Here is a 57,157-nt window from a genome sequence, read left to right on the forward strand (position 1 = left end):
TCGGCAACGACGGTCTCGTGCGGGCGCGTGACCTGATCCTTTTCGCCGCCGGCGCGCAGCCGCCAGGTGATGACCTCCAGCGGAGCGGCAACGGTACGGCCGAACAGTTCGCGGTAGAGCTTGAAGAAGTTGCCGCGAAGCTCGCTAAGGAATTCCTCCTTCGGCAGGGTCCGGTCGGGCAGAGCCACGGTGATTTCATGGCCCTGGCCGACATGGCGCATGTCGACGGTGTAGCGGTTGCTGATCGTATCCTTCGGGACGCCCGCTGCCGACACGACTTCGGCGCCCTGGGCCGATAGCTCGTCCAGCAGGCGGTTCATGGCGCCGACATCCCAGGCGTCGAGCACCATCGGATGGCTTGCGGAAAGATCGACGGCCACGGGCGCGATCAACAGGCCGATCGCCGAACTGACGCCAGCACCGGTCGGGCAGATGATGCGGGAAATGCCAAGCTTGCGGGCGATGCCATAGGCGTGCACCGGGCCGGCGCCACCGAAGGCGACCATCGGCAGCGAACGGGGATCGACGCCGAGATCGGTCGCATGCATGGCGGCCGCCTTGCTCATGGATTCGTTGACGAGGTCATGGATGCCCCATGCGCAGCGCTCGACCGAGACCTCGAGCGAGGCGGCAAGTTTGGCCATCGCCTCGTGAGCTGCTTCTCTGGAAACCTTGAACGACCCGCCGACGAAGGATTCGGTGCCCATATATCCAAGCAGGATGTCGGCATCCGTGACGGTCGGCTGGGTGCCGCCGCGCTGGTAGGCGGCCGGTCCAGGCATGGCGCCTGCGGAGTGAGGGCCGACATCGAGCAGGCCGAGAGGGTTCTTGGCCGCGATCGAGCCGCCACCCGCGCCGATCTCGATCATCTGGATTGACTGGATCTTCAGCGGGAAACCGGATCCCTTGCGGAAACGCTGATAATGGGCGACCTCGAGATCGGTCCCGACATTTGGCTCACCGTCCGGGATCAGGCAGAGCTTTGCGGTCGTGCCGCCCATGTCGAAGGACAGGACGCTCGCCTCGCCTGCCGTGCGGCCGAACTCTGCGGCAGCCACCGCACCCGCCGCCGGGCCTGACTCGATCAGGCGCACCGGCAGTTCCGCGGCACGCCGGCTCGGCACCAGTCCGCCCGAGGATGTCATCCACAGGACCTGGCGGTCGATGCCCTTCGCTGCGAATTCACGCTGCAGATGGGCGACGTGGCCGGCCATTTGCGGCCTCGTATAGGCATTGACGACAGTCGTCGACGCGCGGTCGAACTCGCGCATTTCAGGGCAGACTTCGGAGGAGAGCGAGACGAAGATATCGGGGTCTTCTTCGCGCAGCAGCGCTGCGACGCGCTGCTCGTGCTGCGGATATTTATAGGCATGGAGAAGGCAGACGGCGACGGAGCGAATGCCCTTCTCCTTCAGGCGACCGGCAATCTCGCGCACCGTCTCTTCCTTGAGTTCGGTCATGACGGAACCGTCGGCGGCGATCCGCTCCTTGGCGCCGAAGCTGTTTGCGCGCGTGACCAGCGGGTCGGGATATTTGATGTTCAGGTCGTAGAGGTCGTAGCGCCCTTCGTTACGGATTCGCAGCATGTCCTGGAAACCGTCGGTGGTGACGAAGCCGGTCTCGACGCCCTTGCGCTCGAGCACGGCGTTGGTGACGACGGTGGTGGCGCCCAGCACCTGCAGTTGGTCGATGGCGATGGTGCCGGCGAATTTTTCCAGCAATTCGGACACACCCTGCACGACGGCTTCAGCCGGGTTCTTCGGCGTGCTCAGGACCTTGTGAAGGTGGAGGTCGCCCCTGTCATCCAGGAGCGCGAAGTCGGTAAAGGTACCACCCGTGTCGAAAGCCAGTTTTGCCATGTTGTCCTCGAAGCGACTGTTCGGCGCGGCAGGCGCCGCTATGCGGATCCGATGCCCGGACCCGATGTCTGCTTGAAGGTTAGGGGAATGCCCGGCGCGTTGGCTAACACAACTACAGTCTGCCGCTATAGGGTTTGCTTATGGCGGGCGGCGGTCAGCCGTCGGACTGCCGCTGCGAGGAGCAGCTCGGGCTAGGCGGGCTTGATTCCCTGGTGATGACTGCTCATCAGTTTGCCGACGACATCAAGCAGAACCGACCGTGCGGCGATGGCGGGCTCCGACAAGGGAAGATGATCTGCGACGCAGAGCGACACGGTCGCGTCGATCACCGGCTTGGTCAGTGCCCGCACCTGCGCGCCTGAGAAGATCGCCGTCTCCGTCACCACCGAAGCCGGGAGAATGGTCGATCCAAGCCCTTCGAGCACAGCCGCGCTGAGGGCCGGAACGGACTCGATTTCCGAGACGACCTCAGGTGTCGCTCTGGCTCTCGCCAGCGCGTCGTCGATCAGCCGGCGCAGCAGATGGGCCTTGCTGGGAAGAAGCAGCGGGATCTCCTGGAGGGCGGCAAGCGGAAGCGGCGCGCTGCTATCCCCGGGGAGTTCGATGCCCGGCGGCGAGACGAGGAACATTTCCTCGCGGAACAATGGCTGCAGGGTAACGCCTTTGATCGGCGCAGCAGCATAGATCAGCGCCATATCCATCTTGCCCGTCATGATCAGTTCGCTGAGGATCTGGCCGAAACTGTCATTGATGTGGACGACGATATGGGGATGCCTCGCCTTCATCTCCTTGAGGATCGGCAGCGACAAGGCGCTTGACGAGGAATAGGTCGCAAGGCCGATCGAGACGCGGCCCGCCACCGATTTGGCGGACTGATCGATGTCGACCTGAGCCTGCTCGATCTGCTTCAACATCAGTTGCGCATGCCGATAGAGGATGAGCCCTGCCTCCGTCGGCGCAATGCCGACATTGCTGCGGATGAGAAGCTTGTGCTTGAAGTGCGCCTCCAGAGCGGCGATCTGCTGCGACAACGCCGGCTGGGCCGTCCTCAGAAGGCTTGCCGCGCGCGATACGCTGCCCGTATCGACGATCTTTACGAAGCTCTTCAGTTTGCGGAAATCGACGCTCATGGTCACCGGCTTGTTGTTTCATGCAAAACGTAAAGCCTGCAGCCGGAGGGACGCAAGTCCCAGTCACAAGTCCCACTGGCCTTTCGCGGTTAACGCAGCTCGGCAACAGCCCGTTCGATGCGGTCGCATGCTTGGGTGATCGTCTCCATCGACGTCGCAATCGACAGGCGGAAATGCGGCGATACGCCGTAGGCAGCCCCCTGCAGCGCCGCGACCCCGACGCCGTCGAGCAGATAGAGCACAAAATCGAGATCCGTCTCGATCGTCTTGCCTTCAGGAGTCTTCTTGCCGATGACGCCGGCGCAGTTCGGAAACAGATAGAAGGCCCCGTCCGGCACGAGGCAGGAGAGGCCGGGCACGGCATTCAGCCGTGCGCACGCATAATCCCGGCGTTCCTTATAGACCTTGACGCTTTCGGCGACGAATGCCTGGTCCGAAGACAGCGCATAGGCGGCGGCCGCCTGACTGACCGACGACGGGCAGGACGACATCTGCGACTGCAGCTTGTTGATGGCGGCGATCAATGCGGCCGGACCCGCCCCGTAGCCAATACGCCATCCGGTCATGGCGTAGGACTTGGAGACGCCGTTGGTGAGCAGAACACGCTCCTTCAGTTCCGGGACGGCGGCAACCAGCGTCGTCATCGGCTCGTCCTTGAACCAGACCTGGTCGTAGATATCGTCTGACAGCACGAAGACATGGGGATGGCGCAGCAGCACCTCGCCGAGGGCTTCGAGTTCGCGCCGGTCATAGGCGGCACCCGTCGGATTGGACGGCGCGTTGAGGACCAGCCATAGGGTCTTCGGCGTGATCGCCTTTTCCAAAGCTTCGGGCGTCAGCTTGAAGCCGGTTTCCTGCGGGCATTCGACGATGACCGGTTTGCCTTCGTTGGCGATGACCATATCGGGATAGGAAACCCAGTAGGGTGCGGGAATGATCACCTCGGCGTCGTTTTCGACGCTCGCCATCAGCGCGAGAAACAGAATCTGCTTGGCGCCGCCGCCGACGCAAATTTCGTCGTCGGCATAGCTGAGGCCGAGCCGGCGCTTGAAATCGCCAATGATTGCCTTGCGCAGCGCCGGCGTGCCGTTGACGGCGGTGTATTTCGTTTCGCCCCTGTCGATGGCGGCGTGCGCTGCGGCCTTGATGTTGTCAGGCGTGTCGAAGTCCGGCTCGCCGACCGTCAGGTCGACGATGTCGCGACCCGCCGCCTTCAGCTCGCGCGCCCGGGCGGCCGCAGCCGTGCTTGGCGAAACCTTGATTCTGGACACACGTGATGCAGGCACAAAGGTGCTCATGGGAATTTCCTCGCTTATTTTATAAGAGGCAAGAGATCGCCTTCAGTGAACGGCCTCGGTTTCGCCGCGCATTTTCCCGGTCAGGAAAAGTTCGCCGAGTTCGTCATGGGTGATGTCTTTCGGCAGGCCGTCCCAGATGACTTTGCCAAGTCTCAGGATGACTGCGCGCTGGGCGACTTCCATGGCCTTCTTGGTGTTCTGCTCGACGAGCAGGATCGTCATGCCGTCGGCGTGAAGGCGAAGAAGCTCGTCGAAGACGATGCCGATCGCCGCCGGCGACAGCCCGACGGACGGCTCGTCGACCAGCAGCACCTTCGGCCGCTGCAGCACCGCCATCGCCACTTCGAGCAATTGCTGCTCGCCGCCGGACATGTTGCCTGCCAGCGTCGCGCGACGTTTCTTGAGGATCGGAAAGAGGTCGTAGACGTAGTCGCGGTCGGCCTTCACCTTGGCGTCGCGGATAGTATAGGCCGCCATCTGAAGATTTTCGTCGACGGTCATGACGGGGAAGTTGCAGCGCCCCTGCGGCACGAAGGAAATCCCCTCGCCCAGAATGGCCCGCGACTTGCTGCCGGCAATATTCTTGCCGCGCCAGTCGACATTCCCCTGCTTGATGGTCGTCATGCCGTAGAGCGTCTTGAGGAGCGTTGATTTGCCCGCCCCGTTCGGCCCCATCAGCGCCACGAACTGTCCCGCCGGCACGTCGAGATCGACGCCGTTGAGGATGTCCAGATTGCCGTAACCTGCGCGCAGGTCGCGGATCGAAAGGTTCGAATTACCCGCCAAGATAGGCCTCCCTGACGCGCTGATCCTGAATGATGTCGCCCGGCAAGCCTTCCACGAGCTTGGCTCCCTGGTCGAGCACGATGACGCGCTGGCAGATGCTGGTGACGACATCGATATTGTGTTCGATCACCAGGAAGCTCACGCCGAGCGACTTGTTGGCATACAGGATGGTATCGACGACGCGTTCGATGATCTTCGGATTGATCCCGGCCATCGGCTCGTCCAGCAGGATGAGCTTCGGTTCGGGCATCAGCATGGATGCGAACTGGATGAGCTTCTGCTGTCCGCCCGACAGATTGCCCGCCGGCTGGTGGCGCACATCCCAAAGACCCGCCATCTTGATCAGCTCGCGGGCTCTCTCCCTGAGACCATCGATGCGCCGACGGGACATCTTTCCCAAGCCGAAGGTCGATGCAATGGACGGGAAGGTGAACATCTGACCGGCGATGACCAGGTTCTCCTCGACATCGAGCGACTTGAAAGTGACGGTCTTCTGGAAAGAGCGCAGCATGCGGCCTTCCCTGGCGATGCGGTTCAGGGACCAGCCGGTGATGTCCTGTCCGTCGAGGACAACCGTGCCGGTGTCCGGCTTCGCAAGGCCTGTGCTGCAATCGAAGAAGGTCGATTTGCCCGAGCCGTTCGGTCCGATCAGGCCCGCGATCTCACCCCGATCGATGTGAATGCTGACATCGTTGACGGCCTTCACCGCGCCGTAGGACTTGCTGAGGTTCTTGATCGCGAGAAGCGGAAGATGACCGGTCATTTCGCACCTCCGATCGCATTCCAGAAGCGATTGATCAGCGGCGCAAACCCGTTCTTGAACCAGAAGACCAGGACGAGAAGGCAGAAGCCGTAGGCGATCATGCGCAATTCGGGGGTGATGCGCAGCGCCTCGGTCAGCCCGACGAAAAGCAGGCTTCCGAAGACGGTGCCGGAAATCATGCCCGCCCCGCCGCCCAGCACGATGATCAGCATCGTCGTCGAATAATACATCTGGAAGGTCAGCGGGCTGACGACCGTCAGGTAATAGGCGTAAAGGCAACCGCCGATACCGGCAAACACCGCGCTGATCATGAAGACGATCAGCTTGTAGCGCCAGGTCGGGACGCCGAGAGATTCGGCGAGCGTCTCGTTCTCACGGATCGCCACCATGTTGCGCCCGGCGGGCGAGCGGACGATCGCCCAGACGGCGAAGGTGGCGAGGACCCCGATGATCAGGGCGAGATAGTAGAAGTTCGTCGTGCCGGACACCGTGAACGACAGCGGGCCCAGCTCGAAGTATGGTTTGGGAATGCCCGAAAGCCCCATGTCACCGCGGGTCAGCGAGATCCAGTTCTTGGCAATGGCCTGGCCGATGATCACGAAACCGAGCGTACACATCACGAAGGACGTCGAGCGCAGACGCAGGGCGGGAATGCCGAGCGGAAGAGCAAGGGCTCCGGAGACGGCGCCTGCCGCGATGAGATTGACGTAAAACGGCGTGCCGTAGGTGACGGCGAGAAGACCTGCCGTATAGGCGCCGATGCCGAAAAACGCGGCCTGGGCCAATGACAGCAGACCGGTGTAGCCGACAAGCAGATTGAGCCCATGTGCCGGCAGCATGAAAATCAGGGCGATGATCAGGGAATGGGTGATGTAACGGCTGCCGATGAACGGCGCGGCGAGCGCTAGGACGATCAGGACCGCGGCGAGCGGTATGCGAAGATCGCGCCTGCGTACCTGTTGAGCGGTTTCCGTCAGAGACATGTCGAGTCCTCGGTCGTTCGAGAAAGGTCGGCGGGCGCGGCTGCTAGAAGCGCGCCTGCGTCGAAAAGAGACCATGCGGCCGCCACATCAGCATCAGGATCAGCGTGGCGAAGCCGACGGTGTCGCGGAATTGCAGGCCGACATAGGTGGCGACCAGGCTCTCGGCCACGCCAAGGATCATCGCCGCGACGAAAGTACCGCGCACATTGCCCAAACCGCCCATGATGATGATCGGCAGCGTCTTGAAGGTGATCAGCTCGCCCATGCCGCCATAGACGCTGACATTGACCGGCGCCGTCAGAACCCCGGAGAGTGCGGCCAGCGCCGCCCCCAGCATGAAGGTTCGAAGCACCACCTGCGGCACATCGATGCCGACGACGCTGCAGCACTCGACGTTCTGGGAAACGGCGCGCATTGCCATTCCCAAGCGGGTGTAGCTGACCATCAGTTCGAGGCCGATGAACACCAGCAAGCAGACGACGAGAATGAGAATGCGCTGTTGGGCCAGGCTGAAGCCGAAGATGGAAACCGGCTCGATATAACCTCCGGCGAAGAACTTGTAGCCTCCGCCGAAGACGAGAATGATGGTGTTCTGCAGGATCAGCGCGATGCCGAGGGTGGCAAGCACGCCCGATTCCGCGGGCGCGCCGACCATCCGGCGCATGACGAGTTGCCCGACCACATAGGCAACGGCAATCGTTGCAAGAACCCCCACGACAATCGACGCTTCGTAGGACAGTCCGAGATAGTCGATCGCAAACCAGGCCCCGAACGTGCCGAGCATGTAGTATTCGCCGTGAGCAAAGTTGATGGCTCTCAGCACGCCGAAAATCATGGTCATGCCGACGGCGACGATTGCGTAAACAGAACCCGTGACGATTCCATTCACAGTTTGCTCAACTATGGTCGAGAGCATGGGCGTATTCCTCCCGGCAGATTACTTGGCAGGATATTGAATGTCCGCCGTATAGGCACCCTTGATGCTCGGCTTGCCGTTCTCGATCTGCAGCAGGATCATCGGCAGGCGGGCCTGGTTGTGGTCGTCGAACGTGACCTCGCCAACCGGGCTCTTGTACTTGATTTTGGAGAGTGCGTCGCGAACCTTCACCTTGTCGGCGCTGCCGGCCTGCTTGATCGCCGCTGCGAGGAGATTGACGGTGTCCCAGTGAACATAGGCGTGGTTGTTCGGGGCTTCGTCATAGGTGGCCGTGAACTTGTCGACGAAAGCCTTGCTTTCGGGCGAGTCGAACTGCGGCAGCCATGCGGCGGCTTCAACGGCGCCTTCGAGCGCCGACGGGGCTGATTTGACGGTCTTTTCCGTGTTGAACTCGCCATTGCCGATCAGCGTCACCTTGCCGGCTATTCCGAGTTCGACCATCTGGCGGGCGATGATGGGTGTCGTATCGGCGAGGCCGTACATGATGATGGCCTGGGCGCCATTGTCGCGTATCTTGGCGAGAACGCTGCGGAAGTCGACTTCGCCTTCCTTGTAATAGTCCTCGCTGAGAATCTCGCCCTTGAAGTCAGGCAGGTATTTCTTCGTGAATGTAATCGCCGAGCGGCCATAATCGCTGTCGACGGAGAGCACGGCAAACTTGGTAAAGCCGCGCTGCTCTGCTGCATATTTGGCGACGATCAGCGCCCGGTTCTCATCTGTCGGATAGTTGCGATAGGTCCATTTGAACCCGCCGACACCGGCCTGGTAGGTGATTTTCGGATTGGACGACGCCGCATTCAGCAGAAGCACTTCAGCGTCTTCAGCGACGGGCTGGATGGCGAGCGTCACCGAACTGGAAACGTCGCCGATGATGAAGTCGACGCCATCCTGGTCGATCAGGCGGCGGGCGGCCGAAACACCTTCGACGGGCGTACCCTGGCTGTCGGCATTGAGGAGTTCGATTTTCATCCCATTGACGCCGCCGGCATCATTGATGTCTTTGACGGCGAGTTCGGCGCCGTGCATCGAAAATGCGCCGTAGCGCGCATTCGGGCCGCTCATCGGCGCAACGAGTCCGAGTTTGATCGTCCCGTCCGCGGCCAGCGCCCCGGCCGGCCGGCCGGAAACGGCAACCGCCAGCGAAAGGACTGCGGTAGAAAGGAAAAATGCTCTGCGGCTTACGGTAAGTTTCATGTTCCCACTCCATGTTCTCGGGTGCAAACGCTTGGGCTTATGGCCCAGCGTACTCCTGACCGCTTTCCGCGGTTCTTATGGCGTCAGCCCAGCGCCGACACCGTCACAGTAGGTTCAGGAAAGCGTCGCTGGCCAACACAACTCCATTCTGCCGCTATAGCGTTTATTTATAGCGAACCGATCTATTCGGCATTGCGGGTGTTGTTCGCCTTCCTCGCCGGACAGGCCATCGGCCATATCGATGCCGTCGCCCCTCGCCGCGGCGCGGGCTCTCTTTGCCGAGGCGAAATTTCGAGATCGATGGCGGCATTCGCTGACGGATGTAGCGGCGCGTCATAAAACGGAGCGAGGCCGCCAGATGGTCGGCCTCGCCGTGTCGTCAACTGTGCCGCTGGCGCAGATTGGAGATCGCTTGCATCACTCGGGTCCGGCACTCCACTCGCGATAGGCGAGATGCATTTTGGCTCCGATCGTCGTGAAGGGCTGCGGCGGCAATGCCGTCGGAGCAGCCAGGCGCGCATAGATACGGCCGAGTTCGGAACTGTGACCGAGCGCCAGTTCGGCAGCTGCGATCCCTGAGGCCGTCGAGTTCGACGCTCCAAGGCCGTTGCAGCCGCATGCAGCGAACACGCCGGGCTCGATCTCACCGAATGCCGGAACATGATTGCGGGTGAGCGCCATCGCGCCGGCCCAGCGATACTGCATCCCGACGCCGCTGAGCATGGGAAAACGTTTGGAGAATTTGCCGTCGTGCAGGCGGCCGGCCCGCCGGATCGCGGCGTCGCTGATTTCGATGCCCGGATTGTAGCTGTAACGGGAGCGCACCAGGATTCGATCGCCGCCGGCCGTGCCGATGCGACGGACGGTTGTTCCCATCGGCAGGGCCGGAGTGGCGGCCCACTTCCGCTCTCCATCGAGGCGCGAGGGGTCGAACTCCTCGGTGAGGGAGGCGTAGGTGAAGACGTGGAGCAGGCGCCCGCGGAAGAAGCCGAAGCTTTCGGCATGTCCATTGTTCGCCATGATGATCTTTGCCGCCTGCACCGACCCCTGCGGCGTCTTGACGAGCCATCCCGTGCCGAGGCGCTCGAACGAGAGTGCCGGCGTCCGCTCGTAAAGGGCGACCGGCTCCTTCAGGCAGTCGGCGACAGCGCGTATGTAGGCGGCGGGCTGCACGATGATCGTACCCGGCATGAACAGACCTGAGGTATAGACCGGCGACCCCGTCACCGCCGCGATCTCCCTGCCGTTCAGGAGCCGGTGGGCTTCGCCCATTTTCGTGAGCTGTTGCGCATAGTCCTCGAGATGTCTGTCGCCTTCCGCGCTGATGGCGACGCTGTATCGGCCACAGGGATCGAACACTTCTTTGCCCCAGCCGTTTTCCGCGGCCATCTCGCTCGCCAGAGCGATGGCCGAGCGCTGTATGAGGACAGACTGCCTGAACCTCGCCTCCGACTCTCCGCTGAAATCGTCTGACGCGACTTCGTGCGGCAGGTCGATGATGAAACCAGAATTCGCGCCCGCCGGCCCCTCGCCGACGACACCCGCTTCCAGGATGGCGACCCGCACGCTCGGATCCAGCCGGGAGATGCGCCGGGCCGCGGAAAGACCGGCGAAACCACCGCCGATAATCGCAACGTCGGCAACGACCGGTCCGTTCAACACAGGCCGCGGCGTGCGCGGCGCAAGCGTGGCCACCCAGCCCGAAACGCCTGCGCGTTTCGGAAGCCTGGATGCGACGAAGACGTTCTTTCCGGCCTGGGTCACGTCAGATCGCTTCCCGCTCCATGAGCGTCTCGAGGGAGCGCCGGATGGCCGGAAGCTTTTCCGGGGCAAGCGCGCGCAGCGGCTTGCGCGGCGCGCCGGCGCCATAGCCCACCAGATCCGCCGCCGCATAGACGGATTGCACGTAATCGCCTTCCCAGATCAGCCCCATCGACGGCTCCAGGATTTTCCAGAGCGCGCGAACCTCCTCCCACTTGTGCCCGGCGGCAGCCTCGACGAGGGCGACGCAGGTTTTCGGAGCGAAGTTCGCCCCACCCCAGATCAGGCCATCGCATCCGGCATAGAGTGCATAGGGAACGAGCGGGTCGGCGCCGTTCATGACGAAGCGGCCGGTGCGGATAAGCGCGGCCTGCTTGGCAAGATCTCCGCCGCTGTCCTTGACGGCACAGAAGCCGGGGATTTCGCTCAGCTTGTCCAGAAGTTCGGGCGTGACGGCGACGCCGACCGCCTGGGGAACGTTATAGCCGATCACCGGAAGACCGGCCTTCGCGACCTCGCTGTAAAAATCGAGGATGCCCTGGTCGTCGGTCGGCCCTTCGAAGAAGGGCGGAAGCACCATGACGCCCTCGGCGCCGGCGTCTCGCGCCCGGACAGTGCGCTCGACGACGTCTTCCACCAGAAGTGCGGAGGTCTGTGCGATCACCTTCGCCCGTCCGTTGACGATCCGGGCTCCGCGCCGGATCAGTTCCTCGGATTCCTCCTTGGAAAGGTAGACATGCATGCCGGTGCCGGAACTGAACAGAAAACTTCTGACGCCTGCGGCTAGGTAACGCTCGACATTGTCTTCGAGCCTTGCGTAGTCGATGCGTCCGGCATCGTCGAACGGCGTGGCGATAGCAAGATTCAGGCCTGGAAACTGGAAGTCAGACATTCGTTTGGTGTCCCGCGTTAGGCTGCCGAAAGGTTGAGCCAGATGGTCTTGATCTGGGTGTATTCCTGCTTGCTCAGACGTTCGCCCGTTGTCCCGCCAGCAGTGGTTCGATGTGTTCTTCGAAACGCCAGGCCTTAAAGGGTCGGCGTTTCCAGACCCTCCGGGGCCGCGTACATGGCCATGTTTCGTCGTGAAAGTTCGAGGTGAAGCCGCGCCAGTTCTCCGCATGCATCGACATCCCGTTTCTCGATAGCTTCGATCATCTCGTCATGCTGTTGCGCGGCGAGCTCGAGCTCTTCCTGCATGCGCGGCGTGTTCGGGTGCTTGTAGAAGACCTTGCCGATGCGCGCATGATCGATCTGCAGACGCCGAAGGCTTGGAACCAGATAGACGTTGTGCGCCATCTCGCCGATCTGGCGGTGGAACTGGTCGTTGTGGAAGACGCGTCCCTCGACATCGCAGTGGTCGACGGCCTTGCGAAATGACCGCTGAACCTGCTTCAGCACGTCGAGCTGCCCGCGAGTTCCGTTCTCGGCCGCCAGCCTGTTGGCGGTGATATAGATCATCGGCGCAAGAAGGAAGAAGTCGCGCAGCGACTGGTAGCTCATGGAGCTGACCCGCGCTGCGCGGTTGGCTTCCAGCTCGATGTAACCTTCGCCGGCCATCTGGCGCATCAGCTCGCGAACTGGCGGACGGGACAGCCCGAACTCTTCACTCAGCGCCACTTCGTCCAGCACCGCCCCCGGCTGCAGTTCCATCGTCAGGATGCGTCTGCGGAGCATAAGGCCAAGCTTGGCTTTGCGGTCGGGATTGACTTCAGTATCCAAAATCGCTACCTCATATTTTTAGAAGACATTATGTAGACATTTGATAGACGTCAAGGATGGAGCGTGAGACTTCCACATCGAATCCACCTGCCCGGGTGGGCGATAGAGCAGTTTCAGGTCAGGAAGGATTGCTGACGCCGTGGTGGAGGCTAAGCCGACGATTGTCTTCAGATTCGGCAGCTCACGGCGATGCGCAAGAGTGGGTCAGACAGCCGCGCCGATAGCTTGGCGTCCGCGGCACAAATTTTGCCTCTCGAACTCCCGGAAGACGGCCGGGACAAATCCATGCCGTTTCTTTCTGCATTTGCTCATTATTTGATCGGCCACTGATTTCGAATGCCAGAGAATACGCCAGTAGATTTTTCACCGAGCTTTGAGGGTTCGACGTTCGAATATATGGTCGAAGCCTTCACCGGGAGCTTCGGTCCCTTTGATGCATGGCGTACCGGTCGGGAGCAGGCTATCAGCTGGAAGACGGGCTTCTGGACCGATGGCACGCTATCCCTTGTCAGTGGCCAATATTCGTACGAATGGAGCGTAAAAGCGGCCCCCGAAACGGCGGAATGGCTGTCGGTCATCCTTGTGCGCTCCGGAGCTATCGATTTGGCGCTTGGCCGGACCGTCATCGAAGGAACAGCTGGGCGCTTGCTGTTGGTGAATAATCGCGAGGCCGACCGCTTTTCCGTCCGGGGAACGCCGCATCAGTCCGACGTGCTTCGCCTGGATTGGAAAGTGATTGCGCAGACCGCCGCCGCAATATTGGAGACGCCGCTGATCGGGACATTGCGGTTGGCGCCGACCATCGATCTTTCGACGCCGGCCGGCCAACTCGTCAGAGGACTGGCTCAAACGATCATCAACGGGGTGCGGAACAACGGGCCGCTCATTCATTCTCCGATTGCCGTGTCGCACCTGACCCAAGCCTTTGCCAATCTGGTCTTGCGCTCTATCCCGCATCGGTTCTCACATCTGCTCGAGAGGAAAGTGCATTTGCCCGCGCCGCGGCATATACGCTGCGCCGTTGAATTCATGCATGCGAACGTCGGCGAGCCCATTACCATGCAGAATGTAGCCGAGGCTTCAGGCGTCTCCATTCGTGCGCTTGAGGGAGGGTTTCGTACGTTCAAGGGAACGACCCCGTCAGCCTACTTGCGCGCGATGCGCTTGCGAGCGGCCCGAGAAGATCTTCTCGACCCTTCCAACCGACAATTGCTGCGGGACATATGCCTGAAATGGGGTTTCTTTCATTTCGGCCGATTTGCTGCCAGCTACAGGACCGCTTTCGGGGAAACACCATCGGAAACGAGAAGGCGATCCAATGGTGAGCGCATGTCAGGCCTCTGAGACCTTAGAGCCGCAAGACGGCACGAGACTTCAAGGACGAATGAGCAGGATCGCGAAGTGCGCTCTCGGGCTGAATTCAGATCCGATAAAAGCGCGCAGCATTGTCGTGAAAGACAGCGCGGCGCTCCCCTTCCGTATAAGTCCTTGTGATTTCCTTGAACGCATTCCAGATCCTGTCATAGCTTGAAAACAGCTTGTCGACCGGAAAGTTCGACGCGAACATGCATCGATCTGTTCCGAACAAAGTGATCGCCTCCTCCACATAGGGTCGGATCGAGCTGGTCGTCCAGGTCCAGTCCCCCATCCCAAGTCCAGAGATCTTGCATGCGATGTTCGGCGCCTGAGACAAGGCCTTCATCCCCTTCCGCCAGCCCTCGAAGTGATCAGGTCCGTCTACCTGCATGCCTGTGTGATTGAGGATGATCTGAACATCAGGAAAGTCGCGGGCAAGTTCGAGGAACTCCTCCATCTGCCAATAGTAAAGCTGCAGATCGAAGCTGAGTTCCCGTCGTGCCAGTTCCTTGAATCCTCGCCGCCATTCCGGGGTGCGGCTTACTTCCGGCACGGTCAAATAGGTCTTGGCGGGATCGTCGTGGAAGTTCATCGACTGTCGAATGCCTCGGAAATTGGCAAACTGCATGTGCTCGTCGAGCAGCCTGCCAACGTCGGGTTTGCGCAGGTCCGCATATCCGACAATGCCATGGGGAAAGCCGTGTTGGTCCGCAACGCCCTGAAGCCAGCGCGTTTCACCAGCCGGATCCCTGGGGTCGTAGCCGACGTCGAGATGCACCGCTTTCACGAGGTTCTGGTTCTTGGCGTCGGCGAGATAGTCGCCGATCAGATAAGTCTGGTTGATTGCCGTATAGTCGCCGAAGGCCGAGGGCTTCACACCGTCGGACAGCCATGGATAGTAGTTGTTTTTCAGGTCCCACAGATGGAAGTGGGGATCGATGATGGGAAGGTCGTCCATTCGTTCGTTTCCATGGTCGCTGGAGATTGGCGCAGGAGTGCCGCCGGGGCGGCACTCCGTCTGGTCAGTTGCTCGGCGGGAAGACGCGCGCGATGACGGCCTTGGCTTCCGGAGAGTCCACCTTGTCGGCCGTCACAAGCGGCATGACCAGCGCAAGGTCCTTGGATACCGGTGCACCGGTCAGCGCGTTGTAGACCTGCTGGGTCCCGTCGATGCCCTGCCCCACCGCTTCCTGGAAGAAGATGCCCTGGATGGCGTTGGACTTCAGCAGCGCGATCGTGGTCGGACTCCCGTCGGCGACGGCGATGCCGACCTTGCCGGTCTGTCCGCGGGTTTGAAGAACCTTCGCAGCACCCGTCCCGGCCTCGTCATACATGCCGTAGATCGCCTTGATGTCGGGATGGGCCGTCAGCATATCGTTCGCCTGCGTGACGGCCTCATTGACCGTCAGGCCGCGGGTTTCCAGCATCTGCGCAAGTTCGCAACCGTCGGCCTTGAAGGACTCCTCGGCACCTTTCAGGTACTTCTGAGCATTCTCTCGGTCCTGCGGCAGCGACAGCACTCCCACCTGGTTTCCCCCTCGCTCCTTTGCAAGCTTGCACACGAAGCTGCCCTGCGCCTTGCCGGTCTCATAGTTGTTCGCCGTGACTGCAGAGGTGTAGTCGGTCTGGCCGGGCTGAGGCCCGATACCGGCAAACGAAACGGGAATGTTCTGGGACTTCAGATAGGCGAGCAGCGGCGGCGTGCTGGTCGAGCTCACCGGGCCGATGACGACCGCGCTGACGCCCTTGGTGACGGCGGTGCGCGCATTGTCCATCTGCTTGGCCGGGGAGTTCTCGGACGTGTACTCGACGTAGTCCATCCCGAGCTCCTTGGCCTTCTCCTTCACGCCATAACCGACCCACTGCCAATAGGAGATATCAAGCGACGGCGCGAGATAGGCGACGGTCTTCTTATCCTGCGCGTGGACAGAACCCGCCAGTCCGATGCCGACGGCGACCAGACCGAACACCAGGGTGCGGCTCATTTCAGATATTGATTTCATGTCTTTCCCTCCTCCTCATTGAGCCGGTATACAACCGGCTGCTGGTTGTCAGCCCGCACTGCGCCGGGCCTTGCCGAAGCGGTCGATGAGGACCGCGATCAGGATGGCAAGGCCGGTGACGGAGCCCTGCCAGAAACTGTTGATGCCGATGAGATTGACGCCGTTCTGGATCACCGTGATCATCAGTGCGCCGAGGACGGCGCCGACCGCGGTTCCCGTGCCGCCGAGAAGGCTCGCCCCGCCGATCACCACGGCCGCGATCGCCTGAAGCATCAGACTGGCGCCGGCCGTCGATTCCGCGTTCAGGATATAGGAAATCGTCAGCAGTCCCGAAAAGGACGACAGAAGGGACGAAGCGACATAGGCGAAGAACTTTGTGCGTTTGACCGGGATGCCCAGCAGATAGGCGGCCGCAGCGCTGCTGCCCACGGCGTAGAACCAGCGCCCGGCGACGACCTTCTTCAGGAAGATCTCGATGGCGACCAGCAGGACGACACAGAACAGGATGTAGTTCGGCATGCCAGGCACGATGCTGCCGGCATTGAGCAGCCAGTAATCGGGATCCGGGATCGGCATGGAGCGGCCATTGGTGACGATGAAGGCGAGCGACCCCGCGACGGCGAAGGTGATCAGGGTGACCACGAACGGCGCAAGGCCCGCGACCGTGACCAGGAAGCCGTTGATGGAGCCGAAGAGGAGTCCGACGGCGAGACCGGCGAGGCTGGAGGTGATCCCGCCGAAGCCGCTTGCCATGACCTGCGCCGTCACCATGCCGGTCAGCGAAAAGACCGAGCCGACGGACAGATCGATGCCACCGGTTATGACCACCAGGAGGACACCGAGCGACATGATGATCAGCGGCGCACCCGCCTGGGTGATGTTCGAAAAATTCCCCCAGCTCAGCGCCTGGGGAACCTGCGACCCGACGGCAAGACCTAGGATGACCATTGCCACTGCGATCGCGATTTCCGTCCGGTATGCACTGAGGAGACTGTCGCGATTTCTGGTGGCCTGTGGAGACGGCTCCACTGCGCGTGCCTCTTCTGTCGATGTTGGAATCATGTCGCCATTCCTGTCAGTTCTGCGAGCCTGTCCTCGCTCATGTCCTGTCGTTCGATGATGCCGGAAGCGCAACCCTCGGTGTCGAATGCAACGATCCGGTCGCATACTTCGAGGAGCTCGGCATTCTCGGTCGACCACCACACGATGATCGTTCCCGTCGACGCCATCTGCCGGATAAGCTGGTAGATTTCCTTCTTGGTGCGGATATCGACACCTCGCGTCGGCTCTTCGAGCACAAGCAGGCTCGACGGCAAGCCGAGCCACCGTGCCAGAAGCAACTTCTGCTGGGTACCGCCGCTCAGCGTTGCGGGTAGATCCCAGATCGAGGCGGCTTTCACACTGAGAGCCTGCAGCAAGTCCACGCATTCCAGGCGTTCGCGACCTGAGATGAACGTGGCACCCCGGACAACCCGGCGCGACGCCAGCACGTTGTCGATGATCGGAAGGCTGTGAAGAATACCCTTGTGGGTCCGGTCGCCAGTGACAAAACCGGCGCCGGCCGCAGCCGCCCTCCTAGGAGAGGCGAAGCGCTCTGGCCAACCCGCGCGCGACACCGTCCAACGCTTCGCCTGAGCGGCTCCGACCAGGGCCGAGATCAGCGTCGCGGGACCGGCGGGCGCGCCCGCCACTCCAAGGATCGTCCCGGGAGAAAGCGTGATCTCGAGATCGGCCTCCCGGATCGACAGCGGCTCTCCCTTCATTCCGTTCCGGTCCACGGCCGCGCTCGACGCAGAATGCGACGCAGCGACCTGCCCCATCTTCTCGATGATCGCGACATCGGAAAGTTCGGAAAGCGCCAAGCGGTCGACGATGGTGCGGCCATCGCGGATGATCGTGCAGACGTCCGCGATCTGACGGATTTCCTTCATCCGGTGCGACACGAAGACGACGGACAGCCCTGTCTCGCGGGTCAAACGGCGGAGCACGGAAAACAAGCGGCTCGTCTCCGCGGCCGTCAAGTTCGCCGTCGGCTCGTCGAGAAGAATGAGTTCGGCGCCTGACGAAAGCGCTCGGGCAATCTCGACCATCTGGCCTTCGTGAAGGCTGAGGTCTTCCACGAGCCGGTGCAGGGATCTGGCTGCGAACTCCGGATCGATCATCGCCAAAGCTTCGAACGCCTTCTCGATCGACAGCCTTTTTTTCACCGCCGCGAAACCCCTGCGGTAGTGCGGTAAGGTGATGTTTTCAGCGACGCTAAGGTGGGGAAGAAGGGCAAGCTCCTGATGGACGACCGCTACCCTGGCGCGGCCCTCGGCATCGGTGCGCGGCGCCCCACTCGGATCGAAGAAGCTAATGTCGCCGTCCCCTTTCGAGGCCGACCCCGTGATGATGCGGATCATCGTCGACTTGCCGGCACCGTTTCCCCCGAGCAGCGCGTGGATCTCGCCACGCGCCACGGAGAAGTCGACGCCCTTGAGAACCGACGTCGCCCCATACGACTTCGTCAGTCCCTTGACGCTGACAACCGGATTTCGCGTCTCGACCATGATCCCGCCCTCAGTAGATCGTCAGAGCCGGGATGAAGCTGACGGCGAGCAGCAGCAGCATCGCCATCCCGAAATACGGCCACAGCTCGCTGGTCGTCGCCCCAAGCGGCGCCTTGGCGATCGACGACGAGATAAAGAGCGTCGTGCCGATGGGCGGGGTGTAGAGCCCGATGCCGAGATTGATCACCATCATCAGGCCGAGTTGCACCCGGTCGAGACCGATCGCATCGGCAAGGGGCACGAAGATCGGCCCCAGCAGCAGTATGGCAGGCGGCATGTCCAAAGGCATCCCGACGATCAGCATCAGAATGTTCATCATCAGGATGATGACGACGGGACTGGAAATGTGGGTCGCCACCCACTCGGCCATCTGCTGCGGCGCCTGGTCGAAGGTCAGCACCCAGCCGACGGCCGCACTTCCCATGATGACGAGCATGACCACGCCGGTCGCGACCCCGGCTTCCACCATGTTGTCGCAGAAGCGCTTCCAGGTGAGGTCCCGGTAGAACAGCAGGCTGAGCAGCAGCGAGTAGACCACTGAAAGGACCGAGACCTCCGTCGGCGTTGCAAAACCGAAACGCAGGAGGACAACAATCAGAATGGGTAGGACGACCGCCGGGAAGCTCTGAACGGCAAGCTTGGCCAGGTCCCGCTTCCGAACCTTGACGGCCTGCGCTTCGTAACCCCGCCGCACGGAAATGAACCAGCAGACGAAAATGAAGCTGAGCGCCATGATCAACCCGGGCAGGATTCCGGAGATGAACAGGTCGCCGATGCTGACGCCGCTGATCAGGGCATAAAGGATCATCGGGATCGACGGTGGGATGAGGACGTCGATGACCGCGGAGGTTGCGTTGTTGGCCGCGCAAAGGGCCGGCGGAAAGCCTTGGCGCTTCTGCCAGGGAATGAGGACGGATCCGAGAGCGCTCGCATTGGCCACCGCCGAACCGGACACCCCACCGAAGACGACGGAGGAGACGACGGTGGTCGAAAGTGGCCCGCCGCGCCAGCGCTGCATGGCGCGGGACGCCAGTTCGAGAAGCTGGCGGCCGAGCTCGCCGCCGAGCATCAGGGTTCCAGCGAGCATGAAGAACGGCAGCGCAAGCATCGGAAAGGATTGCGTCTGGTCGTAGACCTGTTGCGCCACCACCGACAAAGGGACGTAGCCGTTGAACAGCACTCCAAGGCCGGCCGCGATGATCAGGGCATAGCCGACCGGAACGGCCAGCACCATGAGAACGCAGAAGGAGATGATCATGACAAGGGTCATAGCGGCATCTCCCCGGATCCGATCACCGTCCGGTGCCCCCAGCCGAGGCGCAAGACACGTAGCGTTGCCGAAACGGTCACGATCGACACCAGAAGCGCACCGATAGCGAGCGCGTAATATCCGATACTGTTGGGCAGCTGCAGGACCGGGCTGTGCTCGACGCCTGCGATCTCGGCGACCACGACGGCCTGATAGCCGAGCACGAGGAAGGCTGCCACGCTGATGGCGTTCGCGATCACGAAGGCGGCGATCCGCGAGCGCCCCTCAAGCTGGTCGTACAGCCACTCGACCGCCATGTGTCCACCCGCCTGCGCGGCGATGACGATTCCCGCCAGGATGAAGAGCGGGAAGATCAGCAGCGGCAGTTCCTGGGCGAAAGAGAAGCCGCCGCTCTGCAGCGTGTAGCGGGCAAGCACATTGGCAGTCGTCACCACGGTCAGCGCAATGCCGCTGGCAATGATGATGAAACGGGACAGCGCAACGATGGCGCCGGCCGTCGTGTCGACGGCCTTCAGCACGTTTTCCATAGATGACTCCGCGTCATGGCAAAGGCCGGTCAGGCCTTTGCCTCCGCTTCAACCTTGCTGACGAAATCGCCGAAGGGCTTTTTCTTCCAGCTCTCGGCGACAGCGGCGGTCGCCTTCACGAAGGCTTCCCGATCCACGTCCACGACTTCGATCGCCGTGTTCTTCCTGAAGGCGCCGAGAACTTCGGACGCCTTCTCATTCGACAGCGTCCGCTGCAGCGCTCCCGCCTCCTTCGCCGCCGCCTTGACGGCGTCGAGGTCGGCGCCGAGCCGGGCCTCGGCGATCTTCGACATCAGGAAGGGCGTCGACTCCCACTTATGTGCCGTCAGGCTGATGAACCTGTTGACCTCGTGGAGCTTCGAGCTCTCGATGTTGGCGAGCGGGTTTTCCTGTCCGTCGACCACGCCTTGCTGCAGGGCGATATACAACTCGCCGAACGCGATCTGTTCCGTGCCGGCTCCAAGAGCTTGGAAGATGTCGATCGTCATCGGATCCGCGGGCGTGCGTATCTTCAGGCCGGCGAGATCGTTCGGGGCGGCGACCTTGCGTTTGGAATTCGTCAGGTGGCGAATTCCGTTGTCCCACCAGTCCAACGGTACGACGCCGACGGCTTCGAAACGCTTGTTCAGATCCTCACCGACCGGACCGCCGAGAACTTGGATCGCTTTCTCGGTATCGCCGAAAAGAAACGGCAGACCAAGCGCGGCAAGCTCCGGCACGATTGCCGAGGTGGCGCCCTGGCTGTTTGCGGTAAAATCCAGTGCACCGGTGCGCAGGCTGGTAAGCATCGCCGAGTCGCTGCCGAGCGTCTCAGCACCCGCGACGTTGATCTTCACACGGCCGTCGGTCTTCTGAGCCACGAGCTCGGCGAATTTGGCGGCGGCGACTGTCCGGGGATTGCCTGGAGCAGCGCCGTGACCCAATGTCAGTGCCGTGCCTGCCTGCGCCGGACGCACGGTCGTAAGAAGTGCGGGGGCAGCCAGGGCTGCCGCCGTCGCTACCAGAAATCTGCGTCTGTTGGTCTGCAAGCTCATCTTCTCCTCCATTATGTGCTCCCATCAGAACTCGGCTCTCCTCCTGAAAGAACCGAGTCCCGTCCCTATGTTCCCAGCCAGGACTTGATCGACGACGTCACGCGACTGGTCGCCAGACCGTATTGGTCGTGGAGCGTCGGCAGCGCGCCGGCCTCCAGGAATTGGTCCGGCAATGCGATCTGCCGGAATGCGGCAGGCGCGACGCCGGCACGCAGCAGCGTGCCCGCCACGGCCTCTCCTAGGCCCCCGATGACAGTGTGGTTCTCCGCCACGACGACCAGGCGGCCGCTCTTGCGGCACTCCGTCAGAATGGCTTCCTCGTCCAAAGGCTTGATGGTCGGCACGTGAAGCACCGCCGCGTCGACGCCGTCCTTGCGAAGCTCCTTTGCCGCCTCGAGGGCGCGCATCGTCATCAGCCCCGACGATATGATCAGGGTGTCGCGGCCATCCCGCAGGAGTTTCGCCTTTCCGAGTTCGAACTTGTAATCATATTCGTCCAGCACGAGGGGAACGTTGCCGCGCAGGAGCCGCATATAGACGGGCCCCTTGTAGGCGGAGATCGCCGGCACCGCCTGCTCGATCTCGAGCGCGTCGCAGGGGTCGATGATCGTCAGGTTCGGCATGCCGCGGAACATGGCGATGTCTTCGGTGGCTTGATGGCTTGGCCCGTAGCCCGTGGTCAAGCCAGGCAATGCGCAGACGATCTTGACGTCGAGCATCTCCTCGGCGATCGCCAGGCAGATGAAGTCATATGCGCGCCGGGAAGCGAAGACCGCATAGGTCGTGACCCATGGCTGAAAGCCTTCACGCGCCATGCCCGCGGCCGACATCATCAGCAGCTGTTCGGCCATTCCCATCTGGTAGAAGCGGTCGGGATGCGCCGCTCGGAAGACATGAAGATCGGTGTATTTTGCGAGGTCCGCCGACATGCCGACGATCCGCTCATCCTTTTCCGCGAGCGCCGCCAGCGTCTTTCCAAATGGAGCCGGCTTCGTCGGCTGGTCGGCGCTCGCGATCGAGGCGATCATCGCCGAGGTCGTCAGCCGCGGCCGGTCGCTTGCCTGCGAAAGATGAGTCGGGCGTATGTATTTCGAGCGCCTCATGCTTCAACTCCCGCATCGATGATCCTGATTGCCTCGGCCCACTCGTCTGCCTCTACCCGGAGGAAGTGATTGCGCTCGCGAGCCTCGAGGAACGGGACACCTTTCGCCATTTTCGTGTCGCATATGATGATGCGCGGCTCCGGCCCGGCGTGAGTGCGCGCGGCGTCGAATGCCTTGACCAGCGCGCTGATATCGTTGCCGTCGATCCGTTGGACGAACCAACCGAAGGCTTCGAACTTCGGAGCGAGCGGCTCGAAATTCAGGACGCCGAGCGAAGGGCCGTCCGCCTGCATCTGGTTGACGTCGACGATCCCGATAAGGTTGTCGAGCTTGTAAGAGCCGGCCGACATCGCCGCCTCCCAGGTCGAGCCTTCGTCGAGCTCGCCGTCGGAAAAGAGGTTGTATACGAAGGATTGCGACTTCTTGCGTTTGAGGGCGAGGCACATGCCGACGGCGATGCCGAGCCCGTGCCCAAGAGAGCCGCCGGTGATTTCCATGCCCGGCGTGTAGGCGGCCATTCCAGACATCGGCAGCCTGCTTTCGTCGGTGCCGTATGTCTCCAATTCGTCCTCGGGGATAATCTTCGCCTCGATAAGGGCGGCATAGAGCGCGATCGCGTAATGTCCGATCGAAAGCAGGAACCTGTCGCGGCCCTCCCATTCCGGGTCCTCCGACCGGTAGTTTGTGGCGTGGAAGTAGGCAACGGCGAGCACATCAGCCACGCCGAGGGCTTGGGCGATGTAACCCTGGCCTTGGACTTCGCCCATCCGCAGGGCGTTGCGGCGAATTCGTCGCGCGCGCTCGGTAAGGCTGATGTTATGACCAATCTGGCTCATTCTTGAAAAACGCCTTTCAAAGACACCGGAATTCCATTCGCGGATCAGTGGATCAGCATGCCGCCATTGACGTCGATCACGGCGCCGGTGACATAGGCGGACAGGTCGGATGCCAGGAACAGATAGATGTTGGCGACGTCGCTCGCTTCACCGAGCCGGCTCAAAGGAATGCCCTTGATGATATCAACCCGCATCTGGTCAGTAAGCTTTCCGCCGGTGATATCGGTCTGGATCAGTCCCGGTGTGACAGAGTTCACGCGGATGCCCGCAGGGCCGAATTCGCGAGCCATTGCCTTCGCGAGCCCGAGAACACCGGCCTTGGCCGCCGAATAATGTGGCCCACCAAAAATCCCGCCGCCGCGTTGGGCCGAAACGGAAGACATGCATGCAATCGAGCCGCCGCCTTGGTCGCGCATCTGCGGAATGAAGGCCTGGCTGAGAAAGAGTACGCCGGTCATGTTCACCGCGACGATGCGATGCCAATCCGCTTCGGAAATTTCCAGCGTCGCGACAGGCTGCGTTATACCGGCATTGTTGATCAGAGCATCGACGCGTCCGAACGTTGCAACCACCGCGTCGGCGGAAGCCTGGCAGGACGCCTTGTCGGCCACATCGCAACGCAGACCGATGTGGTCACCGCCGGCAACGGTCGGCAGGGTGGCGGCAGCTTCCTTGGCTGCGCCAGCGTCGATGTCGAGGATTGCCACTCTGGCCCCGTGTTCGGCGAAAAGCTGCGCGGTTGCACGGCCGATACCGCGCCTGCTTGCCGCGCCCGAAATGACCGCGGTCTTTCCTTCCAAAAGCATATGATCTCCTCCTGACGCTCTCCCGGCGTCCGGTTCTCTTCCCCGCAGCGATCGTCACTGCGACGGCCATAGTTCTGGCCGAACGGAGAGGAGTCATCAAACGCCAAGTTTACATCAGTAGGTGAATCTGTTTCACTAATCGCATGCTCAATACGATCTCGCTTTCCGCCATGCGAATATTCGAAGCAGCCGCCAGGCTCGGTTCGTTTCGCCGTGCGGCAGAGGAGCTGAACCTGTCTCCGAGCGCTGTCAGCCATGCTATCGTGCGGTTGGAAAGCGATCTGGGGGCGAGTCTTTTCGAACGCAACACAAGAAGCATTGCACTGACGCTTGCAGGTCAGACGCTGCTGCTGCACGCGTCGAACGCCTTCGAAGAGCTGCGGCGCGGTGTTGAACTCATTTCATCCAAAAAGGCTCAACTCCTGCGACTGCACTGTGCGCCGAGCTTCGCCGCACAAGTCCTTTCGCCGCGTCTGCCGGGCTTTCTCAAGGAGAATCCCGGCATCGAAGTAAGGGTGGCCGCCAGTACGAACTATGCCCGTTTCGTCGACAATCTGTTCGACGCGGACATCGTCTATGGCGAGCCGCAAAACCGCGACGATCTCATCGTGATCCCGTTGGGTGAGGAGCTTGTCTTTCCAATGTGCTCACCGGAGGTAGCGCAGCGCCTCAAGTCTCCGCGCGACCTGCTGCGCCATCCCCTGATCAGAAGCGACCTGAAAAGGATACAGTGGATCGACTGGTTCGAAGCCAATCAGATCGGCTCTCCGCCACCGCCCGCGATGAGTTTCGACAGAAGCTTTCTTGCCCTGGACGCTGCCGTGAACAGCCTGGGCGTGGCGCTCGAATCCAACATCCTCGCCGCTCGCGAGCTCGAAAGTGGAAAGCTCGTGCGGCCCTTTTCGGCAGGGTCCCGCGACAACAGGTACATAGGACATTACCTTGCCTATCCGAAGACCGGCACGCAGCGGCGACTGGCCCGAATTTTCGCAGATTGGCTCATACAGAACATGCACCGTTCGACCGCTGCCGCAACAACCTTGTGAGGTTCGGCGGCTCGGCTTCGATCGAGATCGTCGTCCGCGACGGACGCCGTGCCGCGCTTAAAAGGTGAGCTGCACCTTGCAGGCGGACGCGCGGTCGCCGGCGAGGATGAAGGCTGCGGTGGCTTGTTCGAGCGGCAGGCTGTGGCTGATGATCGGCCGGACATCGATCTTGCGGCTGGAGATCAGATCGACGGCGGTTGCAAATTCCTCGTGGAAACGCTGGGTTCCGTGGAGTTGAAGCTCCTTGCCGACGATGGCGTTGAGAGGGATCGGGACGTCTCCCGAGACGCCGACCTGCACGATCGTTCCGCGCGGCCTGATGGTGGCAATCGCGCTGCGGATTGCCGGGGCGGCGGCCGAGCATTCGAAGACGAGATCGAAATAGCCCTTTCCCGCCTCGAATCCGGCAAGCGCCTGGGCATCCTTGGCAACATTGTACGTGCGGCTGGCGCCCATCGCCTTGGCCCTGGTGAGCGCCGCATCCGCGAGATCGGTGACCACAACCTCGCTCGCACCATGATAACAGGCGACGGCAACCATCAGGGCGCCGATCGGGCCGGCTCCGGTGATCAGGACACGTTTGCCGGCGATATCTCCTGCACGCGATGCGGCGTGCAGGCAGACGGAGAGCGGCTCGCTACAGGCCGCCTCTGCGGCAGTTGTCGCAACTCCGACCGCAAAGCACTGCCTGGCCGGCACCACCAGCCATTCCCGGAACATGCCCTGCTCATGCGGCAGGCGCATTGCGCTGCCCATGAAGCGCATTTCCAGGCAGTGGATCGGCATTGCCTTGTGGCAATATTCGCAATGTCCGCAAGGTTGGCTGGGATTGACCGCCACCAGCGTACCGGCTTTCAGATCGACGCCTTCGGCTGCTTGGCTCACTGTTCCCGCTGCCTCGTGGCCCGGGATGATCGGCTCGCGAACCCTGACCGGCCCGAAGCCGCCGTCCTGATAGTAGTGCAGGTCGGAACCGCAGATGCCTGCGGCCGCCATTTTGAGGAGCACCTCGCCGGGACCGAGAGCTGCAACCGCGGCGGTCTCGATTCTGAGATCGCCCTTTTGGTAGAGCCGAGCCACACGTGTCCGCATCTTCCGCTCCTATCTCAGCAGTCCAAGCTGCTGCGGCAGCCACAGCGATATGGCCGGGACGAAGGTGATCAGGATCAGCGCCAGGAAGAGCGGCACCAGCCAGGGCAAGATCGCCATGGTCGTGCGTTCGACGGATAGTTTCGCGACCCTCGACAGCACGAAAAGCACCATGCCGAGCGGCGGATGCAGCAGACCGATCATCAGGTTCAACGTCATGATGAGACCGAACTGGACGGGATCGATCCCGAATTTCAGGACGATCGGCAGAAGGATCGGCACGAGGATGGTGATGGCCGCGATCGTGTCCAGGAAGCAGCCGACGAAGAGCATCAAGAGGTTCACCAGGATCAGGAAAACCCATTTGTTGTCGGTGATCGACAGGATCGCATCGGACAGCAGCTGGGCCGCCTGGCTCACCGTCAGCAGCCACGCAAAGACCGATGCCGCAGTGACGATGAAGAGAACGGAAGCCGTCGTCTCGATCGTATCGAAGCTTGCCTTGGCGAGCGTCGAGGGTGTCATCGTACGGTAGCGCACCAGACCGAGGAACAAAGACCAAAGGACGGCTGCGACGGCGGCCTCCGTCGGCGTGAACCAGCCCATCGTCATGCCGCCGATCAGGATGACGGGCGTCATCAGCGCCATGACGGCGGAAAAGCGGAAATACCAGTCGAGGGCGAGAAGCAGAGCAAGGGCAATGCCCGCCGCAACATTCATCGATACGCCCGCCCGCATCAGCAGATAGATGGCCAACGGCACCGCCAGGACGACGACGATTTCCATCCCCGCCGACAGCAGCTGCTTCACATCGAACGGCGCGTCGGAGCCCCACCGCTTCCAATAGGCAAAAGCGGCGACAGTGATCATCATCAGCAGCGTCATGACGATGCCGGGCAGGATGCCCGCCATGAAAAGAGCGCCGATCGAGACGTTCGCCATCATGCCGTAGATCACGAAAGGCAGCGACGGCGGGAAGATCGGGCCGAGCGTCGCCGAAGCCGCCGTCACGCCAACTGCGGCCTCGACCGGATAGCCATGATCCTTCATCGCCTTGATCTCGATCGTGCCGATCCCCGCCGCATCGGCGAGCGCAGTGCCGGACATGCCGGAGAAGATCACGGAACCGATGATGTTGACCTGCGCGAGACCACCTTTCATCCAGCCGACGAGAGCGACGGCGAAGGAATAGATGCGGCCGGTGACGCCCGCCGAGTTCATCAGGTTGCCCGCAAGGATGAAGAACGGGACAGCGAGCAGCGGGAAGCTTTCAACACCGGCGATCATGCGCTGGGCGACGATGATGTCGGGTGCGATGCCGTAGAGGACGATGTAAAGCACCGATGCGACGGCCATCGAGATGGCAACGGGCACCCCGACCAGCATCAGCACCAGAAACGAGCCAAGAAGCAGTAGCATCGGATCAATCCTCGATGGTCTGGAATTCTTCGGGGCGCTCCAGAACGGAGTAGCCGCGGCGGATGTTGGCGATGAAGACGATGACCGCGCGGATCAACATCAGCACGAAGGCGATGAGAACGCTGTAGAAGACGATGTTGCGCGGCAGGTCGATGGTGACCATCTGCTCGTCGGCGACGATATCGACGTAGCGCCACATCAGGTGGCAGCCATAGGCGAAAAAGCCGATGCGGACGATATCGACGAAGGTGGCAAGCACGCGCGCCAGGCCCGCAGGCATATAGTGATAGAACACATCGACCTGGATATGCCGCGAGGTGCGCACGCACATGACGGAACCCAGAAAGACGACGCCGATCAGGCAGTTGATGGCGATTTCCTCGGTCCATGCGTAGCTGTCGTTCAGCACATAACGCGTGAAGAACTGAAGGAAGACGCAACCCGCCATCAGCCAGAAGACGATCAGCGTGATCCAGTCTTCAATGGCATAGTCCGAGATGTTTGCAGTCGGCGCGTGCCCTTCGAACTCGTGACCGATTTCTTCGGCCGTGATTTGCGTATGGATTTCTTGCGACATGATCGGCCTTGTTCCAGTCGGAATGAAGGAACGCGGCGCCTTACGGCGCCGCGCCGCGAGTCTTACTGGATCGCGCGGATTGCTTCCCAATCGGCCTTCTCGTAACCGAAATCTTCGAACTTGACCTTTTCCATCACGGTTTTTTCGAAATCGGTCTTGTCGACCTCAGCGACATTCAGGCCCTTTTCCTTGAAGGTCGCGATAAGGCTGTTTTCCTTGCCGGCGATCGTCTTGCTCGTGCGCTCGGCGGCCTCCTGCATGACCTCGCCGAAGATCTTCTTGTCCTCGTCGGAAAGGCTCGCCCACCGCGTCTTCGAGACCACGGTGTTGAGGTGATCGACGATGTGGCCGGTGAGGATGATGTTCTTCTGGACTTCGTAGAACTTCTTCGCCTCGATCGTCGTCAGCGGGTTTTCCTGCGCCTCGACCGTGCCGTTCTGCAGAGCGAGATAGACTTCGGCAAAGGCGATCGGCGTGGTGTTGGCGCCGCAGGCGCGCGGCATGGCGAGATAGGCCGGAACATCAGGCACGCGGATCTTCAAGCCCGCCATATCGGCGCATTTGGCAATCGGCTTGTTTGAAGTCGTATGGCGCGTGCCGTAATAGCTGACGGCGGCGATGTGGTTGCCGGTCTTGTCTTCATAGCCTTTGGCAAGACGCTTGAAGACATCGCTCTTGGTATAGGCGATCAGGTGATCGGGACCGCGGAAGATATAGGGGAAGTAGGTTACGCCGATCGGCTTGTAGTCGCGTGCCGCAAAGCTCGATCCCGAGATGATGATGTCGACCGTCCCGAGCTTGAGGCCCTGGTTGATGTCGGCTTCCTTGCCGAGCTGCGAGGCCGGGTAGACCTCGATCTTATAACGCCCGTCGGTTCGCTTGTTGATCTCTTCCGCAGCCCACACGGAATCGGTGTGGAAGGGCTCGGACGTTTCATAGACATGCGCCCATTTCAGCACTGTCTGGGCATGCGCAATCGCGCTGCTCGCCATGATCGCCGCTGCGGTGCAAAGTATCGTTGCCAGTCTCTTCTTCATCGCTCTCTCCTCCGAGCTCGGTTAAATCTTGGTCGTTCCTTTCGCGGGGCCTTTGCTGCGGCCGCGCTCCTCCTCTCCCGAAAGCTCCTCCCCGAAACTCTCGGAAAACCTCTTCTGCGACATGGTGAGATGGGCGCGCATGGCCGCCTTGGCGCCCGCCGCATCGCCGGCGGCGATGGCGTCGCGAATGGCCCGATGCTCGTCCACGGCGCTGCGCCACGTTCCCGGCCCCTCGAAATGGCTCGCGAGCCTCGCGAAGTAAGGGGTCATGCGCATGTCGAACATTTCGCCCGTCACGCGGATCAATGTCGCATTGCCGACGATGGCGGCAATGCCGGTGTGGAAGGCGCGATCGGCAGAAAGCACCGCGCTCGCATCATTGACCACGCCGCTCATCCGCAGCAGCGTTTCATCGAGCAGAGCGATATCCGCCGGCTTGGCGCGGCCTGCGGCTTCTTCGGCAATGGCGCATTCGATGAGGGCGCGCGCCTGCAGCAGCTCGAAAGGCCCTTCCACCGGTTCCCGCTCGGCGCCAGTGACGGTCGCGGCATGCTGGCGCACGACATAGATGCCGGATCCCATACGAATATTGACGAAGCCTTCGACCTCCAGGACGATCAGCGCTTCGCGGACGGTCGGACGTGAGACCGACAATTGCTCCGCCAGGTCGCGCTCCGCCGGCAGCCGCTGACCGACGGCGAGCTCGCCGCTCGCGATCATCAAGCGAATCTGATCCGCGACCTGCCGATAAAGACGGCGGGATTCAACAGGCGAAAACATCGTGGCCTCCTCCGGCGGCTTCTCCTCAAGCGCGCAGCTGGTCAATTGGCCTGACCAATTCGGCATAGATATCACCACTGGAGTTGTGCGTCAATCCGCCGCATAAACTCAAAAGGAGAGTTCACGGCATAGGCCGAGCAGGCATACAAAAAACCCCGCCGAAGCGGGGTTCTTTGCGAAAGGAATAATCAGTTGTTATGCGCGGCGCAGGCCTCATCCATCGGCGTGGCGTTGCTCGTACCGCCCTGCGTCTGAAGATTGTCGGAGTTGTTGACCGGATTGGGGCACTTGGGCCTGTTGGTTTTCATAGTGCCGGTGGTCGTGGAGCCGGTCGTGGTGGTATCGGTCACCATCGGCTTTTTGGCCTTCATATCGCCGCTTGCACCGCCACCTTGATCGGCCTGGTTTTTATCGATCGTGGCGCCGGCTGGTGCCGGATTGGACTGTGCGAAAGCAGACGTGGCCATGCCGATGGCGACAAGCGAAGCTGCTATGAGTTTCATACGCATCCTGATGTCCTCCTTGGGATCTTTGCGTGATCAGGCAGAACCTCGCCCACAGCTCATTGTTCCGCATTTCCTGCTTACAAACATCCCATAAGCTCTGGAGCCCGGTCGCGACCAAGGATCAAGGGCGAGGGTGAGACAGAGTCAGGAAGTGAGTGATGGCCAGGCGTGCCGGCCAGCGGCGACCGCGTTCGTGAAGGTTACTTCGCGTAAAGCGCACGCGAGCGCTCGAGATGCTTGAGGAGGGTCGTTTCCGAGCCATCCACGTCGTTTGCTTCAAGGCGGTCGACAATCTCGTCGTGTTCGACCAGCGTGAATTTTTCCTTGCCGGTCCAGATCAGCATCTCGGTATGATATTCCTTCAGCCAGGCAAGCATCGCTTCGCTGACGGCGACGTAGATCGGATTGCCTGAGATCTGGGCGATGCGGGTGTGGAATTCCATGTCCGCGTCAATGAACTCTTCCGCCCGCCCAAGCGACATGCGCTGACGTTCGATGATGTTCCTGAGATCAGCGATATCGCTGGCAGAGGCGCGCTGCGCGGCCTCGCGCGCCATGCCTCGTTCGAAGAAGATGCGGGCACTTTTGAGATGCTCCAGCGAATCCGCCGATTGCGACAGCATGATCTTGGCGGTGAGATCAACCTGGCGGAATATCGATTTCGCCGTCAGCCTGAGAACCTTCGCCCGCTCGCCGTGCGAAATGCTGACAAGACCCTTGCTGGCAAGCGACTGCATGGCCTCCCTGATCGCCGGCCGGCCGACGCCGAAGCGTTCCATCAACACGCGTTCAGATGGCATTTCGTCGCCAGGCTGAAGCTCGCCCGAGGTGATCATTCGCTCAAGTCGATCAAACACTTCGTCAGAGAGTTTGCGGCGGACGATTTGTTCGAGGGGCTGGGTCATCACATCTCGCTGGCTCAAAATGTTTCCTCCTAGCAGTTTCCATGTCGAGAACAAAGCTGTCGACGAAAATTTGCGCATCCGAAAATTCTGCTTTTCATTAGTTGGAATACTCATTATACCAGATCACAAGTTGACGCCATGACAATCTGCGTGGCGAGAGGAGCAACCGTCCGTTTCATGATGATTACCCTGACCTACCGCATCGAGACGCCCGGAAGCGTCGAGGCGATGGCGGACAAGATCGCGAGCGACCAGTCGACCGGAACCTTCGTGCCCGTTCCCGGTGAAACCGAAGAGCTGAAGTCGCGGGTCGCCGCCCGCGTCCTGGCGATCCGCCCGCTCGAAGATGCACGTCATCCGACTTGGCCCGAGGTCGCCCCCGGCACGCTGCTCCATCGCGCCGATATCGACATCGCCTTTCCCCTCGAGGCGATCGGGACCGACCTCTCGGCTTTGATGACCATTGCAATCGGCGGCGTCTACTCCATCAAGGGCATGACCGGCATCCGCATCGTCGACATGAAGCTGCCAGACGCCTTCAGAAGCGCGCATCCAGGACCGCAGTTCGGCATCCCGGGAAGTCGCCGCCTCACCGGCGTCGAAGGTCGCCCCATCATCGGAACGATCGTCAAGCCGGCGCTCGGGCTGAGACCCCAGGAGACGGCCGCGCTCGTCGGCGAACTGATCGCATCGGGTGTCGACTTCATCAAAGACGACGAGAAGCTGACGAGCCCGGCCTATTCGCCGCTCAAGGATCGCGTCGCGGCGATCATGCCGCGCATTCTCGATCACGAACAAAAGAGCGGCAAGAAGGTGATGTATGCCTTCGGCATCTCGCATGCCGACCCCGACGAGATGATGCGCAATCACGACATCGTCGCTGCGGCCGGCGGCAACTGCGCCGTCGTCAACATCAACTCGATCGGCTTCGGCGGCATGAGCTTTCTGCGCAAGCGCTCCAATCTGGTGCTGCATGCGCATCGAAACGGCTGGGACGTGCTGACCCGCGATCCGGGCGCCGGCATGGATTTCAAGGTCTACCAGCAATTCTGGCGGCTGTTGGGGGTCGATCAGTTCCAGATCAACGGCATCAGGGTCAAATATTGGGAGCCGGACGACAGCTTCGTCTCGTCCTTCAAGGCCGTCAGCGCGCCGCTGTTTGATGCCGCCGATTGCCCGCTTCCGGTTGCCGGCTCCGGCCAGTGGGGCGGACAGGCACCGGAGACCTACCAGCGGACCGGCCGCACCGTCGATCTTCTCTATCTCTGCGGCGGCGGCATCGTCAGTCACCCCCATGGTCCGGCGTCCGGCGTTCGGGCCGTGCAGCAGGCGTGGCAGGCAGCCGTCGCCGGCATACCGCTGGAGATCTATGCGAGGGAACATCCGGAGCTTGCCGCCTCGATTGCAAAATTCAGCGACGGCAAGGGCGCGTGATTGCGATGGATGGACTTTTCGTCAGCTATTACGGCGATGACTTTACCGGTTCCACCGATGTCATGGAGGCCCTGGCATCGAACGGTGTCTCGACCGCGCTCTTCCTCGACGTTCCCACGCCGCAACTGCTCGCGCGTTTTAGCGATTGCCGCGCCATCGGCCTTGCCGGGACGAGCCGCAGCGAGACGCCGGAATGGATGCAGGAGCACCTTGCACATGCCTTCGAATGGCTGAATTCGCTTGGTGCCGCGATCTGTCACTACAAGGTCTGCTCGACCTTCGATTCCAGCCCTGGGATCGGCAGCATCGGCAAGGCGATCGAAATCGGCCGCGCGGTGTTCGGCCACTCCGTCGTTCCCGTCATCGTCGGCGCGCCGCAACTGAAACGCTACACAGCCTTCGGCAATCTCTTTGCCGCCTATCAGGGCCGGATCTTCCGCATCGACCGCCACCCCGTCATGAGCCGCCACCCGGTAACGCCGATGGACGAGGCGGATCTTGCGGTGCATCTCTCAAAGCAGACCCGTCTACCCGTCCTGGTCGCCGATCTCGTGGCGATCACCGCGGCGGACGCCGATCAACGGATCGACGAGCTGGCGTCGAGTTCCGAAGGCATCCTGCTCATCGATGTCGACTCCGAAGCGACACAGCAGGCCGCAGGTCAGCAGCTGCTCCGTGTCACCGGCCGTTCGGCAAGCTTTGTCGCCGGCTCGTCGGGGATCGAATATGCCCTGCTCAGCGCATGGCGGCGGAGCGGTTTCATCGACGACAGCAGGACCGAATTTCCCGATATCGGCCCCGTCGACCGCCTCGCCGTCGTGTCGGGCAGCGTCTCGCCGACCACCGAGCGCCAGATCCGCACCGCTGTCGAGAACGGCTTCGAGAGCATGGCGCTCGATCCGCTCGCCCTGGTCGGAGAGCATGGCCAAGGCGCGGTGGATGCAGCGGTCAAGGCAGGTGTCCAGAAGCTCCAGCAAGGCAAGAGCATCATCCTCCACACCGCACTTGGGCCGTCCGCGGACCGTGGCGCCGACATCGACAGGTTTCCGGGCGCGCGTCACCGGCTTGGGAGTGCACTCGGCACGATCTTGCGCCGCTTGATCGAAAGCGAAGAGCTGTCACGTGCCGTCGTTGCCGGCGGCGACACGTCCAGTCACGCCCTCAAGCAGTTGAAGGTCGACGCGCTGACGACGCTTCTGCCGCTGCCGCAAACTCCGGGTTCGCCGCTTTGCCTCGCCCATGGCGACTATCCGCCGACCAACGGCCTGCAGATCGCCCTCAAAGGCGGCCAGGTCGGCACCGACGGCTATTTCGCCCAGATCCGTGACGGGAGGAAGAGCTGAATGGTCCTTTGGGTCGGCACCAGCTTCAAGATGAACAAGACCTTGGAAGAAGCGCTCGCCTTCGCGCGCCGCCTCGCCCATGCAGACCGTGAACGCGACGTCCACGTGCAGCGCTTCGTCATTCCCTCCTTTACCTCAGTGCGCGAGGTCAAGCGCGCGCTTGCCGATACGTCGGTGAAGGTCGGCGCCCAGAACATGCACTGGGAGGACGCTGGCGCCTGGACTGGCGAGATTTCGCCTCTCATGCTGAAGGACTGTGAGCTCGACATGGTCGAGCTCGGCCATTCCGAACGGCGCGAGCATTTCGGGGAGACCGATGAAACCGTCGGCCTCAAGGTTTCGGCCGCCATCCGCCACGGCGTCACCCCGCTGATCTGCATCGGCGAGACATTGCAGGAGCGCCGGGAAGGTCAGGCCGACGCCGTGCTGCGGCGCCAGGTCGAGGCAGCCTTGAGGGGCATCGATACCGGCGCCGAACAGGCTACGGTCCTGCTCGCCTACGAACCCGTCTGGGCGATCGGCGTCAACGGTATTCCGGCAAACGCCGACTACGCCTCGGAGCGGCATGGAAGGATCGCCGAAGTGGCCAAAGCCATTCTTGGCCGTTCCGTGCCGGTGCTCTACGGCGGCAGCGTCAATCCGCAAAATTGCGAGGAACTGATCACCGAGCCGCATATCGACGGCCTGTTCATCGGCCGCTCCGCCTGGTTCGTCGACGGTTACCTCGACATTCTTCGCCGCGTCAGCGCGGCGATCAAAGGGTGATTTCCATGCCTGAAGGCGAGCGGAAGGAAACTGCTATGAAGATCGCAATCGGCGCGGACAGCGCAGGCAAACCGCTGCTGGATGTCATTGCCGCCCATCTCGCGCACAAGACCGACCTGGAAGTTCATGATCTCAGCCAGTCCGGCTTCTACGCCGACCTGTCGCAGCGCCTCGCGCAGACGATCGTCAACGGCGAACATCAACGCGGCATCCTGATCTGCGGAACCGGCATCGGCGTCTGCATTTCCGCCAACAAGGTGCCGGGCATCCGTGCCGCGCTGACGCACGACACCTATTCGGCGGAGCGCGCGGTAAAATCGAACAACGCCCAGATCATCACGATGGGAGCGCGCGTCATCGGACCGGAGCTGGCGAAATCGATCGTCGATGTCTGGCTTGCATCCGAATTCGACCCTGACGGCCCCTCGGCCGGAAATGTGCAGGCGATCGACCGGCTCGACGCCGAAAAACATTGATGGCGACAGATTAAGCAGTGATATGGTGATTGACTCATCATACCAGTATATGATCCTATCCAAACGGAAAAGGTGAGGAAACATGACTCAGATTGCCCTCTTCGGCGCAGGCGGAAAAATGGGATATCGGCTTGCCAAAAATCTCAAAGGCTCACGATTCCAAGTGCGCCATGTCGAGGTGAGCGACGCGGGCAAGGCCCGCTTGAAGAACGATCTCGGTCTTGATTGCGTGCCAGTCGATGCCGCACTCGATGGCGCCGATGTGGTGATCCTTGCCGTGCCGGACACGGCGATCGGCAAAGTCGCGGCAGGCATCGTCGACAAGCTCAGGTCAGGCACCATGGTGGTCGCGCTGGATGCTGCGGCTCCCTTTGCCGGCCATCTGCCGAAGCGTGACGACCTCACCTATTTCGTCACTCATCCCTGCCATCCGCCGATCTTCAACGACGAGACCGACATGCAGGCCAAGAAGGACCATTTCGGCGGCCTGTTCGCCAAGCAGCACATCGTTTCGGCGCTGATGCAGGGGCCTGACAGCGCCTATGCGCTTGGCGAGGAAATCGCCAAGCTCATCTGGGCTCCGGTCATGCGCTCGCACCGCGTCACGGTCGACCAGCTCGCCATGCTCGAACCCGGCCTGTCGGAAACTGTCTGCGCATCGCTGCTCGTCATCATGCGCCAGGCCATGGACGAATGCGTGGCCCGCGGCGTGCCGGAACAGGCCGCCCGCGACTTCCTGCTCGGCCATATGAACGTGCTCGGCGCCGTCATCTTCAAGGAAGTCGACGGGGTGTTCTCGGATGCCTGCAACAAGGCGATCGAGTTCGGCATCCCGGCGCTGATGCGCGACGACTGGAAGAAAGTATTCGAACCGCAGGAGATCGCCGAAAGCATCCGGCGCATCACCTGAATTCGGCTTGGAGGAGGCAAGCCCTCCTCCTCAACTGCTCCGGGAGACCGGACAACCGCTCCGAGGAGACGGGGCTTCATTCACAACAGGGAGGAAAAAATGAAACTGACGCGCAGACTGACACTTGCGGCTTTCGCCGGCGCCCTGGCGCTGGGAACGGCCATGCCGGCCTTTGCGGCCGATCTCATCGCCATCATCACACCGGCGCATGACAATCCCTTCTTCAAGGCCGAAGCCGTCGGCGCCGAAGCCAAGGCGAAGGAACTCGGCTACGAGACGCTGCTCATGACCCATGATGACGACGCCAACAAGCAGTCGGAAATGATCGACACGGCGATCGGGCGCGGCGCCAAGGCGATCATCCTCGACAATGCCGGAGCCGACGCCTCCGTCGCGGCCGTCAAGAAGGCCAAGGATGCCGGCATCCCCTCCTTCCTGATCGACCGCGAAATCAATGCGACGGGCGTGGCCGTCGCCCAGATCGTCTCGAACAACTATCAGGGCGCGCAGCTCGGGGCGCAGGAATTCGTCAAGCTGATGGGCGAGAAGGGCAATTACGTCGAGCTGGTCGGCAAGGAGTCCGACACCAATGCCGGCATCCGCTCGCAAGGCTACCACGACGTCATCGACGACTACCCGGACCTGAAGTCCGTCGCCAAGCAGTCGGCCAACTGGAGCCAGACGGAAGCCTATTCGAAGATGGAAACCATCCTCCAGGCTAATCCCGACATCAAGGGCGTCATTTCGGGCAACGACACCATGGCCATGGGTGCGATCGCAGCACTGCAGGCGGCCGGCCGCAAGGACGTGATCGTCGTCGGCTTCGACGGCTCCAACGACGTGCGTGACTCCATCAAGTCGGGCGGCATCAAGGCGACGGTGCTGCAGCCCGCCTATGCCCAGGCCCAGCTCGCGGTCGAACAAGCAGACGCCTACATCAAGACCAAGACGGCGCCAAAGGAAGAGAAGCAGTTGATGGATTGCGTTCTCATCAACGCCGACAACTCCGGCAAGCTCGAGACCTTCGCGCTGACGAACTGATCAGCCGCGAGATGCAGAGGGTGCGCGGCCGCGCCCTCTGCAATGCATTTCGCAAGACGTCGAGGTTCACAGCATGTTGAGAATGAAGGGCGCCCTCATCGCTGCCGTCGTGGCGGCGGCCTTGCCCGGTTGCAAGATCATCAAAACGCCGACGCCGGAGGAAAAGGCGGCGGCAGCGGCCAAGACCGCCTTCGACCCGAATGCAAAGGTCGAGGCGATCTGGCAGCCCGAGGTCGTGCCTTATTTCGAAAAGCGCGCTGGCGACCTGAAAGACGTCATGCAACTGGCTGCCTCCAGCCCTGATGCCGCGGGCGAGAAATACGGCAATCCCCGCAAGCAGAGCAGTTCGCCATGGACCTATGCGGTGAAGATCACCGGCAAGGTCGTGGCGGCCGATACGGACTCGCGCGCGGCAACGCTCGATGTCGACGCCGATGGCGACGGCAAGGCCGATGCAAAGGTCCAGATCGGGCCGGCGCTCCGCGGCACGGCGCTCCGCGACACGCTGGACTTCGTCAATTTCAACGAATTCAAGAACCAGATCGAATGGGCGCAGTTCGGCAAGGCGTTCAACGAGAAGGCCAACTCGGCCTTCCTGTCGGCCGTCCCGCGCGAGGACCTCGCCGGCAAGACGGTGACCGTGATCGGCGCCTTTCCGCTGCCGAAAAGCGGCGAGCTGCCGCTCGTGACACCTTCGGAATTGAGGGTGGGCTCATGACGGCGACAGAGGCACAAAAGGATGATGTCATCCTGCGCCTTGACGACGTGTCGAAGGTCTATTCGGGCATCGTCGCCGTCAAGCGCGCCAATCTGGAACTGCGCCGCGGTGCGGTGAACGTGCTCGTCGGCGAAAACGGCGCGGGCAAGTCGACGCTGATGAAGATCATCGCCGGCGTCGAGCGTCCGACGCATGGCCGCATCATCCTCGACGGTGAACCCGTCTCCTTCGACAGCCCAGCGGAAGCGCAGGCGCATGGCATCGGCATGATCTTCCAGGAGCTCAATCTCTTCGCCAACATGTCGGTCGCCGAGAACATCTTCGCCAGGCGCGAGATCACCCGCGGCCTGCTCGGCATCGACCACAAGGCGCAGGTGCAAAAGGCCAATGGCTTTCTCAAGCGCCTGGATGCCGGGATCGAGGCGGACACGATGGTCGAGGATCTGCCGATCGGCCAGCAGCAACTCGTCGAAATCGCCAAAGCGATGTCGCTAAATGCCCGGATCCTGATCATGGACGAGCCGACGTCGGCGCTTTCGGCGGCCGAAGTCGACATCCTGTTCAAGGTGATCGCGGAACTGAAGGCTCAAGGAGTTGCGATCGTCTATATCTCACATCGGCTCGAAGAGCTGATGCGGATCGGTGACTATATCACCGTGCTGCGTGACGGCCAGGTCACCGGCGAGGCGATGGTGCGCGACATCGATACGCGCTGGATCGTTCGCTCGATGATCGGCTCGGATGCCAAGGACTTTGCAAAATCCGTCACCCATGCCGTTGGCGCCGAGGTCTTTCGCGCCGAAAACATCAGCCTTCCCAGACCGACGGGCGGGCTGTCGGTCAACGATGTCTCGCTGTCGGTCAAGGCGGGAGAAATCCTCGGCATATACGGCCTGATGGGTGCGGGACGCAGCGAATTCTTCGAGTGTGTGATCGGCCGCCACGCACACTCGACCGGCAAGATCTTCATCGAGGGCAAGCAGGTTCGCGCCCGCGACACCACCCGGCGCATCCGCCGCGGCCTTGCGCTCATTCCGGAAGACCGGCAGCGCGAGGGTCTGGTCCAGGTGCTCTCGATCGCTTCCAACCTGACGCTGGCGAGCCTTGGCCGCTTCGCCCGGCTCTTCCATATCGACAGCGGTGCCGAGAAGAGCGCCGTCCAGGAGGCCATCCGCGATCTTTCGATCAAGGCGCCGAACCCGGATTTCGAGGTGACCTCGATGTCGGGCGGCAACCAGCAGAAGGTCGTTATCGGTAAGGCATTAATGACCAATCCGAAAGTGCTGCTGATGGACGAGCCGAGCCGCGGCATCGATGTCGGCGCCAAGGCCGACGTCTTCCGCACCATGCGGCGGCTGGCGGCAAACGGGCTCGCCATTCTGTTTTCGACCTCCGACCTCGAGGAGGTCATGGCGCTTTCCGATCGCATCGCGGTCTTGAGCAACGGCCAGCTGGTCGCCGTCTTCGACCGGAACGAGGCGACGGAAGACGCCATCATCGCGGCTTCGGCCAAGGGACACGGACATCAAGGGAAACTCGCGTCATGATGGCGGCTACGTCAACCACTCTTGCGCCGAAAGGCGCCAACGGCTCGGCGCTTCTGACGCTGATGAAGCTCAGGACCTTCATCGCGCTTTTCGCCGTGATCATCTTCTTTGCGATCTTCGCGCCGAACTTCACCTCGACGGCGAACATGATCCTGATGTCGAAGCATGTGGCGCTGAACGCCTTCCTGGCGATGGGCATGACCTTCGTCATCATCACCGGCGGCATCGACCTTTCCGTCGGATCGATCGTCGGGTTGTGCGGCATGGTCGCCGGCGGCCTGATCCTTTACGGTATCGAATTGCCGATCGGCTACACGATCTATTTCAACCTCTTCGAGATCGTGCTGATCACGCTGTCGATCGGTCTCGTCATCGGCCTTATCAACGGCCTGCTGATCACCAAACTCAACGTCGCGCCCTTCATCGCCACGCTCGGCACGCTCTATGTCGCCCGCGGTCTCGCCTTGCTGTCATCGGACGGCCAGACCTTTCCGAACCTCGTCGGCCGGCCCGAATATGCCACGACCGGTTTCGACTTCTTCGGCGCGGGGCGCATTCTCGGCTTGCCGGTGTCGATCTGGATCCTGATCGTGCTGGCACTCGCGGCTGCCTATGTCGCCCGCTCGACGCCGATCGGCCGTCATATCTTCGCCGTCGGCGGCAATGAGCGGGCCGCGCGCATGTCCGGTATCCGGGTCGATGTGGTGAAGATCTTCGTCTACATGTTTTCCGGACTTTGCGCCGCCATCGTCGGCGTCGTCATTTCCTCCGAACTGATGGCCGCCCATCCGGCGACCGGCGAAAGCTTCGAACTCAATGCGATTGCCGCAGCCGTGCTCGGCGGCACCTCGATGTCGGGTGGCCGCGGCACGATCGGCGGCACGATCATCGGCGCTTTCGTCATCGGCATCCTCTCCGACGGGCTTGTCATGATGGGCGTCTCCTCCTTCTGGCAGATGGTCATCAAGGGCCTCGTCATCATCATTGCCGTCGTGGTCGATCAGGCCCAGCGGCGCCTGCAGCAGCGCGTCACCCTCATGCAGATGGCAAAGGCAGGCTGAGATGACCGAGTTGAAGGGGGCTTTGATCGGCTGCGGTTTCTTCGCGATCAACCAGATGCACGCCTGGAAAGATGTCGAAGGTGCTGACATCGTCGCGATCTGCGATCGCGATCCGGAGCGGCTGAAGGTCGTCGGCGACCAGTTCGGTATCGATCGCCGCTACCGCGATGCCGAGGCCATGTTTGCCGATGGCGGCTTCGATTTCGTCGACATCGCCACGACGGTCCAGAGTCACCGCGCTCTGGTGGAAATGGCCGCAGTGAATAAGGTGCCGGCCATCTGCCAGAAACCCTTCGCCAAGACGCTGTCGGATGCAAAGGCGATGGTCGAGGCTTGCCGCAATGCCGGCGTGGCCCTGATGGTGCACGAGAATTTTCGCTGGCAGACGCCGATCCAGGCGGTCCGCAAGGCGCTCGATGCTGGCGCCATCGGCACGCCCTTCTGGGGCCGCTTCTCCTTCCGCTCGGGTTACGACGTCTTCTCCGGCCAGCCGTATCTTGCCGAAGGCGAGCGCTTCATCATCGAAGATCTCGGCATTCATACGCTCGATATCGCCCGCTATATCCTCGGCGATATCAGATCACTGACGGCCCGCACCAAACGGGTCAATCCCAAGATCAAGGGCGAGGATGTCGCAACCATTCTGCTCGATCATGAAAACGACGCCACGTCGGTGGTCGACGTCAGCTACGCCACCAAGCTCTCGAAAGAGCCGTTTCCCGAAACGCTGATCGAGCTCGACGGCTCCGAGGGCACGATCCGCCTGACCCAGGGCTACCGCCTTGAAATCGCCCACGGCAGGGGCACCACCACAATGGATGTCTCTCCGAAGTTGTTGTCCTGGGCCTCGCGGCCTTGGCACAACATCCAGGAGAGCGTCTATGCGATCCAGCAGCATTGGGTCGATCAAATCAAGCGCGGCGCGGAGCACTCGACCTCGGGGGCCGATAATCTGAAGACCTTCGCCCTCGTCGAGGCCGCCTATGACAGCGCTGCCAGGGGACAGACGATCGATGTCGGAGCGATGCTGCGATGACGATCAATGCGTTCCAGCTCTACGGCACCCACCTGGTCGAGAGGCCGCCGGTTCGGCTGAGGGCCGGAAAGCTGACCGCCGACCTCGCCGATGGCAACCTCCGCGCGATCCGCTACGACGGCATCGAGGTGCTACGGGCGATTTCTTATCTCGTTCGCGACCGGGACTGGGGCACCTACAGCCCTGAAATCGTCGATCTCAGGATCGAGCAGAAGGAAGACCGTTTCGAAGTCGCTTATCAGGCCCGCTGCGAGGGACCCGGCGACACGAGGCTCGTTATCGATGTTCGCATCGCGGCATATCAGGACCGGCTCGATTTCGAGGGCGAAGCCATGACCGAGACCGGCTTCGAGACCAACCGCTGCGGCTTCTGCATCCTGCATCCAATCGTCGGCGTGGCGGGTTCGCCGGCCAAGGTCGAGCATGTCGACGGGGAGATCGTGACGACACGGTTCCCCGATGTCATCGAACCCTGGCAACCATTCAAGGACATGCGCGCCATCACCCACCGGGTCATGCCTGACGTTCAGGCTGAATGCCGGATGGAGGGCGACACCTTTGAAATGGAAGATCAAAGAAACTGGTCGGACGCATCCTATAAGACATATGTCAGACCGCTCGCTCTGCCCTGGCCCTACCAGATCTCTGCCAACCAACCTGTCCGGCAAAAGACGTCGCTTGTTATCAGAGACACCAGGCATTCCGCACCGCGCTTCGCGCCTGCGACCTTGGGCGGCGCGATAAAACTCAAGCTTGGAGAGCGGACCGGCATCATGCCCGATATCGGCGTGATCGTGACGCCTGAGGAGGCCGATGCGACGCTCATGGCAAAGGCCGTCCTGTCGGAGATCGCGCCGCGGGAACTCCTCTTTCATTTCGATCCGGATGCCGGGCATGCCGCCGAAGCACTGAAGACTTTTACCGCGATCGCCGCCGTCCACCGCGGCCGCTCGACGCTGGAGATCGCCCTCCCCTGCAAATCGTCGCCGGCAAGCGAGGCGGCCGAGATCGCCCACCAAATGCAGCTGGCGGCATTCAAGCCGGATGCGATCATGATCTCGCCATCCGTCGACCGGCAATCGACGCCGCCCGGCAGCACATGGCCGGATTGCCCGCCTTTGGACGCGGTCTATGCCGCCGCCCGCGCCGCCTTTCCCGGTATTCGCATCGGCGGCGGCATGCTGAGCTATTTCACCGAACTCAACCGCAAGCGCGCGCCGGATGGGCAGCTCGACTTCGTCAGCCACTGCACCAACCCCATCGTGCATGCGGCCGACGATCTCAGCGTCATGCAGACATTGGAAGCGCTGCCCTTCATCACCCGCTCCGTTCGTGCCATCTACGGCGACAAGCCCTACCGGATCGGCCCCTCGACGATCCCGATGCGGCAGAACCCCTATGGCAGCCGCACAATGGATAATCCCATGGGCGCACGCATACCCATGGCCAACCGCGACCCGCGCCACAACGGCCGTTTCGCGGAAGCTTTCGCACTCGGTTACGCAATCAGAGTGCTGGATGCCGGTCTCGAATGCCTGACGCTCTCGGCCTTGACCGGTCCGTTCGGTCTGATTGCCGGTCCGGCCGAGCCGATCGAGCAGGGTGGGCGGCGTCCGCTGTTCAATGCGGTGCGGACTTTGTCCGCCTTGGCTGGTGCATTCTGGCAGGAATGCATCTCGTCCTCGCCCTCCGAAGTGCTGTCTTTCGTTGCGCGGGACGCCGCAGGAAACAGGCTCCACGTCGTCAATCTGACGAGCGGAGAGCGAAGAGTCGATTACCCCGCATCGGGGAAGGATCTGCTGCTCGCACCCTTCGCCACCGCGGTCTTGCCGCTGGCGGATTGACCTCCGGCGCATCAGCCGCATCTATGCAATCGGAGCTCACTGGGGAGGATCGGCGTGAAGACGAAGAAGCTTATCAATTCCGGCGCAGATGCCGTCGATGAGATGCTGCAAGGGATCCTCGCGGCGCATCCACGCCATCTTTACGCAGTCGAAGACATGCCCCGCGCGATCATTGCCAGAAACGGACCGCGCAAAGGCAAGGTCGGCCTGGTCATCGGCGGCGGATCCGGGCATGAGCCGACCTTTCTGGGGTTTGTCGGCAAGGGGCTGGCGGATGCCGCCGCGATCGGCAATGTCTTCGCCTCGCCGCCGCCCGATCCGATCATCGCCTGCGCCAAGGCGGTCGACGGCGGCGCCGGCGTCCTGTTCATGTACGGCAATTATGCCGGCGACGTGATGAATTTCGACATGGCCGCCGAGATGCTGGCGCTCGACGAGATCGAGGTCCGCACCGTCCTAACCACAGATGACGTGGCGTCCGCTCCTGCCGATCAGAGGGACAGGCGACGCGGCGTGGCGGGCAACGTCTTCATCTTCAAGGCCGCCGGAGCGGCATGCGATCTTCTCTACTCTTTCGACGATGTCGAGCGCGCCGCCCGCCATGCCAATGCACGAACCTATACGATGGGTGTGGCGCTCTCTCCCTGTTCGCTGCCCCAGACCCTCCGGCCGAACTTCCTGATCGGCGAGGACGAGATGGAGATCGGCATGGGAATCCATGGAGAGCCCGGCATGGCGCGCGAGCCGCTGAGGTCGGCCGATGCCGTGACCGACGAGCTGATGGACAGCATGCTTCGGGAGATGAAGGCGGACCCAGGCGATCGTGTCGCCGTGCTCGTCAACTCGCTAGGTTCGACTCCGCTGATGGAACTCTATATCATGATGCGGCGCGTGAAGTCCCGACTCGACGATGCCGGGCTCGTCATCCACACGTCGCTCGTCGGCAACTATTGCACCTCGCTTGAAATGGCCGGCGCCTCGATCACCGTCATGCATCTCGACGACGAGCTTCAGCGGTTGATCGACCACCCGTGCGATTGCGCGATGTTTGCGAGGTGATCGATGACGATTACCACAAAAGACCTGCAACAACTGTTTGCCGGGATTGCCGAGGATATCGCGGCAGAGCGCGACCATCTTTGCGAGCTGGACGGCGCCATCGGCGATGGCGATCACGGCCTTGCCATGGACGGAGGCTGTCAGGCTGCCGCCAAGGCGGTCGGCGAGCTCGATATGGAAACTCCACCGACGCTGCTGTTCAACGTTGCGGCAAAGGCATTCCTGAATGCGGTCGGTGCTTCGTCCGGCCCCTTATATGCCACGGCCTTCATGCGCGCCGCGGCCGCAGCCAAGGACAGGCAGACCTTGACCGATGACGATTTCGTCCGCGTTTTCGCAGCCATGGCGACGGGAATCCAGGAACGCGGAAAGGCCGAAGCCGGTGAAAAGACGATGGTCGACGCCTGGAAGCCCGCGGCCGACGCGGCACTTGATGCGTGGGGGACAGGAAAGCCGCTTCCCGAATGCTTCGACATGGCAGTGCATGCAGCCCGCGTCGGCTGTGACGCAACCAAAGACATGACGGCAGCGAAAGGACGGGCTTCGCGATTGGGAGACCGGGCTATCGGGCACATCGATCCCGGTGCGGCATCGGCGGTCATCATCATCGCCGCGATGGCCAAATTTGCTCGACGGCACGATGGTTAGCTCATCATACCAGTTGACATGTCAATGACTATCTGCAAAAAGGGTCCCGGCTTACAAGAGGAGGACGGTAATGCTGACCCTTTCTGCGAAATTGAAGACTGCGAGCATCGTTGCGATCGCCATGGCGTCACTTTCGGCAACACCGGTTCTTGCTGAAGACATCACGCTCTGGACCCTCAACTTCGACAATAATGCTGCCAATACGGCCCTCAAGAAGGTGGCGACGGACTTCGAAGCTGCAAATCCCGGGACGCATGTCGAGATCGTTCAGCGCGCCGTCGATGAACACAAGACCGCGCTCCGCGTCGCCGCGGGCTCGGACAAAGGACCCGACATTTATTTCAGCTGGGCGGGTCTCGGCCTCGGCGGCGAGTATGTGAAGGCCGGCCTGTCGCTGCCACTCGACAAGTATTACACCGAGTATAAGTGGAACGACGAATTGCTGCCGTCGGCTGCCGCTTTCGCCGACCTCTATACCGGCGGCAAGCACGGTGTTCCCTTCACCTTCAAGGGCGAAGCCGTCTACTACAATAAGAAGCTTTTCGAACAGGCCGGCATCAAGGAAGAGCCGAAGACCTACGAGGAACTCCTTGCCGCGGCCGATAAGCTGAAGGCCGCGGGCATCCCCGCCTTCACCTTTGGCGGCACGGTCAACTGGCACGTCATGCGCCTCATGGACGTTATCCTCGAAACCAAGTGCGGCGCCGAAAAGCACGACGCGCTGAAGGCGATGACGTTGGACTGGACCAAAGAACCCTGCGCGACGGGTTCCTTCGCGGAGTTTGCGAAGTGGACGAAGGACTATACGCTGCAGCCGTTCATGGGTATCGACAACAAACAGTCCTACAGCCTCTTCACGGCCGGTCGTGCAGCGATGATGCTCGAAGGCGACTGGCTGGTCAGCCAACTCAACGGCTCCGGCGCCAATCTCGACGATTACGGCATCTTCCCCTTCCCCACAAATACCGACCGTCTCTACGGCTTTGCCGAGTACAATTATATCAGCACCAAGAGCAAGAACCCCGACATAGCGGCGAAATTCCTCGACTATTTCCTGTCGACGAAGGTGCAGCAGGATCTGCTCGGCCAATTGAGCTCGACCTCCGTCAACAAGAACGTCCAGTATGCCAATCAGAAGCCGCTCGAAGCCGAATGGCTGGGCATCTTCCAGAAATACGGCAAGGTCTACATGAACGGCGACCAGGCCTTCCCGCTCGATGTCACGACGGAATATTTCCGCGTCATCAATGATGTCGCTTCCGGCAGCACCGAACCGGCCGAGGCGGCCAAGCAGTTGCAGAGCTTCATCGCCAGCAGAAGCTGATCCCTCCCAAGCGCCAGTCGATCGACCTCTGAGTTGATCGGCTGGCACATTCTTTCATCAGCTGGCAGCGGCTTTTCACTGCCAGGAGGAAAGCATGTCACTTCGACAATCGACACATGATCCGCGCGTGCAAGCGCTCATCCTGCTCGTGCCGGCGCTGGCGATCTATGCGGTCTTCGCGCTCTACCCGATGCTCAACGTCGTGATCCTGAGCTTCCAGAAGTGGAACGGGCTCGATCCCAATCGGCAATTCGTCGGCCTTGCGAACTATTCGGCGATTTTCACCAAAGATCCGGTCTTCTGGGTGGCGTTCCGCAACACGGTGATCTGGACCGTGATGAGCCTGATCTTTCCGCCGCTGGTCGGACTGCTGCTGGCGCTCAGCCTCAACCAGAAAATATTCGGCCGCAATGGCCTCAGGGCCATCTTCTATCTGCCTGTGATCATCGCGCCGATCGCCGTCGCCACCATGTGGAAGTGGATGTACGATCCCTTCTTCGGCCTGTTCGCCCAACTGCTGACCTCCTGGGGCATGCAGATCTGGATCAAGGATTGGCTGGGCAATAAGGATATCGCGCTTTATTCCGTCTTCGTCGCCTATCTCTGGCAGACGGTCGGCTTCTCGATGGTTCTATTCCTGGCCGGCCTGCAGAACGTCTCTCAGACGCTCGTCGAAGCGGCGCGCATCGATGGCGCCGGCCGCTGGGCGGTGTTCAAACATGTGACATTGCCGGCGTTGCGCCCGACGATCACCATCGTCCTCGTTCTCTCCGTCATCTCGTCGCTGAAGGCTTTCGACATCGTCTACGGTTTGACGGGCGGCGGTCCGGCGCAGTCCACCCAGATGCTGGCGCTCTGGGCGTTCACGCAGGCCATGCAGATCTTCGATTTCGGACGAGGTGCGGCAATATCCGTCGTGCTGCTGCTGATCACCATGGCCGTCGTCATTCCCTATCTCAGATGGACCCAGAAGCACGAGGAGGTCGAATCGTGACAGCAGTGCCGACCGACCATGCCGCCGTGCATCTCGAAGCCCAACCATCGTCGATGAAGCGCGATCCCGTTCTGATCGGCCTCTGGATAACGCTTGTCATCGTGGCGCTCGTCTGGGTCGCGCCATTCGTCTTCATCGTCTTCACCTCGCTGAAGACGCCGGCGGCGGTGACGAGCACCGGCGCCTTCATGCCGCCGGCCGAGCTTGCCTTCGAAAACTATGGCGCCGCATGGAGCCGCGGCAATTTCGCAAACTCCTTCTTCAACAGCGTCATCATCACCGTCATCAAGGTGCCGCTCGGCCTGTTCCTGTCGGCGATGGCCGCTTATGCCCTTGCCAAGATCAAGTTGAAGATCACCAAGGCGCTGCTGCTGCTCGTCGTGTTCGGCACGATGATCCCCTTCCAGGTGATGCTTGCGCCGCTCTTCACCCTGGTCAATTCCTTCGGCCTCATCGACACCTATCCGGGCGTCATCCTTCCCTACATCGCCTTCGGCGTTCCCTATCAGGTTTTCATCCTGCACGGCTTCTTCAAGGGCATTCCGAAGGAGCTATCGGAGGCAGCGCTGATCGACGGCGCCAGCCACTTCGTCATCTTCCGGCGGATCTTTCTGCCGGTATGCCTGCCCGTCCTCGCCGCACTGCTCATCCTCGACTTCGTTTCCACCTGGAACGAATTCGCCATGGCGCTGGTGCTGCTTCAGGACCAGCACATGTGGACGCTGCCGCTCGGCCTGATGTCGTTTCAGGGGCAGTTCTCCAGCAATTACGGCCAGCTCAACGCGGCGATCGTCATGACCGTGCTGCCGGCGACGATCGTCTATCTCATGTTCCAGCGCTACTTCGTCTCCGGCCTCACCTCCGGCGCCGTCAAAGGCTGATCACAAAATCATTCTACGAGGAGAGACAGAATGTCCGATGCAACAGTCGAAAAATGGGGTGTGTTCGAGGCCTCCTTCGAAGGGCCTGCCGGCGGCAATCCCTATCTCGACGTAGCATTCGATGCCGTCTTCACCCAGAAGAGCCGCGAAGTCCGCGTGCCGGGCTTCTATGATGGTAACGGCACCTACCGCATTCGCTTCATGCCCGATAGCGAAGGCGAGTGGTCGTTCCAGACGCGCTCCAAGACCGCGGCCCTCGACGGCAAGACGGGTGTTTTGGCCGCGACCGCACCTTCGGCCGGCAATCACGGCCCGGTGCGCGTGCGCAACAAATTCCATTTCGCCTATGCCGACGGCACGCCGTTCCTCTCCTTCGGAACGACCTGCTACGCCTGGACGCATCAACCGTTCGACATGCAGAAGCAGACGCTGGAGACGCTGAAGACGGCGCGCTTCAACAAGATGCGCATGGGCGTGTTTCCGAAGGATTATCCCTATAACGTCAACGAGCCGTTGCATGCCTGCTTCGAACGCGGCTCCGACGGCAAGGAAGACTTCGACCGGCCCAACCCCGCCGCCTTCCAGCACTTCGAAAAGCAGGTCGCCGCACTCTGCGACCTCGGCATCGAGGCCGATATCATCATCTTCCACCCCTATGACCGCTGGGGTTATGCCGACATGTCGGCCGCGCAGGATTTCCGCTATGTCGAATATCTGGCCGCCCGTCTTGCCGCCTACCGGAACGTCTGGTGGTCGCTCGCCAATGAATATGATTTCCTGATCGACACGAAACCGATGGAGCAGTGGGACCGCTACTTCCACATTCTGGAGGAAAACGACCCCTACCAGCATCTGCGGTCCATCCATAATGGCGACGTGACCGCCAATTTCGATCACCGCAAACCGTGGGTGACACACACCTGCATCCAGAACCCCGACGTCAAGCGGACGCAGGAATGGCGCGATGCCTATGGCAAGCCCGTCGTCAACGACGAGCCCGAGTATGAGGGCGACATCTTGCAGTCATGGGGCAATCTCCATCCGAGGGAGCTGGTGCACCGTTTCTGGATCACCATGGCGCGCGGCGGCTATGCCGGTCACGGCGAAACCTATTCTCACCCCGAGGATCTGATCTGGTGGGCCAAGGGTGGCGAATTGCGCGGCGAAGCATGGAAGCGCATCGGCTTCCTCCGGGACCTCCTGGAGGCCGACGTCAAGCACGGTCTCGAACCGCTCGGCATCATCGGCGAATGGCCGTGGTCGCGCGTCTCCGGCGCGCGTGACGGCGACGGCGATTTCCGCCTGATCTATTTCGGCGAGCATCAGCCGGTGATCTGGTCCACCGGCCTGCCGGTTGATGGCGACGACTACGATGTCGATATCATCGACACCTGGGAGATGACGATCACGCCGGCCGAGAAAGTCGAGGCTCCCGTTCCGCATCCGACGCGCCATGGCTCGGTCGTGCGCGGCGGCAAGCCGGACGCGGCCTTCGGCGTGAAAATCCCGCGCAAGCCGTACCAGGCTTTGCGTGTGCGCAGGAAGCGCTAATCGAGAGGGTCCGGGATGTCAGGTTTAAGCATCAGAAACGTCAAGAAGTCCTTCGGCACGGTCGATATCATTCACGGCGTCGACGTCGAGATCGCCGATGGCGAATTCACCATTCTCGTCGGCCCTTCCGGCTGCGGCAAGTCGACATTGCTGCGCATGATCGCCGGGCTCGAGGACATCACCGCCGGCCAGATCAGCATTGACGGCCGGGTGGTGAACAATCTGCAGCCGAAGGATCGCGATATCGCGATGGTCTTCCAGAACTACGCATTGTACCCGCAGATGACGGTCTCCCAGAACATGGGGTTTGCCCTTGAGCTCGCCGGAGCCAAGCGGCCTGAGATCGACAAGAAGGTCGGCGAGGCTGCGGCCATTCTCGGCTTGCAGCCGCTTCTCGACCGCAAGCCCGCCCAGCTTTCCGGCGGGCAGCGCCAGCGCGTCGCCATGGGTCGCGCCATCGTCCGCGATCCGAAAGTCTTTCTCTTCGACGAGCCGCTCTCCAATCTGGACGCAAAACTGCGGGTGAAGATGCGGGCGGAGATCAAGGCCCTGCACCAGCGCCTGAAGACCACCATCGTCTACGTCACCCACGACCAGATCGAGGCCATGACCATGGCCGACAAGATCGTCGTGCTGCACGGTGGCCGCGTCGAACAGATCGGCAGTCCGCTCGAACTCTACGACAGACCGCGCAACATCTTCGTCGCCGGTTTCCTCGGTTCCCCGGCGATGAATTTTCTCGAGGGGACCATCGAAGATGCCGGCAACCCGGTATTGTCGCTGCCGGGCGGCTCCCGCGTGCCGCTCTCGCGGGCTCCCGTTAATTCGGCAAACAGACCGATGACGCTGGGTATTCGTCCTGAAGATATCAGCTTCGGTGGCGAGAACGGCGTGGACGCGGTGGTCAAGGTGGTCGAACCCACCGGGTCGGAAACTCATGTCGCCGTGGACCTCGACGGCAGGGAGCTGACATGGGTCGTTCGCGAACGTGTCGAACTGGCGCCCGAACAGCAGGTGAAGCTTTCCTTCGAAACATCAAAGGTTCACTTCTTCGACCGACAGACGCAACAGCGTTTGAACGCCTGAACATAAGAGGCCGGAGGAACCGTCGAACCACAATTGCCTTTGCGGACGAAATGGCGATTTGTAATCTCCAACTTCGCCAATACGCCGTCAGTCTGGAGGTCGCCAAGAACATGCATATTCGAAAGGCAGTTTCTGCCGACGCAGCGGAACTGAGCGAGCTCCTCAACGAGATCATCCGGGCTGGGGGAACAACAGCACTCGAGACACCGCTTTCGGCTGCCGAGTTCGTGGACTGGTTCATCGACGGCGAGTTTCCTCTTCTCTGCCATGTCGCGGAGCATGATCGGTCGCTTGTCGGCTTTCAGTCGCTCAGCCTATACGGCGATCCGCCGAAAGGCTTTGCCGACATCGGGACCTTCGCCCGTATGAACCCAAAGACTCCAGGCGTCGGCAGCGCGCTCTTTCCCGCAACCCGGGCCGCAGCGGAGGAACTCGGGCTCGACTTCATCAATGCCACCATTCGGGCCGACAATGTCAGCGGTCTTGCCTTTTATGCCAAGATGGGCTTCGAGACCTATGACCGGCTGGTCCAGGTTCCGCTTCAAGACGGGACGCCCGTCGACAGGATCAAGAAGCGTTTCAGGATAGATGCCAGGCATCGCGCGACACCTCACGCCTGAATGTGTCGACGGATCTGTGGGCGTGCCCTGCATCCAAGTGTCGGACCAGTTCAGGGTCAGCACGACTGGGGCGTGCCGCGACCGGTGCTGTGAAGAAGCGCAACTGGCTGAACACGTGGCCTGCCGGCGGAAGGAACTGAAACGAAGTCCTCAGCCGTGAACCCCCTCGTCATATCCGTTCGATGCGGACCGGGAATTCGCCGCGTACCAGCAGCGGGTCGAAGCCGTTATCAAATCGACCGAGCCGGATCAACCCGTCCCAGCTGTAATCGGCATAAAACAGGGCAAGGTTGCCCCATGGCTTGAAGTAGCAGAGATCACCCGGCTGCTCGTTATCGAAGGGACCGCTAGCTTCCTCGGTGAGTTTGCGCGGGAGATAGACGATCTTTTCGTTTTTGCCGTAGTCTTCGATCTTGAGATCCAGGGGAAGCATCGAAGCGAGGTCGAGCGCCGACGGATTGTCGTAGAGCGTCGCCGTCATGGTCATGCCGTTGAAGATTATCCGGATTCTGACATCGGTCGGTACTTGGCTCGCTGGATCCCGGCCTTCCTGTCCCTTGGCCGCATACGGCAGGGTTGCGGTTGCGAAGGTTGCGCCGAGGAGTGCACGGCGCGTCAGATATGAGGATGTCGTCATGACTGCACTCCGTCAGACCGGCTGAGCAGTCGGCCGAAACAGGATCTCATTGATATCGACGTCGTCGGGTTCGTTCACCGCGAACGCGACGGTGCGGGCGAAGGTATCTGCACCGACCGCGATCTTGCTGACGAATTCCCTCGTGCCGGCCTGGATATCCTTCTCGCTGATATGCTCGAGCAGTTCGGTACTGACTGCGCCGGGAGAAATGATCGTCGTGCGGATATTGTAGGGCTTTACTTCCTTCCGCAGGCCTTCGGACAGGGCGCGCACGGCGAATTTGGTGGCGCAATAGACGGTGGCACCGGGGTCGACCACATGACCGTAGACGGACGAGACATTGATGATGTGCCCGGATTTCCGGGCCTTCATGTGCGGAAGCGCTGCGGCGATGCCATAAAGTACACCCTTGATGTTGACGTCGATCATACGGTCCCACTCATCGATCTTGAGCCGTTCGAGTGGTGCAAGCGGCATCAGACCGGCATTGTTCAGCATCACGTCGATGCGGCCGAACTCCTCCACCGCGGTGTCCACCAGTTTCTTGACCTGGTTCCGGTCGGTGACGTCGGTGGAAACGGCCTTGGCCTTATAGCCTCTAGCGGTCAACTCGCTCGCCAGCGCATCGATGCGCCCGCTTCGGCGCGCGCCGAGGACGACGAGAGCGCCGAGCTCGGCCAGATGGCGTGCCGTGGCCTCGCCAAGCCCGCTGCTTGCGCCTGTGATGACGACGACTTTGTTTTCAATGCCCTGAGACATGCCGATCTCCTTTGTCGAATTCGGAAGGTTAAGTGCGAGGGCTCGCCAGAGCGGCGAGCAGGGCTGATCCCGCGAGCAGGACGGCGGCGAGCAGGAAGGCGCTCCACCAGCCGGCAGTGTCGAACAGCACCCCGCCCGCAAAGGCGCCACCGGCGATGGCGAATTGGATCAATGCCACCTGCAGCCCACCGCCGGCTTCAAGTTCGCCGGGAATGATGCGTGTCATCCAGGTATTCCAGGCCACCGGAATAGGGGTGGTGAAGACCCCCCACAGCACCAGCAGGGCTGCTGTGACGGCCGTGAAGGGACCGAGGGCAATCAGCAGAAGGGCAAGCATCGCGAGCCCGCTCGGCAATCCGATCAGCAGGGCGGCAAGATGCCGCCGGAGGACGAAGCCGACAATGGATGTTCCCGCCAGGCCGCCAATGCCGAGCCCGAGAAGCATCATCGACAGTCCGTTCAATTCAACGCCCGTGACGCTTTCGAGGAATGGGCGCAGATAGATCGACAGTGCGTTCTGGCCGATGAAAGCGAGGCTGGTCGCCGCCATTCCGATCGCGAATCTGCGATTGCGCAGCAGTCCGAAGATTCTGGCAACCGAGACCGCTGCCGTTGCCGGCATCTTCGGCAGGACGGCCAATTGCCATACGAGCGCAGCCAGACCTATCGGAACCGTGATGAAGAAGGTGCCACGCCATCCGATCAGCCCGCCGAGGAAACTACCGAGGGGCGCAGCGATGACGACCGCAAATGCGGTGCCGCCCTGGAGCAAGGCGATAGCCTTGGGCAGGTCGGCTCCAGAAGCCAGGCGTGCCAGGATGGCTGTCGACAGCGACCAGAAGCCGCCGATCGAAATGCCGACCAGCGCCCGCCCGACCAGAAAGACGAGGAAGTTCGGAGCAAGAGCCACGGCCAGACTGGAAGCGACCAGCACCGCCGTATAAAGCAGGACGACCGTTTTCCGGTCGAGCCTTGCCAAAAACGCGTTGCCGAAAAGACTGGTGATCACCGCAAAAAGGCCAGAGACAGCGATCGCTTGTCCGGCCTGACCTTCCGAAATGGCCAGATCCTGGGCGATCGGCGTCAGAAGGCTCACCGGCATGAACTCCAGCCCCACCAGGAGAAAGGTCAGAAGCGAGAGGCAGGTGACCGCAGCCCATGGAGTAACGGTGCTGTCGGCCGGAACAGTCTCGTCCAATGTCAGTTCGATGGTCATTCCGCGTTCTCCTGTCCATTGCGGAATGAGATAGCCGGATTGGTTTTGACAGACTAGCGGCTATAATCTGCATGGTGTGATGAAGGAGATTCACCAATGCGGCGCGACGAATTCACCGAGATGCGGGCGTTTCTCGAAGTGGCCAGAGAGCGGAGCTTCACGCGCGCGGCCGCCAAGCTGGGTGTCACCCGCTCGGCCCTCAGCCATACGATCCGGGCACTGGAAGAACGGCTCGGCGTCCGCCTCCTCTCCCGTACGACGCGCGATGTCGCGCCGACGGCGGCGGGGGAGCGCCTGGTGGAGAGCATCGAACCCCATTTCGAAAGCATTGCCGCCGAGATCAGCGCAATCAGCGCCCTGCGCGACAAGCCCTCGGGCCATGTCCGCATCGTATGTCCCGACGACGCCATCGCGTTGGTTTTTCGTCCAAGACTGTCAGCCTTCTTGCGAGATTATCCTGATATCATCGTGGAACTCATTATCGACAACGGATTCACGAACATCGTCGAGCGTCAGTTCGACGCCGGCGTTCGGCTGGGCGAGGCGGTTGCACGCGACATGGTGGCCGTTCGCATCGGCTCCGATGTCTCCTATGCCGTGGTCGGATCACCCGATTATTTCGCCCGCCGTTCCGTGCCGGCAAGCCCGCAAGACCTGACCCTCCACAATTGCGTCAACCTGCGGCTGCCAACCTCGGGCGCGCTCTATGCCTGGGAATTCGAGAAGGACGCACGCGAGTTCAGCGTCCGCGTCGACGGCCAGCTGATCCTAAGCCATATCGGATCGGCGATCGATGCCGCCCTCGACGGCGTCGGCCTCGCCTATTTGCCGAAGGACCTCATCCGACGATACGTTGAAACCGGTTTGCTCAGGGAGGTCCTTGTCGATTGGTGCCCGACCTTCCAAGGCTATCATCTCTACTATCCCAGCCGCCGCCATTCCTCGCCGGCCTTCAGCGCCTTCGTCGAGGCCTTCCGGTTCAGATCCCGGTAGCATCACACCGGAGACAACTGCAGTTGGAATATTGGCGCACTCGAAAAGGCAGCGCCATGCACACAAAATGATGCTTTTCGCGCTCATCGTTATTCCCTACTTCCTGTCAAGACAGGTGACGAAAAGGGGACGACCGCATGGCGACGCCGTTTTACTGGAACGAGCTCAACACATATGATTTTGCCGGCCTTTCCCCCGAGACCACGATTGCCGTTCTGCCCATCGCTTCGACGGAACAACACGGCCCGCATCTGCCGATTGCAACCGATGTCGCCATCGCGACCGGCATGCTGGCGGAGCTGAAGAGGCAGCGGCCGGAGAATCTGGACATCCTGGTCCTTCCGACACAGGAGATCGGCAAGGCCAACGAACATATTTACGGCCCCGGCACGTTGTCGCTCAGCGCCGAACTGCTCATCCCCGTCTGGACGGCGATTGGCGCAAAGGTTGCAGAAGCCGGGCTGCGGAAGATGGTGATCGTCAATTCCCACGGCGGCAATGTCGACATCATGAGCATCGTCGCGCGTGAACTGCGCGTGCGCCATCAAATGGCGGTGGTCTCCACGCAATGGGGCCGGTTCGGCCACCCGGAAGGCATGGTCAGCGATCACGAGAGCAGATACGGCATTCACGGCGGCGATGTCGAGACATCGTTGATGCTGCACTTCCGCCCCGACTTGGTGCGTATGGACAAGGCAGAGAATTTCGCCTCGAAGGCCGAACGGATGCGGCAGCAATCCAAATATCTTCAGCCCCTGCCGCCGCATTCGCTGGCCTGGATCGCGCATGACCTCAACCCCCTCGGCGTGGTCGGCGATGCCTCGGTCGCCACCGCCGAAAAGGGCGAAGCGATCTGCCGCCATCAGGTCACGGGGTTTGTTGAATTGCTTGAAGACCTCAAGGTCTATCCACTTTCGAATCTCTATGTGAAATAGGCTCGGCCGCGGATCTCGTATCAGGTGGGATATGGCCCTTGGCCTGCAATTCCTGCACCAGGCCGAGCAGTTCGGCGAGCAGATATTCGACGAAAAGGCTGGTGGCCGCGTCGAGCGGCGCCCTGGCGCGCGCAAACAGCTTCATCTGCTGGTAACGCGCATGCGGCTCGGCGATCGGACGGAAGACGAGTTCGCCGCGCCGGCATTCGGTGATGACGTCGAGCGGATTGAGCAGCGTCAGCCCGGTGCCGCATTTGACGAGTTGCTTCAGCATCTCCGATGCATTGGTTTCCAGCACCGGCTCGACAGGGATGGGCAGGCGCGCAAAGGCAAGGTTGATCACCTCGCGCAGGCTGGTGCCCGGTTGCGCCAGAACCAGTTTTTCCTGCGTGACATCGGCAAGATTGATCGGCCCGGGACCGATCAGGTGATGGCCCGGCGGCAGCACGACACCGATCGGGATATCGAAATTTCCGAGCGTGCGGATCCCCGGCATGGCCGGGATATTGAAGCCGAGACCGATATCCACCTCGCCTGATACAACGGGGCTGGCCGTCGTGCCGCCGGTATCGTTGCGCAGCTGGACGAAGACGCGTGGATGCTCTGAAAGAAAGCGCGCGATGATTTCGGGCAGCGGCCCGGCGGCAAGGCCGACGGTCGTCACCATGCGCACCTTCCCAGCCTGCTGCATCTTGAGGCTGCGGATGCGCCCCTCCAGGCGCTCGTAATTCTTCAGCACGTCCCGGATATGTTCTATGCAGAGTTCACCGGCAGCCGTCAGCCGCAAACCGCGCGGCAGCCGCTCGAAAAGCGGCGCCCCGATCTCTTCCTCCAGCGCCAGAATCTGCCTGTTGACCGCCGATGACGCAACATTGAGGCGCGCGGCTGCCTTGCGGATCGAACCGGAACGGGCGATCTCGTTGATGTAAAGAAGGCGTCTGGAGTGCAGCATGATCTCTCCGGTGCATAAATTTTACGCAGGGCGCACAAATTATCTTCAGCTTTC

Annotated in this window: 55 protein-coding genes (1 of these 55 running past the window's edge); 23 read left to right on the top strand and 32 right to left on the bottom strand. The window is 61.5% G+C overall.

Going from position 1 to position 57,157, the window contains the following annotated elements; translation table 11 throughout:
* From FHT75_RS26650 to FHT75_RS26700, 11 genes are all read right to left on the bottom strand, one after another.
* On the bottom strand, positions 1–1,859 hold the 5' portion of the coding sequence (locus FHT75_RS26650) for a hydantoinase/oxoprolinase family protein (protein WP_063474090.1). 205 nt of this gene lie to the left of the window's left edge; the window shows 1,859 of its 2,064 coding nt (coding positions 1–1,859); the start codon lies at positions 1,857–1,859; its stop codon lies off the left edge, out of view.
* Positions 1,860–2,050: 191 nt separating this feature from the next.
* Positions 2,051–2,989, bottom strand: coding sequence for a nitrogen assimilation transcriptional regulator NAC (gene nac, locus FHT75_RS26655; protein WP_047616805.1), 939 nt, complete (start codon positions 2,987–2,989; stop codon positions 2,051–2,053).
* Positions 2,990–3,078: 89 nt separating this feature from the next.
* The gene (locus FHT75_RS26660; protein ID WP_097595385.1) at positions 3,079–4,287 is read right to left on the bottom strand and encodes an aspartate transaminase; all 1,209 of its coding nucleotides are present in this window, start codon (positions 4,285–4,287) and stop codon (positions 3,079–3,081) included.
* A 42-nt stretch (positions 4,288–4,329) separates the two neighbouring features.
* Positions 4,330–5,073, bottom strand: coding sequence for an ABC transporter ATP-binding protein (locus FHT75_RS26665; protein ID WP_097543353.1), 744 nt, complete (start codon positions 5,071–5,073; stop codon positions 4,330–4,332).
* On the bottom strand, positions 5,063–5,836 hold the full coding sequence (locus tag FHT75_RS26670) for an ABC transporter ATP-binding protein (RefSeq protein ID WP_047616799.1): 774 nt from the start codon (positions 5,834–5,836) through the stop codon (positions 5,063–5,065). The genes FHT75_RS26665 and FHT75_RS26670 overlap by 11 nt, the downstream gene beginning before the upstream one ends.
* Positions 5,833–6,819 (bottom strand): branched-chain amino acid ABC transporter permease, encoded by a 987-nt coding sequence (locus FHT75_RS26675; protein WP_063474086.1) that lies wholly within the window; start codon positions 6,817–6,819, stop codon positions 5,833–5,835. Before FHT75_RS26675 ends, FHT75_RS26670 begins: the two co-directional genes overlap by 4 nt.
* Positions 6,820–6,862: 43 nt before the next feature.
* The gene (locus tag FHT75_RS26680; RefSeq protein WP_028756903.1) at positions 6,863–7,735 is read right to left on the bottom strand and encodes a branched-chain amino acid ABC transporter permease; all 873 of its coding nucleotides are present in this window, start codon (positions 7,733–7,735) and stop codon (positions 6,863–6,865) included.
* A gap of 21 nt (positions 7,736–7,756) precedes the next feature.
* On the bottom strand, positions 7,757–8,950 hold the full coding sequence (locus FHT75_RS26685) for an ABC transporter substrate-binding protein (protein WP_028756904.1): 1,194 nt from the start codon (positions 8,948–8,950) through the stop codon (positions 7,757–7,759).
* 417 nt (positions 8,951–9,367) lie between these two features.
* Complete coding sequence (locus tag FHT75_RS26690) at positions 9,368–10,714, bottom strand: NAD(P)/FAD-dependent oxidoreductase (RefSeq protein WP_097543350.1); 1,347 nt, start codon at positions 10,712–10,714, stop codon at positions 9,368–9,370.
* A 1-nt stretch (position 10,715) separates the two neighbouring features.
* Positions 10,716–11,603: a dihydrodipicolinate synthase family protein gene (locus FHT75_RS26695; RefSeq protein WP_097595387.1), complete on the bottom strand. Its 888-nt coding sequence runs from the start codon at positions 11,601–11,603 to the stop codon at positions 10,716–10,718.
* 134 nt (positions 11,604–11,737) lie between these two features.
* On the bottom strand, positions 11,738–12,385 hold the full coding sequence (locus FHT75_RS26700; RefSeq protein WP_176707342.1) for a GntR family transcriptional regulator: 648 nt from the start codon (positions 12,383–12,385) through the stop codon (positions 11,738–11,740).
* A gap of 381 nt (positions 12,386–12,766) precedes the next feature.
* On the opposite strand from FHT75_RS26700, the gene FHT75_RS26705 reads away from it, so the two are divergent.
* Positions 12,767–13,774 carry a helix-turn-helix transcriptional regulator gene (locus FHT75_RS26705; RefSeq protein ID WP_097543348.1) on the top strand — a complete coding sequence of 336 codons (1,008 nt, stop codon included), beginning with the start codon at positions 12,767–12,769 and terminating at the stop codon, positions 13,772–13,774.
* 76 nt (positions 13,775–13,850) lie between these two features.
* Here the strand turns inward: FHT75_RS26705 and FHT75_RS26710 are convergent, their stop codons facing one another.
* The 10 genes from FHT75_RS26710 to FHT75_RS26755 form a co-directional block, all read right to left on the bottom strand.
* On the bottom strand, positions 13,851–14,744 hold the full coding sequence (locus FHT75_RS26710) for an amidohydrolase family protein (RefSeq protein WP_047616785.1): 894 nt from the start codon (positions 14,742–14,744) through the stop codon (positions 13,851–13,853).
* Positions 14,745–14,808: 64 nt separating this feature from the next.
* A complete protein-coding gene (locus FHT75_RS26715; RefSeq protein ID WP_409527194.1) occupies positions 14,809–15,771 on the bottom strand; it encodes a substrate-binding domain-containing protein in 963 nt (320 codons plus the stop codon).
* A gap of 66 nt (positions 15,772–15,837) precedes the next feature.
* Positions 15,838–16,851, bottom strand: coding sequence for an ABC transporter permease (locus FHT75_RS26720; protein WP_063474080.1), 1,014 nt, complete (start codon positions 16,849–16,851; stop codon positions 15,838–15,840).
* Positions 16,848–18,338: an ATP-binding cassette domain-containing protein gene (locus FHT75_RS26725; RefSeq protein ID WP_047616781.1), complete on the bottom strand. Its 1,491-nt coding sequence runs from the start codon at positions 18,336–18,338 to the stop codon at positions 16,848–16,850. The genes FHT75_RS26720 and FHT75_RS26725 overlap by 4 nt, the downstream gene beginning before the upstream one ends.
* A 10-nt stretch (positions 18,339–18,348) precedes the next feature.
* The gene (locus FHT75_RS26730; RefSeq protein WP_028756905.1) at positions 18,349–19,608 is read right to left on the bottom strand and encodes a TRAP transporter large permease subunit; all 1,260 of its coding nucleotides are present in this window, start codon (positions 19,606–19,608) and stop codon (positions 18,349–18,351) included.
* On the bottom strand, positions 19,605–20,135 hold the full coding sequence (locus FHT75_RS26735) for a TRAP transporter small permease (RefSeq protein WP_028756906.1): 531 nt from the start codon (positions 20,133–20,135) through the stop codon (positions 19,605–19,607). The genes FHT75_RS26730 and FHT75_RS26735 overlap by 4 nt, the downstream gene beginning before the upstream one ends.
* A 29-nt stretch (positions 20,136–20,164) precedes the next feature.
* Positions 20,165–21,169, bottom strand: a complete 1,005-nt coding sequence (locus FHT75_RS26740; RefSeq protein ID WP_028756907.1) for a TRAP transporter substrate-binding protein — start codon at positions 21,167–21,169, stop codon at positions 20,165–20,167.
* Between the two features lie 65 nt (positions 21,170–21,234).
* On the bottom strand, positions 21,235–22,272 hold the full coding sequence (locus FHT75_RS26745) for a transketolase family protein (protein ID WP_063474079.1): 1,038 nt from the start codon (positions 22,270–22,272) through the stop codon (positions 21,235–21,237).
* Positions 22,269–23,108 carry a transketolase gene (locus tag FHT75_RS26750; RefSeq protein ID WP_028756909.1) on the bottom strand — a complete coding sequence of 280 codons (840 nt, stop codon included), beginning with the start codon at positions 23,106–23,108 and terminating at the stop codon, positions 22,269–22,271. The genes FHT75_RS26745 and FHT75_RS26750 overlap by 4 nt, the downstream gene beginning before the upstream one ends.
* 44 nt (positions 23,109–23,152) lie before the next feature.
* Positions 23,153–23,914 (bottom strand): SDR family NAD(P)-dependent oxidoreductase, encoded by a 762-nt coding sequence (locus FHT75_RS26755; RefSeq protein ID WP_028756910.1) that lies wholly within the window; start codon positions 23,912–23,914, stop codon positions 23,153–23,155.
* Positions 23,915–24,057: 143 nt separating this feature from the next.
* Between FHT75_RS26755 and FHT75_RS26760 the strand changes: the two genes are divergently transcribed.
* Positions 24,058–24,960 (top strand): LysR substrate-binding domain-containing protein, encoded by a 903-nt coding sequence (locus FHT75_RS26760; protein ID WP_028756911.1) that lies wholly within the window; start codon positions 24,058–24,060, stop codon positions 24,958–24,960.
* Between the two features lie 57 nt (positions 24,961–25,017).
* On the opposite strand, the gene FHT75_RS26765 is transcribed toward FHT75_RS26760, so the two are convergent.
* From FHT75_RS26765 to FHT75_RS26795, 7 genes are all read right to left on the bottom strand, one after another.
* Positions 25,018–26,052 carry an L-idonate 5-dehydrogenase gene (locus FHT75_RS26765; RefSeq protein WP_028756912.1) on the bottom strand — a complete coding sequence of 345 codons (1,035 nt, stop codon included), beginning with the start codon at positions 26,050–26,052 and terminating at the stop codon, positions 25,018–25,020.
* A gap of 9 nt (positions 26,053–26,061) precedes the next feature.
* Complete coding sequence (locus FHT75_RS26770; RefSeq protein ID WP_028756913.1) at positions 26,062–27,468, bottom strand: TRAP transporter large permease; 1,407 nt, start codon at positions 27,466–27,468, stop codon at positions 26,062–26,064.
* Positions 27,469–27,472: 4 nt separating this feature from the next.
* Positions 27,473–28,045: a TRAP transporter small permease gene (locus FHT75_RS26775; RefSeq protein WP_028756914.1), complete on the bottom strand. Its 573-nt coding sequence runs from the start codon at positions 28,043–28,045 to the stop codon at positions 27,473–27,475.
* A gap of 62 nt (positions 28,046–28,107) precedes the next feature.
* Positions 28,108–29,082, bottom strand: coding sequence for a sialic acid TRAP transporter substrate-binding protein SiaP (locus FHT75_RS26780; protein ID WP_028756915.1), 975 nt, complete (start codon positions 29,080–29,082; stop codon positions 28,108–28,110).
* 21 nt (positions 29,083–29,103) lie between these two features.
* Complete coding sequence (locus tag FHT75_RS26785) at positions 29,104–29,862, bottom strand: FadR/GntR family transcriptional regulator (protein ID WP_063474078.1); 759 nt, start codon at positions 29,860–29,862, stop codon at positions 29,104–29,106.
* A gap of 188 nt (positions 29,863–30,050) precedes the next feature.
* The gene (locus tag FHT75_RS26790; RefSeq protein ID WP_047616774.1) at positions 30,051–30,371 is read right to left on the bottom strand and encodes a hypothetical protein; all 321 of its coding nucleotides are present in this window, start codon (positions 30,369–30,371) and stop codon (positions 30,051–30,053) included.
* Positions 30,372–30,568: 197 nt separating this feature from the next.
* Positions 30,569–31,273 carry a transcriptional regulator NanR gene (locus tag FHT75_RS26795; RefSeq protein ID WP_028756917.1) on the bottom strand — a complete coding sequence of 235 codons (705 nt, stop codon included), beginning with the start codon at positions 31,271–31,273 and terminating at the stop codon, positions 30,569–30,571.
* A 177-nt stretch (positions 31,274–31,450) separates the two neighbouring features.
* On the opposite strand from FHT75_RS26795, the gene oiaX reads away from it, so the two are divergent.
* The 19 genes from oiaX to FHT75_RS26890 all read left to right on the top strand — a co-directional run bounded on the left by oiaX (position 31,451) and on the right by FHT75_RS26890 (position 51,611).
* The gene (oiaX, locus tag FHT75_RS26800) at positions 31,451–32,707 is read left to right on the top strand and encodes a 3-oxo-isoapionate-4-phosphate decarboxylase OiaX (protein WP_063474077.1); all 1,257 of its coding nucleotides are present in this window, start codon (positions 31,451–31,453) and stop codon (positions 32,705–32,707) included.
* Between the two features lie 5 nt (positions 32,708–32,712).
* Positions 32,713–34,050 (top strand): four-carbon acid sugar kinase family protein, encoded by a 1,338-nt coding sequence (locus FHT75_RS26805; protein WP_183845278.1) that lies wholly within the window; start codon positions 32,713–32,715, stop codon positions 34,048–34,050.
* The gene (locus tag FHT75_RS26810) at positions 34,051–34,815 is read left to right on the top strand and encodes a triose-phosphate isomerase (RefSeq protein ID WP_183845277.1); all 765 of its coding nucleotides are present in this window, start codon (positions 34,051–34,053) and stop codon (positions 34,813–34,815) included.
* A gap of 35 nt (positions 34,816–34,850) precedes the next feature.
* Positions 34,851–35,291: an RpiB/LacA/LacB family sugar-phosphate isomerase gene (locus FHT75_RS26815; RefSeq protein ID WP_127430812.1), complete on the top strand. Its 441-nt coding sequence runs from the start codon at positions 34,851–34,853 to the stop codon at positions 35,289–35,291.
* Positions 35,292–35,373: 82 nt separating this feature from the next.
* Positions 35,374–36,201, top strand: coding sequence for a phosphogluconate dehydrogenase C-terminal domain-containing protein (locus FHT75_RS26820; RefSeq protein ID WP_028757645.1), 828 nt, complete (start codon positions 35,374–35,376; stop codon positions 36,199–36,201).
* 99 nt (positions 36,202–36,300) lie between these two features.
* Complete coding sequence (locus FHT75_RS26825) at positions 36,301–37,242, top strand: D-ribose ABC transporter substrate-binding protein (RefSeq protein ID WP_028757644.1); 942 nt, start codon at positions 36,301–36,303, stop codon at positions 37,240–37,242.
* Between the two features lie 73 nt (positions 37,243–37,315).
* Positions 37,316–37,960, top strand: coding sequence for a DUF2291 family protein (locus tag FHT75_RS26830; RefSeq protein ID WP_047616917.1), 645 nt, complete (start codon positions 37,316–37,318; stop codon positions 37,958–37,960).
* Entirely contained in the window at positions 37,957–39,507 is a 1,551-nt protein-coding gene (locus tag FHT75_RS26835) for a sugar ABC transporter ATP-binding protein (RefSeq protein WP_183845276.1), read from the top strand. The genes FHT75_RS26830 and FHT75_RS26835 overlap by 4 nt, the downstream gene beginning before the upstream one ends.
* Positions 39,504–40,568 carry an ABC transporter permease gene (locus FHT75_RS26840; RefSeq protein ID WP_028757638.1) on the top strand — a complete coding sequence of 355 codons (1,065 nt, stop codon included), beginning with the start codon at positions 39,504–39,506 and terminating at the stop codon, positions 40,566–40,568. The genes FHT75_RS26835 and FHT75_RS26840 overlap by 4 nt, the downstream gene beginning before the upstream one ends.
* 1 nt (position 40,569) lies before the next feature.
* The gene (locus FHT75_RS26845; protein ID WP_097595396.1) at positions 40,570–41,604 is read left to right on the top strand and encodes a Gfo/Idh/MocA family protein; all 1,035 of its coding nucleotides are present in this window, start codon (positions 40,570–40,572) and stop codon (positions 41,602–41,604) included.
* Entirely contained in the window at positions 41,601–43,448 is a 1,848-nt protein-coding gene (locus FHT75_RS26850; RefSeq protein WP_183845275.1) for a hypothetical protein, read from the top strand. Before FHT75_RS26845 ends, FHT75_RS26850 begins: the two co-directional genes overlap by 4 nt.
* Before the next feature lie 54 nt (positions 43,449–43,502).
* Positions 43,503–44,507, top strand: coding sequence for a dihydroxyacetone kinase subunit DhaK (locus FHT75_RS26855; RefSeq protein WP_097595400.1), 1,005 nt, complete (start codon positions 43,503–43,505; stop codon positions 44,505–44,507).
* A gap of 3 nt (positions 44,508–44,510) precedes the next feature.
* Complete coding sequence (gene dhaL / locus FHT75_RS26860) at positions 44,511–45,155, top strand: dihydroxyacetone kinase subunit DhaL (protein ID WP_183845274.1); 645 nt, start codon at positions 44,511–44,513, stop codon at positions 45,153–45,155.
* A 70-nt stretch (positions 45,156–45,225) separates the two neighbouring features.
* A complete protein-coding gene (locus tag FHT75_RS26865) occupies positions 45,226–46,479 on the top strand; it encodes an ABC transporter substrate-binding protein (protein ID WP_183845273.1) in 1,254 nt (417 codons plus the stop codon).
* Between the two features lie 94 nt (positions 46,480–46,573).
* Positions 46,574–47,473, top strand: a complete 900-nt coding sequence (locus FHT75_RS26870) for a carbohydrate ABC transporter permease (protein ID WP_183845272.1) — start codon at positions 46,574–46,576, stop codon at positions 47,471–47,473.
* The gene (locus FHT75_RS26875; protein WP_028756742.1) at positions 47,470–48,354 is read left to right on the top strand and encodes a carbohydrate ABC transporter permease; all 885 of its coding nucleotides are present in this window, start codon (positions 47,470–47,472) and stop codon (positions 48,352–48,354) included. The genes FHT75_RS26870 and FHT75_RS26875 overlap by 4 nt, the downstream gene beginning before the upstream one ends.
* Positions 48,355–48,384: 30 nt before the next feature.
* Positions 48,385–49,905, top strand: a complete 1,521-nt coding sequence (locus tag FHT75_RS26880) for a DUF5060 domain-containing protein (protein ID WP_063474068.1) — start codon at positions 48,385–48,387, stop codon at positions 49,903–49,905.
* A gap of 15 nt (positions 49,906–49,920) precedes the next feature.
* Positions 49,921–50,991 carry an ABC transporter ATP-binding protein gene (locus FHT75_RS26885; RefSeq protein ID WP_028756740.1) on the top strand — a complete coding sequence of 357 codons (1,071 nt, stop codon included), beginning with the start codon at positions 49,921–49,923 and terminating at the stop codon, positions 50,989–50,991.
* Between the two features lie 110 nt (positions 50,992–51,101).
* Positions 51,102–51,611 carry a GNAT family N-acetyltransferase gene (locus tag FHT75_RS26890; RefSeq protein WP_183845271.1) on the top strand — a complete coding sequence of 170 codons (510 nt, stop codon included), beginning with the start codon at positions 51,102–51,104 and terminating at the stop codon, positions 51,609–51,611.
* A gap of 169 nt (positions 51,612–51,780) precedes the next feature.
* Here FHT75_RS26890 and FHT75_RS26895 read toward each other — a convergent pair whose 3' ends face one another.
* Genes FHT75_RS26895 through FHT75_RS26905 form a run of 3 tightly spaced genes read right to left on the bottom strand, consistent with a single transcriptional unit; the run spans position 51,781 to position 54,223 of the window.
* Positions 51,781–52,248, bottom strand: coding sequence for a cyclophilin-like fold protein (locus tag FHT75_RS26895; RefSeq protein WP_063474067.1), 468 nt, complete (start codon positions 52,246–52,248; stop codon positions 51,781–51,783).
* 12 nt (positions 52,249–52,260) lie between these two features.
* Positions 52,261–53,007 (bottom strand): SDR family oxidoreductase, encoded by a 747-nt coding sequence (locus FHT75_RS26900; protein WP_183845270.1) that lies wholly within the window; start codon positions 53,005–53,007, stop codon positions 52,261–52,263.
* A 28-nt stretch (positions 53,008–53,035) separates the two neighbouring features.
* A complete protein-coding gene (locus FHT75_RS26905; protein ID WP_183845269.1) occupies positions 53,036–54,223 on the bottom strand; it encodes an MFS transporter in 1,188 nt (395 codons plus the stop codon).
* A gap of 96 nt (positions 54,224–54,319) precedes the next feature.
* Between FHT75_RS26905 and FHT75_RS26910 the strand changes: the two genes are divergently transcribed.
* Positions 54,320–55,216 carry a LysR family transcriptional regulator gene (locus FHT75_RS26910; RefSeq protein WP_183845268.1) on the top strand — a complete coding sequence of 299 codons (897 nt, stop codon included), beginning with the start codon at positions 54,320–54,322 and terminating at the stop codon, positions 55,214–55,216.
* Between the two features lie 137 nt (positions 55,217–55,353).
* Positions 55,354–56,151, top strand: coding sequence for a creatininase family protein (locus FHT75_RS26915; protein ID WP_028756734.1), 798 nt, complete (start codon positions 55,354–55,356; stop codon positions 56,149–56,151).
* On the opposite strand, the gene FHT75_RS26920 is transcribed toward FHT75_RS26915, so the two are convergent.
* Entirely contained in the window at positions 56,114–57,103 is a 990-nt protein-coding gene (locus FHT75_RS26920) for a LysR family transcriptional regulator (RefSeq protein WP_028756733.1), read from the bottom strand. The two genes, FHT75_RS26915 and FHT75_RS26920, sit on opposite strands and share 38 nt — an antisense overlap.
* Between the last annotated feature and the right edge of the window lie 54 nt (positions 57,104–57,157).

Origin of the sequence: Rhizobium sp. BK112 (assembly GCF_014193215.1) — a bacterium.
Lineage (GTDB): Bacteria > Pseudomonadota > Alphaproteobacteria > Rhizobiales > Rhizobiaceae > Rhizobium > Rhizobium anhuiense.

Bases quoted from the DNA above. Each gene is read 5' to 3' on its own strand.
- FHT75_RS26700 (WP_176707342.1), bottom strand. From the start codon at position 12,385: ATGCTCCGCAGACGCATCCTGACGATGGAACTGCAGCCGGGGGCGGTG.
- FHT75_RS26895 (WP_063474067.1), bottom strand. From the start codon at position 52,248: ATGACGACATCCTCATATCTGACGCGCCGTGCACTCCTCGGCGCAACC.
- FHT75_RS26680 (WP_028756903.1), bottom strand. From the start codon at position 7,735: ATGCTCTCGACCATAGTTGAGCAAACTGTGAATGGAATCGTCACGGGT.
- FHT75_RS26840 (WP_028757638.1), top strand. From the start codon at position 39,504: ATGATGGCGGCTACGTCAACCACTCTTGCGCCGAAAGGCGCCAACGGC.
- FHT75_RS26735 (WP_028756906.1), bottom strand. From the start codon at position 20,135: ATGGAAAACGTGCTGAAGGCCGTCGACACGACGGCCGGCGCCATCGTT.
- FHT75_RS26740 (WP_028756907.1), bottom strand. From the start codon at position 21,169: ATGAGCTTGCAGACCAACAGACGCAGATTTCTGGTAGCGACGGCGGCA.
- FHT75_RS26845 (WP_097595396.1), top strand. From the start codon at position 40,570: ATGACCGAGTTGAAGGGGGCTTTGATCGGCTGCGGTTTCTTCGCGATC.
- FHT75_RS26905 (WP_183845269.1), bottom strand. From the start codon at position 54,223: ATGACCATCGAACTGACATTGGACGAGACTGTTCCGGCCGACAGCACC.
- FHT75_RS26820 (WP_028757645.1), top strand. From the start codon at position 35,374: ATGACTCAGATTGCCCTCTTCGGCGCAGGCGGAAAAATGGGATATCGG.
- FHT75_RS26770 (WP_028756913.1), bottom strand. From the start codon at position 27,468: ATGCTACTGCTTCTTGGCTCGTTTCTGGTGCTGATGCTGGTCGGGGTG.
- FHT75_RS26750 (WP_028756909.1), bottom strand. From the start codon at position 23,108: ATGAGCCAGATTGGTCATAACATCAGCCTTACCGAGCGCGCGCGACGA.
- FHT75_RS26825 (WP_028757644.1), top strand. From the start codon at position 36,301: ATGAAACTGACGCGCAGACTGACACTTGCGGCTTTCGCCGGCGCCCTG.
- FHT75_RS26795 (WP_028756917.1), bottom strand. From the start codon at position 31,273: ATGACCCAGCCCCTCGAACAAATCGTCCGCCGCAAACTCTCTGACGAA.
- FHT75_RS26780 (WP_028756915.1), bottom strand. From the start codon at position 29,082: ATGAAGAAGAGACTGGCAACGATACTTTGCACCGCAGCGGCGATCATG.
- FHT75_RS26865 (WP_183845273.1), top strand. From the start codon at position 45,226: ATGCTGACCCTTTCTGCGAAATTGAAGACTGCGAGCATCGTTGCGATC.
- FHT75_RS26685 (WP_028756904.1), bottom strand. From the start codon at position 8,950: ATGAAACTTACCGTAAGCCGCAGAGCATTTTTCCTTTCTACCGCAGTC.
- FHT75_RS26830 (WP_047616917.1), top strand. From the start codon at position 37,316: ATGTTGAGAATGAAGGGCGCCCTCATCGCTGCCGTCGTGGCGGCGGCC.
- FHT75_RS26765 (WP_028756912.1), bottom strand. From the start codon at position 26,052: ATGCGGACACGTGTGGCTCGGCTCTACCAAAAGGGCGATCTCAGAATC.
- FHT75_RS26900 (WP_183845270.1), bottom strand. From the start codon at position 53,007: ATGTCTCAGGGCATTGAAAACAAAGTCGTCGTCATCACAGGCGCAAGC.
- FHT75_RS26755 (WP_028756910.1), bottom strand. From the start codon at position 23,914: ATGCTTTTGGAAGGAAAGACCGCGGTCATTTCGGGCGCGGCAAGCAGG.
- FHT75_RS26850 (WP_183845275.1), top strand. From the start codon at position 41,601: ATGACGATCAATGCGTTCCAGCTCTACGGCACCCACCTGGTCGAGAGG.
- FHT75_RS26745 (WP_063474079.1), bottom strand. From the start codon at position 22,272: ATGAGGCGCTCGAAATACATACGCCCGACTCATCTTTCGCAGGCAAGC.
- FHT75_RS26810 (WP_183845277.1), top strand. From the start codon at position 34,051: ATGGTCCTTTGGGTCGGCACCAGCTTCAAGATGAACAAGACCTTGGAA.
- dhaL (WP_183845274.1), top strand. From the start codon at position 44,511: ATGACGATTACCACAAAAGACCTGCAACAACTGTTTGCCGGGATTGCC.
- FHT75_RS26815 (WP_127430812.1), top strand. From the start codon at position 34,851: ATGAAGATCGCAATCGGCGCGGACAGCGCAGGCAAACCGCTGCTGGAT.
- FHT75_RS26760 (WP_028756911.1), top strand. From the start codon at position 24,058: ATGCTCAATACGATCTCGCTTTCCGCCATGCGAATATTCGAAGCAGCC.
- FHT75_RS26730 (WP_028756905.1), bottom strand. From the start codon at position 19,608: ATGACCCTTGTCATGATCATCTCCTTCTGCGTTCTCATGGTGCTGGCC.
- FHT75_RS26885 (WP_028756740.1), top strand. From the start codon at position 49,921: ATGTCAGGTTTAAGCATCAGAAACGTCAAGAAGTCCTTCGGCACGGTC.
- oiaX (WP_063474077.1), top strand. From the start codon at position 31,451: ATGATGATTACCCTGACCTACCGCATCGAGACGCCCGGAAGCGTCGAG.
- FHT75_RS26660 (WP_097595385.1), bottom strand. From the start codon at position 4,287: ATGAGCACCTTTGTGCCTGCATCACGTGTGTCCAGAATCAAGGTTTCG.
- FHT75_RS26805 (WP_183845278.1), top strand. From the start codon at position 32,713: ATGGATGGACTTTTCGTCAGCTATTACGGCGATGACTTTACCGGTTCC.
- FHT75_RS26920 (WP_028756733.1), bottom strand. From the start codon at position 57,103: ATGCTGCACTCCAGACGCCTTCTTTACATCAACGAGATCGCCCGTTCC.
- FHT75_RS26705 (WP_097543348.1), top strand. From the start codon at position 12,767: ATGCCAGAGAATACGCCAGTAGATTTTTCACCGAGCTTTGAGGGTTCG.
- FHT75_RS26835 (WP_183845276.1), top strand. From the start codon at position 37,957: ATGACGGCGACAGAGGCACAAAAGGATGATGTCATCCTGCGCCTTGAC.
- FHT75_RS26675 (WP_063474086.1), bottom strand. From the start codon at position 6,819: ATGTCTCTGACGGAAACCGCTCAACAGGTACGCAGGCGCGATCTTCGC.
- nac (WP_047616805.1), bottom strand. From the start codon at position 2,989: ATGAGCGTCGATTTCCGCAAACTGAAGAGCTTCGTAAAGATCGTCGAT.
- FHT75_RS26910 (WP_183845268.1), top strand. From the start codon at position 54,320: ATGCGGCGCGACGAATTCACCGAGATGCGGGCGTTTCTCGAAGTGGCC.
- FHT75_RS26775 (WP_028756914.1), bottom strand. From the start codon at position 28,045: ATGTCGCAAGAAATCCATACGCAAATCACGGCCGAAGAAATCGGTCAC.
- FHT75_RS26720 (WP_063474080.1), bottom strand. From the start codon at position 16,851: ATGATTCCAACATCGACAGAAGAGGCACGCGCAGTGGAGCCGTCTCCA.
- FHT75_RS26880 (WP_063474068.1), top strand. From the start codon at position 48,385: ATGTCCGATGCAACAGTCGAAAAATGGGGTGTGTTCGAGGCCTCCTTC.
- FHT75_RS26670 (WP_047616799.1), bottom strand. From the start codon at position 5,836: ATGACCGGTCATCTTCCGCTTCTCGCGATCAAGAACCTCAGCAAGTCC.
- FHT75_RS26725 (WP_047616781.1), bottom strand. From the start codon at position 18,338: ATGGTCGAGACGCGAAATCCGGTTGTCAGCGTCAAGGGACTGACGAAG.
- FHT75_RS26785 (WP_063474078.1), bottom strand. From the start codon at position 29,862: ATGTTTTCGCCTGTTGAATCCCGCCGTCTTTATCGGCAGGTCGCGGAT.
- FHT75_RS26890 (WP_183845271.1), top strand. From the start codon at position 51,102: ATGCATATTCGAAAGGCAGTTTCTGCCGACGCAGCGGAACTGAGCGAG.
- FHT75_RS26715 (WP_409527194.1), bottom strand. From the start codon at position 15,771: ATGAGCCGCACCCTGGTGTTCGGTCTGGTCGCCGTCGGCATCGGACTG.
- FHT75_RS26710 (WP_047616785.1), bottom strand. From the start codon at position 14,744: ATGGACGACCTTCCCATCATCGATCCCCACTTCCATCTGTGGGACCTG.
- FHT75_RS26870 (WP_183845272.1), top strand. From the start codon at position 46,574: ATGTCACTTCGACAATCGACACATGATCCGCGCGTGCAAGCGCTCATC.
- FHT75_RS26695 (WP_097595387.1), bottom strand. From the start codon at position 11,603: ATGTCTGACTTCCAGTTTCCAGGCCTGAATCTTGCTATCGCCACGCCG.
- FHT75_RS26915 (WP_028756734.1), top strand. From the start codon at position 55,354: ATGGCGACGCCGTTTTACTGGAACGAGCTCAACACATATGATTTTGCC.
- FHT75_RS26790 (WP_047616774.1), bottom strand. From the start codon at position 30,371: ATGCGTATGAAACTCATAGCAGCTTCGCTTGTCGCCATCGGCATGGCC.